Below are 55550 nucleotides of genomic sequence, written 5' to 3'. Positions count from 1 at the left end.
CGTCATGAAGCTGGAGGAGCCGGGCGACAACGCGCTGATATACGTCTGGCCCGGCAGCGACCCCAAGGCCAAGCCCATCGCGCTGATGGCGCACCAGGACGTGGTGCCCATCGCCTCGGGCACCGAGGATAAGTGGTCCGTGGAGCCCTTCGCCGGCACCATCAAGGACGGCTACGTCTGGGGCCGCGGCGCCTGGGACGACAAGGGCAACCTGCTGGCGCAGATGGAGTCGCTGGAGATGCTGGCCAAGGCCGGCTTCAGGCCGCAGCGCACCATCTACCTGATCTCCGGCGCCGACGAAGAGGTGGGCGGCCACCGCGGCGCCGAGCGCATCGCCAAGCGCCTGAAGGAGCAGGGCGTGCACTTCGCGTGGATCATCGACGAAGGCCTTCTCGTCACCGAAGGCGTGATGCCTGGCCTGACCAAGCCCGCCGCCCTGGTGGGCGTGGCCGAGAAGGGCTACGCCAGCTTCAAGCTCAAGCTGAACGCGACGCCCGGCCATTCGTCGATGCCGCCGCTGCACGGCAGCGCCATCGGCCAGATGGGCGGCGCCTTGGCCAGGCTGGAATCGCAGCAGATGCCGGCCACCCTGGGCGGCAGCGTGGCGGGCAGCATGTTCGACGCGCTGGCCCCCGAGATGGAGGGCTTCGGCCGCGTGGCCCTGTCCAACCTGTGGCTCTTCGGCCCGGTGGTGCAGAAGCAGTTGGAGGCCAGCCCGGCCAGCAACGCCATGCTGCGCACGACCACGGCCCTGACCATCATCAACGGCGGCAACAAGGACAACGTGATTCCCGGCTACGTCGAGGCCACGGTGAACTTCCGCGTGCTGCCCGGCGACACGCTGGCCTCGGTGCAGGAGCACGTTCACAAGGTGGTGGGCAACGACGCGATCAAGGTGGAGCCGTACCCCGGCAACGCCGAGCCTTCGCCCGTGTCGCCCATGGACGCGCCCGGCTACGCCGCCATCCAGAAGACCATCCGCCAGGTGTTCCCCGAAGGCGTGGTCGCTCCGGGCCTGATGCTGGGCGCCACCGACGGCCGCCACATGGACGGCATATCGGATGCGGTCTACCGCTTCTCGCCGGTGCGTGCCAGGCCGGAAGACCTGCCGCGCTTCCATGGCACCAACGAGCGCATCGCCATCGACAACTATGTCGAGATGATCCAGTTCTATCACCAGCTCCTTCGCAACGCCGGCGCCAGCAGCGCTGCGTCGCCGGGCTGATCCGTTTCCCCCAGAGACAACTTCTCGCTTCTTCAAAGGAACTCACCATGACCAGCGCCGTCATCGTTTCCACCGCCCGTACCCCGCTCGCCAAGAGCTGGAAGGGTGCCTTCAACATGACCCACGGCGCCACCCTGGGCGGCCACGCGGTTCAGCATGCGGTGCAGCGTGCCGGCATCGACGGCGCCCTGGTCGACGACGTCATCATGGGCTGCGCGACGCCCGAGGGCGCCACGGGCTCGAATATCGCGCGCCAGATCGCGCTGAAGGCCGGCCTGCCCATCACCACCTCGGGCATGACCATCAACCGCTTCTGCTCCTCGGGCCTGCAGACCATCGCCACCGCCGCCCAGCGCATCATCGCGGGCGAGGGCGACGTGTACGTGGCCGGCGGCGTGGAGAGCATCTCCTGCGTGCAGAACGAAGCCAACAAGCACATGCTGGTCGACCCGGCGCTGATGAAGCAGAAGCCCGAGATCTACTGGAACATGCTGCAGACCGCCGAGCAGGTGGCCAAGCGCTACGGCATCGGCCGCGACGCCATGGACGAGTACGGCGCCCGCAGCCAGCAGCGCGCCACCGCCGCTCTGGAAGCCGGCAAGTTCAAGGACGAGATCGCCGCCATCACCGTGCTGGCCGGCGTGGCCGACCCCGTCATGGGCCTGCGCACCAAGGAAGTCACGATCGAGAACGACGAAGGCATTCGCGCCGGCACCACCAAGGAAGGCATCAGCGGCATCCGCTCGGCCATCCCCGGTGGCCTGATCACGGCCGGCAATGCCAGCCAGTTCTCCGACGGCGCCGGTGCCTGCGTGGTGGTCAACGAGAAGTTCGCGCAGCAGAAGGGCCTCAAGCCCCTCGGCCGCTTCCTCGGCTTCGCCGTGGCCGGCTGCGAGCCCGACGAGATGGGCATCGGCCCGGTCTTCGCCGTGCCCAAGGTGCTCAAGAACCTGGGCCTGACGGTCGGTGACATCGACCTGTGGGAACTGAACGAAGCCTTCGCCGTGCAGGTGCTGTACTGCCGCGACAAGCTGGGCATTCCGGACGACCGCCTGAACGTCAACGGCGGCGCCATCGCGGTGGGCCACCCCTATGGCGTGAGCGGCCAGCGTCTGACCGGCCACGCCCTCATCGAAGGCAAGCGCCGCGGCGCGAAGAAGGTCGTCGTCACGATGTGCATCGGCGGCGGCATGGGCGCGGCGGGCGTCTTCGAAGTCCTCTGAACCCAGAGACATGCGCGATCAGGCCTGCGCACCGTCGAAAGACGCCGGAGGCCTCGAACCGTCCCGGGGCCCCGAGGAATTTCCTCGCGGCCCCTTTTTTCATTGCTGAGCCATGAACTACCGTTCGACCCTCGACTTCCTCCTCTATGACTGGCTGAAGACCGAAAGCCTGTCCGGCCGCGAGCGCTTTTCCGACCACTCGCGCGAGACCTTCGACGCAGTGCTCGACACCTGCGAGCGCATCGCCCGCGACAAGTACGCCCCGGCCAACCGCACGGTGGACACGCAGGAGCCGCACTTCGACGGCGAGAAGGTGATCCTGCCGAAAGCCACGCACGAGGCGCACAAGGCCTTCGTCGAGTCCGGGATGATGTCCGCCGCGCAGGACTACGACATCGGCGGCATGCAGCTGCCCTACACGGTGCAGGCGGCGGCCAACAGCTTTTTCGCCATGGCCTCGGTGAGCATCGGTTCGAACATGCTCACCAGCGGCAACGCCAACCTGCTGATGGTGCACGGCACCGAGCTGCAGAAGCAGGTCTTCGCGCTCAACGAGTTCTCGGGCCGCTGGGCCGGCACCATGTGCCTGTCCGAGCCGCAGGCCGGATCCTCGCTCAGCGACGTGGCGACGCGGGGGGTGCCGGACGGCGCCGATTTCCAGAGCGACCCGCTGGGCCCGCGCTACCGCCTGACGGGCAACAAGATGTGGATCTCGGCCGGCGACCATGAGCTGACCGAGAACATCGTGCACATCGTGCTGGCGAAGATACCGGACGCCGACGGCAAGCTGGTGCCGGGCACGCGCGGCATCTCGCTGTTCATCGTGCCCAAGAAGATGGTGGACACGCAGGGGCAGCTCACCGGCCAGCGCAACGACGTGGCCCTGGCGGGCCTCAACCACAAGCTGGGCTGGCGCGGGACCACCAACACGCTGCTGAACTTCGGCGAGGGCAAGTACCCGGTGGAGGGCAAGGCCGGTGCCATCGGCTACCTGGTGGGCTCGCCCGGCAAGGGCCTGGCCTGCATGTTCCACATGATGAACGAGGCCCGCATCGGCGTGGGCACCGCCGCCACCATGCTGGGCATGGCGGGCTACTACGCCTCGCTGGAATACGCCAAGAGCCGCCCGCAGGGCCGACCCGTGGGTCCGGAAGGCAAGGACGCCGCCAAGCCCCAGGTGCGCATCATCGAGCACGCCGACGTGCGGCGCATGCTGCTGGCGCAGAAGGCGTACTGCGAAGGCGCGCTGGCCCTGGAGCTGTACTGCGCCCGCCTGGTCGACGAGCAGAAGACCGGCGCCGAGAAGGCCGCCGACGAGGCCCGCATCCTGCTGGAGGTGCTCACGCCCATCGCCAAGAGCTGGCCCAGCGAGTGGTGCCTGGAGGCCAACTCGCTGGCCATCCAGGTGCACGGCGGCTACGGCTACACGCGCGACTTCCCGGTGGAGCAGTACTGGCGCGACAACCGCCTGAACATGATCCACGAGGGCACCCACGGTATCCAGGCGGCCGACCTCCTGGGCCGCAAGGTGCTGATGGAAAACGGCCGCGGCCTGCAGCTGATGGCTGAGCGCGTGCAGGAGACCATCGCCCGCGCCGCCGGCAATCCGCGCCTGGCGGCCCACGCCGAGGCGCTGGGCGCCGCGCTGCAGCAGGTGGCCGATGCCACCGGCAAGGCCTGGTCCACCGGCAACCCGCGCGATGCGCTGATCAACGCGGTGCCCTACATGCAGGCCTTCGGCCACGTGGTGCTGGCCTGGCTGTGGCTGGACGTGGCGCAGCGCTCGCTGGCCCTGGACGGCGACGCCGCGAAGCCGGCCACCGCCGGCCGCGTGGGTGCCACCGACTACTTCTTCCACTACGAGTTGCCCAAGATCGGCGCCTGGCTCAAGGTAGTGGAAAGCCGCGACGCCACCTGCGTGCAGATGGCCGAGGAGGCCTTCTGATGGCGGACGCGGCATCGAAACCCGCCAAGCCCCACGCCAGGCTGGAGACCTGGATCTGGGTGCTGATCTACGGCGGCCTGTTCATGCTCATCCTCGGCATCGTCGCCGGGCGCGAGAACCAGGTGCTCGGCTGGTCGCTGTCCGTGCCCGGCGTGGTCGTGGCGGCAGTCGGCGCGGTGCTGATCTACGTGCGCTCGCGACTCCCGGACACCAAGGCCTGAGGCCCGGAACCCATCCTTAATTTCGAAACGAACACCGGAGACCTTTCCATCATGACTGCTCGCACCGTGCAGCAACTCTTCGACCTCCGCGGCAAGACCGCGCTCATCACCGGCGGCTCACGCGGCCTGGGCCTGCAGATGGCCCACGCACTGGGCGAGCAGGGCGCGAAGATCATGCTCAGCTCGCGCAAGGCCGACGACCTGGAGCAGGCCGCGGCCGAGCTGCAGGCCGCCGGCATCGACGCGCGCTGGATCGCCGCCGACTGCTCGAAGGAAGAAGACACCCGCCGCCTGGCCGACGAGACGCTGGAGCGCATGGGCGCCATCGACATCCTGGTCAACAACGCCGGCGCCAGCTGGGGCGCCCCGGCCGAGGACCACCCGGTGGAAGCCTGGGACAAGGTGATGAACCTCAACGTGCGCGGCTACTTCATCCTGTCGCAGCAGGTGGCCAACAAGTACATGATCCCCAGGACGACGGGGCGCATCATCAACATCGCCTCCATCGCGGGGCTGAACGGCAACCCGCCGGAGATGAAGACCCTGGCCTACAACACCTCCAAGACGGCGGTGATCGGCTTCACCCACACGCTGGCCGCGGAATGGGGCCGTTATGGCATCACGGTGAACGCCATCTGCCCGGGCTTCTTCATGACCAAGCTGGCCGCCGGCCTCATCAAGTCCATCGGCGAGGAGAAGATGGCCTCGCACGCCCCGCTGGGCCGCCTGGGCGACGACGAGGACCTCAAGGGCATCACGCTGCTGTACGCAAGCGACGCCGGCAAGCACATCACCGGCCAGTGGATGGCGGTGGATGGCGGCGTGAGCGTGGTGCTGGGCGCCTGAACGCGAATCCATGTCCGAGACCGACCTCAAGGCCTTCGCCAGCCGCATTCCCTTTGCGCGGCACCTGGGCTTCGACATCACCCGCTTCGAGGGCGGCGAGTCCGAGCTGCGCTACACCGCCAAGCCCGAGCATCTCAACACCTTCGACGTGACGCACGGCGGCGCCTGCATGACGCTGCTGGACGTGACCATGGCCGCGGCCGCCCGCAGCGAGACGCCCGACCTGGGCGTGGTCACCATCGAGATGAAGACCAGCTTCATGCATCCCTCGGTGGGCCCGCTGGTCGCCAAGGGCCGGCTGATGCACCGCACCGCCACGCTGGCCTTCACCGAGGCCACCATCTTCGACGAGCAGGGACGCGCCTGCGCGCATGCCACCGGCACCTTCAAGTACGTACGCAAGCGGCTGCCCACGGGCCCCGCGAGCGCCAACGAACAGCGGCCGCCCTCGACCGACTGAACCATCCGACGTGCAGCGCAACGCTTGCGCCGCGCCGAACCCGAACGATCAAGACAGGAGAACACCATGCCCGCCAACAAGCAGCAACTGCTCGACAACCGCCCCGAGGGCGAGGCCGTGACCAGCAACTTCAAGCTGGCAACCGCCCAGACCCCGGAACTGAAGGACAACCAGGTGCTGGTGCGCCATCACTACCTGAGCCTGGACCCGTACATGCGCGGCCGCATGAACGATTCCAAGAGCTACGCCCAGCCCCAGCCCCTGGGCCAGGTGATGCAGGGCGGCACCGTCGGCGAGATCGTCGAAAGCAGGAACCCCAAGTTCGCCGTGGGCGAGAAAGTGGTGGGCTTCGGCGGCTGGCAGGAATACAGCGTGGTCGACGCCTCGCAGCCGGGCGTGCTGCGCAAGGTCGACACCACCCACGTGCCGCTGTCGCACTACCTGGGCGCAGTGGGCATGCCGGGCGTGACCGCCTGGTACGGCCTCGTGAAGATCATCGCGCCCAAGGAAGGCGAGACCCTGGTCGTCTCGGCCGCTTCCGGCGCCGTCGGCAGTGCCTTCGGCGCGCTGGCCAAGGCGCGCGGCTGCCGCGTGGTGGGCATTGCCGGCGGGCCGGACAAGTGCAAGTACGTGGTGGACGAACTGGGCTTCGACGCCTGCATCGACTATCGCCAGCACCCTGACGCCAAGAGCATGAGCCAGGCGCTCAAGGAAGCCTGCCCCCAGGGCATCGACGGCTACTTCGAGAACGTCGGCGGCTACATCCTCGACGCGGTGCTGTCGCGCATGAACGCCTTCGGCCGCATCGCCCTGTGCGGCATGATCGCCGGCTACGACGGCCAGCCGCTGCCGCTGGCCAACCCTTCGCTGTTCCTCATCAGCCGCTTGAAGCTCGAAGGCTTCATCGTGAGCGAGCACATGGAAGTCTGGCCCGAGGCGCTGAAGGAACTGGGCACCCTGGTGGCCACCGGCAAGCTGCGTCCGCGCGAATCGATCGCCCAGGGCATCGAGTCGGCGCCCGAGGCCTTCCTGGGCCTGCTCAAGGGCCGCAACTTCGGCAAGCAACTGGTCAAGCTGGTCTGACAGCATCAACGGGCGCGCAGCCCAGGAAGGAAGCGACGTGGCCGACCTGATCCTCCATCACTACCCGACTTCGCCCTTTGCCGAGAAGGCCAGGCTGATCCTGGGCTTCAAGAAGCTGGCCTGGAAGTCGGTGCTCATTCCGCAGATCCAGCCCAAGCCCGACGTGGCGGCGCTCACCGGCGGCTACCGCAAGACGCCCATCCTCCAGATCGGCGCCGACATCTACTGCGACACGGCCCTGATCTGCGACGTGCTGGAGCACCTGGCGCCCGCGCCGGCCCTGTACCCGGCGCAGGGCAAGGGCCTGGCACGCACGGTGGCGCAGTGGGCCGACAGCACGCTGTTCTGGACCGCCATGGCCTACAACTTCCAGCCCAAGGGCGCGGCCGACCTCTTCGGCAAGGCGCCGCCCGAGATGGGCAAGGCCTTCGCCGAGGACCGCAAGGCGATGAGCGTGAACATGACGCGACTGCGCCCGCTGGACGCCATCGCCGCCTACAAGTCCTACCTGCGGCGCATCTCCGACATGCTGGAGGGCCAGCCCTTCGTGCTCGGCGATGCGCCCACGGTGGCCGACTTCTCGCTCTTCCATCCGCTGTGGTTCACCCGCGTGCGCACGCCCTCGATGGCCGGCATCCTGGACCATACGCCGGCGGTGCTCGAATGGATGGAGCGCATGGCCGCCATCGGCCATGGCGACATGGAGAAGTTCGACTCGGCCAGCGCCATCCAGGTGGCGGCGGCCTCGCAGCCCCACAGCCTGCTGGTGGACAGCACCTTCCAGGACGACCACGGCATTGCGCTGGGCAGCCTGGTGACGGTGGCCAGCGAGAGCTTCGGCCCCGAGCCCACCGAGGGCGAGTTGATCGCCGCCACACGAACCCATTTCAGCCTACGCCGCCGCGACGAGCGCGCGGGCACGGTGCACGTGCACTTTCCCCGAATCGGCTACGTACTTCGAAAAGTGGAGACCCCTGCATGATTTCTGACTTCAAGGGCAAGACCGCTGTCCTCACCGGCGCCGGATCGGGCTTCGGCCTGGAGTGCGCCCGCATCGGCGCCGCGCGCGGCATGAACCTGGTGCTGGTGGACGTGCAGCAGGACGCGCTGGACGCGGCCCGCGCCGAGATGGAGAAGGCCGGCGCGCAGGTGCTGGCACGCAAGGTCGACGTCTCGGACGCCGTCCAGATGGAAGCGCTGGCCGCCGCGGTCAAGGAGCGCTTCGGCGCGCCGCACTTCGTCTTCAACAATGCCGGCGTGGGCTCCGGCGGCCTGGTGTGGGAGAACACCGTGGCCGACTGGAACTGGGTGCTGGGCGTGGACCTGATGGGCGTGGTGCACGGCATCCGCCTGTTCGTGCCCATGATGCTGGAGGCTGCCGCCAAGGACCCCTCGTACCGCGGCCACGTCACCAACACCGCCAGCATGGCGGGCCTGCTGACACCGCCGAACATGGGCATCTACAACGCGGCCAAGGCGGCCGTGGTGAGCCTGACCGAGACCCTGTACCAGGACCTGCGCCTGGTCACCGACCAGGTCGGCGCCAGCCTGCTGTGCCCGTACTTCGTGCCCACCGGCATTGCGGCCAGCGGCCGCAACCGTCCGGGCGCCCTGGCCGACGAGAAGCCGACCAAAAGCCAGATCATCGGCAAGGCCATGAGCGAGAAGGCGGTCAGCAGCGGCAAGGTGACGGCCGCCGAGGTGGCGCAGAGCGTGTTCAACGCCATGGAGAACGACCAGTTCTACGTCTACAGCCACCCCAAGGCGCTGGGCAACGTGAAGGCCCGAATGGAAGGCATCGTGGCCGGCACCAACCCGGCCGATCCCTTCTTGGAGCGCCCGGAGATCGGCGAGCAGCTGCGGGCCGCCCTGCGCTCGGCCTGATCCGCGTCCGCCGCGGGGCAGGGCGCGGGCATCCGGGGGACGCGCCTACGCACGAGGCCGCCGGAATCGGTTAGGGTTCGGCCCTATGCAGGAAGTCCCCGACCTCATCGCGTGCGAAGGCTGCGACGCGCTCTACGAGCGCCCCCGGCTGCGCCCGCGCGAAGCCGCGCACTGCCCGCGCTGCGGCACGCTGATGGAACGCGGCTGGGGCCGCGCGCACGAGCGGATGCTGCCGCTCACGGTGGCCTGCCTGATCCTCTTCGCCATCGCCAACCTGTTTCCCATCGTCGAGATCCAGCTGCAGGGCCTGAGCAGCGAGACCACCCTGGTCGGCGCGGTGGTGCAGCTGACCCACGGCGGCGTGTCGGAAGTCGCGCTGCTGGTCCTGGCCACCACCATCCTCTTTCCGCTGGCGCAGCTGTGCATCCTGTTCTACCTGCTGGTGTCGATCACCACGCGCGGGGTCCGGCCGGCGGGCTTCAACATCCTGGTGCGCGCCATGCAAGTGCTGCGGCCCTGGGGAATGATCGAGGTGTTCCTGCTCGGGGTGCTGGTGGCCATCGTCAAGCTCTCGGGCATGGCACGGGTGATTCCGGGTGCGGCGCTGTGGGCCTTCATGGTGCTGACGGTGCTGCTCACCGCGGTGCTGGCCTTCGAGCCCAAGGCCTTCTGGCGCATCGTCTTCGCGCGCGAACAGGCGCGCGAGGATCAGACCAGGCCATGAGCAGCGCCGCGCCCAGTCCCGCTGCCGGCGTGGCAACCGCCGCCGGCCGGGGGCTGCTCTCCTGCCACCACTGCGGCACCGTCTGGCGCGACGCGCAGGTACACGAGCCCTGCGGACGCTGTGGCACCCGGCTGCACCGGCGCAAGCCCGACAGCATCAACCGCACCTGGGCGCTGATCATCTCCGCGGCCATCCTCTACCTGCCGGCCAACCTGCTGCCGGTGATGATCACGCGCAGCATCTTCGGTGCGCAGTACGACACGATCATGAGCGGCATCATCTACTTCTGGGTGTCGGGCGCCTGGGGGCTGGCGGCCATCATCTTCATCGCCAGCTTCCTGGTGCCGCTGTTCAAGCTCGCCGCCCTGGCCATCATGGCCTGGTCGGCCGGGCGCCGCAGCCCGTGGCGGCGGCAGGAGCGGGCCACGCTCTACCGCATCGTCGAGTTCATCGGCCGCTGGTCGATGCTGGACGTCTTCGTGGTGTGCCTGCTCTCGGGGCTGGTGCACATCCAGGGTTTCGCCGAGATCTCGGCCGGGCTGGGCATCGCCGCCTTCGCCGGCGTGGTGGTGCTGACCATGCTGGCCTCGCTGAGCTTCGACCCGCGGCTGACCTGGGACGAAGCGCCGGTGGAAGACAATACGCCGAGCGCCGCCGAGGCGATCGACACGACGAGGACCGGAAAGACCGCATGAGCGCAGACACCCCGCCGCCCACCCCCGACGCACTGCCCAGGCCGGCCGTGACGCGGCGCCGCAACTGGCTGCCATCGCTGATCTGGCTCATCCCCATCGTCGCGGCCCTGGTCGGCCTGTGGCTGGTGGCCAAGATCCTGCGCGAGCGCGGGCCCGAGATCTACATCAGCTTCGTCACCGCCGAAGGCCTGGAGGCCGGCAAGACCGCCGTGCGATACAAGGACGTTCAGATCGGCACGGTGGAGACCATCCGCCTGGCGCGCGACCGCTCGCACGTGTCGGTCAAGGTGCAACTCAAGAAGGAAGCCGAGGGCTTCACGGCCGCCGACACGCGCTTCTGGGTGGTGCGGCCGCGCTTCGACACCTCGGGCATCTCGGGGCTGAGCACGCTGTTCTCGGGCGCCTACATCGGTGCCGACGCCGGCGAGTCCGAGGAAACGAAGGAAGATTTCACCGGCCTGGAGCAGCCGCCCATCATCACGCGGGGCGCGCAGGGGCGGCAGTTCGTGCTGCGGTCCAAGGACGTGGGTTCGGTGGACATCGGCTCGCCGGTGTTCTATCGCCGCATCCGGGTGGGGCAGGTGGCTTCCTACCAGCTGGACGGCGACGGCCGCGGCGTGACGCTGCGGGTGTTCGTCAACGCGCCCTACGACAAGTTCATCGGCGTCAACACGCGTTTCTGGCATGCCAGCGGCGTGGACCTGCAGCTCAGCGCCCAGGGCGTGGCGATCCGCACCCAGTCGCTGGCCACCATCGTGCTGGGCGGCATTGCATTCGCGGCGCCCGACGACGAGATGGGCCCGACCGCGGCCGAGAACACCACCTTCGCGCTGGCCGAGGACGAGGGACTGGCCATGCGCGAGCCCGACGGCGAATCGCGCCACATGCTGCTGTACTTCAACCAGTCGCTGCGCGGCCTCACGCCAGGCGCGGCGGTGGACTTCCGCGGCATCGTGATCGGCGAGGTCAAGTCCATCGGCGTGGAGTTCGACAGCGAGCACCGCGAGTTCCGCATGCCCGTGTTCGTCGAGATCTACCCCGAGCGGCTGCGCCGGCGCGCGCACGAGAAGCAGGAAGACAGCCGCTGGACGCCCGAGCAGCGCATCCGCTGGCTGGTCAACAAGGGCCTGCGGGCGCAGCTTCGCACCGGCAACCTGCTGACTGGGCAGGTGTACGTGGCGCTGGACTTCTTCCCCAAGGCGCCGGCCGCCAAGGTGGACATCGACAAGTCGCCGCTGGAACTGCCCACCGTGGCCAACAGCCTGGACGACCTGCAGGCGCAGGTGCAGGAAATTGCGTCCAAGATCAACAAGGTGCCCTTCGAGCAGATCGGCCAGGACGCGCGCACGGCCATGGCCTCGCTGGACAAGACCCTCAAGAGTGCCGAGCAGCTGGCCCGCAACCTGAACAACGACGTGTCGCCCGAGATCACCGCTGCCATGAAGGACGTGCGCAAGACGCTCAACACGGCCGAGCGCACCATCGCCAGCGACTCGCCCCTGCAGCAGGACATGCGCCAGACCCTGCAGGAGCTGAGCCGCGCGGCCGCCTCGCTGCGCATCCTCACCGACTACCTCGAGCGGCATCCCGAGTCGCTCCTGCGCGGCAAGCCGGAGGACACCAAGAAATGAGCATGGACAAGAACAACAAGAACGGGACTGACCTGGCCCGCGTAGCCCTGGCTGCCGCGTGCCTGGGCCTGCTGGCGGCCTGCGGCGGCACGCCGACGCGCTACTACACGCTGGCCGAGACGGCCGGCACCGCGGGCGTGGTGCGTCCCACCGCCGACAACGCGGCGCTGGCGATCGAGATGGCGCCCGTCGCGCTGCCCGAGCGCTTCGCGCGGCCGCAGATGGTGGTGCGGCGCGACGGCGGCCTGCTGGCCAGCGAGAAGAAGTCGCAGGAGGTGTCCCAGGCCGAGGTGGAGGTGCTGGAGCAGTCGCGCTGGTCCTCGTCCTTCGAATACGAGTTGCGCGATGCCCTGGGCGCCGGCGTCGCGCGGCGGCTGTCCGCCTTCGACGCCACGCAGGCCGGCCGGCCGCGCGGCTTGACTGTCTACCGCATCGCCGTGCAGCTCAGCCAGTTCGACGCGGTGCCCGGCGATCGCATCGACACCGCCTTCGGCTGGAGCATCCGGCGCGGCGACGGCGACGCGCTGCTGACCTGCCATGTGCAATTCAGGGAGGCGCTCACCGGAGGGTTGGACGGCGTGGCCATCGGCGCCCAGCGCATCACCAGCCGGCTGGCCGACGAGATCGCCCGCAACGTGTCGGCGCTGGCCGCCAACCAGGGCGCGCGCTGCCCGGCGGCCTGAGCCTCATCCGGCACCAGGCGCCTTCGCCCAGGGCAGCTGGCCGTTGTAGCGCTCCAGCATCTGCGCGTTGCCGCGCAGGAAGAAGTCGGGCCTGACCGAGTTGGCCGTGTTGCCGGCCATGTAGTCCACCGTGTGGCGGTAGGTGCTGTCGTAGTCCGGCGCGATGCGGCGCAGCGCGTGGCAGATGATGCGGTCCACGCCCGGCTGCCCGGGCTGGCGGAAGCGGTTGAACCACAGCGGTACCACCTGCACCGCCAGCAGCCGCGGCAGGAAGTAGCAGTTGACGTCCACCATGTAGTCCTGCTCGTTGAGCACGCTGGGCCAGCGGCCCAGGCTTTCGCAGTCGTCGCGGCAGACGAAGCGGTGCTCGCGGTCGACGATGTTGCGCAGCGCGTAGCTCCACTGGCGGCCTTGCTGGCAGGCCGCGAGGCAAGTCTCGATGTGCTCGGGTGCCAGCGTGTTGTCGTCGTCCAGGAAGGCCAGGTACTCGCCCTTGGCGACGAAGGTGCCGGCGCCGTAGATGCGATGGCCGTTCCAGCGGTCCTTGCCGGTGGAGTAGGGCAGCTGGACCAGGTCGATGTGGCCCCGGTCAGCGTGCCTGCCGACGATGGCCCGGGCCTGCTCCCAGGTCTGCGGGCCGTCGGCCATCACCAGGTGCTGGATGTTGCGGTGCGTCTGCGCGGCGACCGACTCAACACAGCGCGCCAGCAGCGGGTTTCCGCCGTGCGCCGTGACCACGGTCACCAGCGGCTGCTGTTGCTGCGTCGGGTGCTGCGAGGGCGGCTGCGGCGTCATCGGTGGCGCCAGTGTAGGACGGCAGGGGCACCTCGGCGCGGGTCAGCGAGAACAGGTCCTTCGGGTCCGCCAACTGCGGCACCAGCGCGATGTCGCGGCCCAGGCCATGCAGCTGCAATTGATCATGCAGGTAGCGCAGGGTGGAGAAGTCTTCGAGCGCGAAGCCGACCGAATCGAACAGCGTGACCTGCGTTGATGACTCGCGGCCAGGCGCTTCGCCAGCCAGCACGCGCCACAACTCCAGCACCGGGAAGTCGGCCGGCATCTGCTGGATCTCGCCCTCGATGCGCGTCTGCGGCTCGTACTCCACCACCACCCGCGCACCCTGCAGGATGCCGGCGTGCAGCTCGGTCTTGTCCGGGCAGTCGCCGCCCACCGCGTTCAGGTGCATGCCGGGCTCGATCATGTCGGGCGTGAGGATGGTGGCGCGGCGCTTGTCGGCGGTCAGCGTGCTCACGATGTCGGCGCCGCGCACCGCCTGGACCACCGACTCGCAGCCCACCAGGCGCAAGGCCGGGTAGGGCGCCAGGTTGCGCATCAGGCGGGCGGTGGCCTGTGGATCCACGTCGAACAGGTGGATCTCATCGATGCCCAGGTGGCAGTGGAAGGCCAGGGCCTGGAATTCGGCCTGTGCGCCGTTGCCGACCATTGCCATGCGGCGGGCGCCCGGCCGTGCCATGGCCCACGCGGCCAGCAGCGAGACGGCGGCGGTGCGCAGGGCGGTGGACAGCGTCATCTCGGACAGCAGCAGCGGGTAGCCGGTTTGCACATCGGCCAGCACGCCGAAGGCCACCACCGTGGACAGGCCCCGAGCCGGGTTGCCCGGGTGGCCGTTGACGTACTTGAAGGCGTAGCGGCTGCCGTCGGAGGCCGGCATCAGTTCGATCACGCCGCCCGGCGAATGGTTGACGACCCGCGCCTGCTTCTGGAACTGCGGCCAGCGCAGGAAGTCGGCATGAAGCGCTTCGGCCAGTTCGCCGATGAAGCGCGGCAGGCCGATGCGGCGTATCAAGCGGGACAGTGTGGGCAGGTCCGCGAGATGGGTCATGTGCTTCTCCCTGGAGGCATCCGAAGATTGGCATTGTTGGCCGAAGGGGTGCCAGAATGAAGACCGCAACTTGGCAACTTTGCTGGCGGCCTTGGCAGATCGCCAGCTTCGCTTGGCAAAACGCCATGGACGACACCGACCGCCAACTCATCTCGCTGCTGCGCGACAACGCGCGGATCTCGGTGGTGGAACTGGCCCGCAAGCTGCGGGTGGCGCGCGCCACAGTACAGAACCGCATGGGCCGGCTGGAGCGCGAGGGCATCATCGTCGGCTACACGGTGCGGCTGCGCCCCGACAGCGAGCAGCACGGAATCCGCGCGATGATGAGCATCGCCATCGATGGCTACCACGGTGAAGCTGTGCTGCGCCTGCTGCGCGGCCATCCGGCGGTGGTGGCGCTGCACACCACCAACGGCCGCTGGGACCTGATGGCCGAACTGCGGGCCGACACCCTGGAATCCTTCGATGCGCTGCTCAATTCGATTCGCGCCATCGAGGGCATCGCGAACACCGAGACGAGCATCCTGCTGTCCACGCACAAACTCTGAAGTACTGGATAAACATACAGTCTTCAACTATAGTGTCCCCATGACACGCGAAGACTGGATTGCCGCCTGCGCCCACCACCTGCAGCTTCACTGGCGCACCGTAGACCCCGAAGAGCTGGGCCAGGTGGCCGGCGAACTGTGGGCGGACGAGCGCTTGCGCGCCATGCCGCCGGCGGAGGCTGCGCGCACCTGGCTGCAGCCCATCGCCACCGAGCACCGCTGAGCTCAGCCAGCCAACTCGATCCACACAGGCGCGTGGTCGCTCGCGCCTTCCAGGCCGCGCACCGCGCGGTCCACGCCGGCGTCCTGCAGGCGCGGCTTGAGCGAGGGGCTCAGCAGCAGGTGATCGATGCGCAGCCCCGCATCGCGCGGCCAGCGATTGCGCAGGTAGCTCCAGAAGCTGTAGTGCGGCGCCTTGGGGTGGCACTGGCGGACGGCGTCGGTCCAGCCTTGCTTCAGGAGGCGCGCATAGGCGGCCCGGGCTGAAGGCTGCACCAGCGCGTTGTCGCGCCAGGAGTCCATCGAATAGATGTCGAAATCGGTCGGCACCACGTTGTAGTCGCCGGCCAGCACCACCGGGTGTCCGGTGGCCAGTAGCGAGGCCGCATGCGCCTGCAGGCGCTCGAACCAGGCCATCTTGTAGTCGTACTTGGGCCCAGGCTGCGGGTTGCCGTTGGGCAGGTAGAGGCAGCCGACCACGATGCCGTTGATGGCCGCCTCCAGGTAGCGGCTCTGCTTGTCCGCCGGATCGCCGGGCAGGCCGCGGCGCGTTTCCAGCGGCATCGCGTCCTTCGCAAGGATGGCCACGCCGTTCCAGGTCTTCTGGCCGTGTACCAGTGCCTCATAGCCCAGGGCGCGCAGGCGCTCGTGCGGGAAGTCGGCCGAACTGCACTTGAGCTCCTGCAGGCAGGCCACGTCCGGCCGCGTCACGTCCAGCCAGGCCAGCAGCTGCGGCAGGCGCGTGATCACGTTGTTGACGTTGAAGGTGGCGATGCGCATGGACCTCTTGCGTGGGGGGACTGCAACGCTCATGTTGCCTTGCATTGCCGAAAAAAACTAAAGTGGCCCTCTTGCCCCCTGTCTGGAGGTCCATCACATGGCCGCACGCTCCATCGCGTCGCTTTCGTTGGGATTCGGTCTGGTCTCGATTCCGGTGCGCCTGTACTCGGCCACCGAAAGTTCGGCGACCATCCATTTCAACCTGCTTGCCAAGGACGGCTCGCGCGTCAAGCAGCAGTACATCTCCGAGCAGTCCGGCGAGGTCGTGCCGAGGGCCGAGATGGTCAAGGGCTACGAATTCGAGAAGGACCGCTACGTCGTCTTCCAGCCCGAGGAGCTCAAGGCGCTGGAGAACAACGCCAGCCACCTGATCGACATCGTCTCCTTCATTCCGGTGGAGGCGGTCGACCCGATCTATTTCGACAAGGCCTACTTCCTCGCCCCCGACAAGCGAGGCGGCAAGCCCTACAACCTGCTCAAGGCGGCCATGCGCGAAAGCGGCCGCTGCGCCCTGGCTCGCTGGGCCTGGAAGGGCAAGCAGTACGTGGTGCAGGTGCGCGCGCAGGAAGAGGGGCTGGTATTGCAGCAGCTGCTCTATGCCGACGAGGTGCGCTCGCTGGCCGACCTGGACATCGAGCAGAGCACGCCGTCGCCGGCCGAGCTCAAGCTGGCCCTGCAGCTCATCGAGCAGATCTCGGCCGACAGCTACGAACCCGCCGAATACGAAGACGACGAGAAGAAGCGCATCCTGGCGGCCATCGACGCCAAGATCGCCGGCCAGGAGGTGGTGGCCATGGAGCACCCCGAGGACCGAGGCGGCGCCGAGGTGATCGACCTGACCGAGATGCTGCGAGCCAGCCTGTCGCGTGCCTCGCGCAGCGGCACCTCCGCACCGGCCAAGCGGGCCGCGAAGGCGGCGCCGGCCGAAGCCGAAGCCGTCGCGCAAGGCACCGGCCCGGCCAAGGGCGCCAGGCGCGCACCCAGCAGCAGCGCCAAGGCGCCCGCCGCACCCCGCGCGCGGGCTGCGGGCGGTTCCAAGAAATAAGTGGCCGACTCTCCCTCGCTGGACAGCACCCACCCCTACACCCTGCGCGGCGTCACGCAGATGCTTGGCCTCACGCGGCATGCGGTGGGCCGGTTGATCGAGCTGGGCTTCGTGCAGCCGGTGCGCTCGGGGCGCTCGCTGCGTTTCTCCTTCCGCGACGTGGTGCTGATGCGCACCGCGCAGGAACTGCGCGCCGCCGACATTCCCACCCGGCAGATCCTGCGTTCGCTGCGGCAGCTGAAGAGCGCCTTGCCGCTGGACACGCCCGCCAGCGCCATCCGCATCCGCGCGGTGGGCGACCGGGTGGCGGTGCGCTGGGGCGACGCGCAGTGGGACGCGGACACCGGCCAGCTGATGATGGATTTCCACGCGGCACTTCCTGCCGCTGCGGTGCACGCCATCGACGGCAAGGCCACGGCGCCCTGCGCCACCGCCGAGCCGCCGCCGGACATCCAGTCCTTGTACGAGCAGGCCGAATCGCTCGAAGGCGGCGAGCCTAAGAAGGCCGAAGCCCTCTACCGCCGCGTGATCGAGGCCGCGCCCGACCATGTGGATGCCTATGCCAACCTGGGCTTCATGATGTGCGAGTCCGGCCGCTTCGCCGAGGCCGCGGCGCTTTATGCACTGGCGCTTCGTCATTGCCCGCAGGCACCGCTGCTGCACTACAACCGCGGCGTGGCGCTCGAATCACTGGGTCATGAAAAGGAGGCGGTGCAGAGCTACGAGGCCTGCCTTCGCCTGGCGCCCGACATGGCCGATGCGCACCAGAACGCCGCGCTGCTGTATGCCCGCGCCGGCGACAAGCAGCGCGCCATCCGTCATTTCAGCGCCTACCGCCGCCTGCAGCCTCGGGGCTGATTCCTCTCAGTGCTTGGCGGCGGCCGCCTTGGGCTTGGGCTTGGCCGGCGCAACGGCCTGCTTGGCAGCCCCCTGCGTCTGCTGGCGCACCTTGCCGCAATCGGTTTCCTCGCCGGGGCCGGTCTCGATCAGGGGAATGAGGGCCGCCAGCGGCGCCGCGGTGGCCAGTGCCGCAATGGCCGCCCCGCGGGCGATCAGGGGGCCCTTCTTCAGTTCGTAGTCGGGGTTGGAGAAACTGCCGTGCAGCCGCACCGGGGTGCGCAGCGAGAACAGGCCCGCGTCCTTGGGCTTGGGCGCCACCGTGATGTCGAACTGCTCCTTGCCGAGGTCGAACCAGCCGTCGCCCAGGATCTGGGTCTGCTCGGTGTCGACGACGAACAGGCTGGACTGCCCGCGGCCGTTCTTCACGTCGAACACCGTGCCGCCGCAGTTGATGACGATGTCCTTGTCCCCGCCGGCCAGCAGCGTCATCACCTTGCCGATGTTCAGGCCGCTGGCGGCGTCCAGAAGGTTGGAGACGCGGCCATTGACGATGGTGGCGGCAATGCGCCCGTTGGACTTGGCCGCCGCGTCGGCAATGGAATTGCCCACGCCCGCCAGGTGCAGCGTCGCGCCTGCCCGGCCCGCGCCCTTGGCGATGGCACTGTCCTTCGGCACGAACTGCCCGAGCTGGATGCCTTGCAGGTTGATCTCCACATCCGACTTGATGATGGGCGCGCGCGCATCCAGCGTGGCGCGGGCCGCAATGGTGCCGCCGGCGAAGCCGAAGTCCACCGGCTGCAGCTTCATCACCGAGTCGCGCAGGCGCAGCGACGCCTTCAGGCTTTCCAGCGGCAGGGTCTTGGGCACCTTCAGGCGAGTGGCCGTGTAGTCGACCTCGGCATCGATCTTCTGCAGGCGGCTGCTCTCGAAGGTGCCGGAAGGCAGCAGGTGTTCGGGGTCCACCGACTTCTGCTTGGCCTTGGCGCTGGGGCGGTCCTGCGTCTCGGTCTGCGAGAGCTTGGGCTTGCCCGCGGTCTCCTTCGTCTCGATGCCCACCAGCGGCCCCAGGTCGGCCATGTCCAGGTTCTTGCTGTGCAGGTCGGCTTGCAGCAGCGGCCGGGGCTCCTGGTCGATGTAGGCGCCCTTGCCGAAGATGTCGGTGGAGCCGATACGCCCGCGCAGGTCGTCCATGGTGTAGCGGTTGCCCTTGAGGATCAGGTGTCCTTCCAGCTTGTACGGCGGCGATGCAGGCAGCGGCAGCAGCAGGAAGGGATAGAGGTTGGCCAGGGTCCTGCCTTCGATGCTCAGTTGCGTGTCGATGCCGCTGATGTTGGCGGCGTCGGCAATGGTGCCTTCCACGCGCACCTTGGTCGTGCCCGCCGCGAGGGTGCCCTGGATGGGGAAGGGCACGCCCGATTCCTGGAAGCTCAGCACCTCGCCGGTCAGGGCCGTGCCAGTGAAGCCCGCACCGTGGTACTTGCCCTGGAACTTGTACTGGGTGGAATAGCGGTCGTTGGTTGGCGCGGCGTCCGCGTCCTTCACCTTTTCCTGCTTGGACGGGTCGAAGGTGCTGGCTTCCACGCCGATCTCGAAGGGCTCGCCGTGGTCGATATAGCGCAGGTGACCATCGTCCACCGACAGCGTGCTGATGCGCAACTTGCTGGGCGAAGTGTCCGAAGGGTCGGAGAGGATCCAGTTCTTGCGGTTGTCGGGCAGGCGCTCGAACAGCAACTCCGGCTTGGTCAGGGCCACGCGCGGCACCAGGATCTTCTCGGGCAGGTCGCGCAGGGCGATCGAGAATTCCACCTGCTCGGCCTTGGCCATCGGCGCGTCTTCCTTGGACCAGTCCGCGTTGCCGAAATACACGTCGCGCATGCGGATGGTGGGCGTGAAGCCCAGCTTCACGTGCAGGTCGGACATGCGGAACTCGCGCTGCGTCTTTTGGGAGACGTAGCGCTCGATGGGCGGTCGCACCCAATTCCAGTCGAAAAGGAGCACCACCAGCACCAGCAGGAGCAGGAGCCCGATCAAGGTCCCGATCACGGGATGGCGGCGCAGGAAGGCAGTGGGTGTCGTTGGCCTGTCCATGGGTCGTTCAGAACGCGCTGCTTGAGAAAGAAGTGCAGCGCCTCGCTTTCAGGATGGCGGCATGCCGACCCCGCCACTGTCGGTCTTCGGGCCTGGCACCTGTGGGACGAATCCGTCGCCGCGGCTCAGGCGCCTTCTTCTTCGGGCAGATGGCAGGCGACGCACAGCTTGTTGCCCTCGGTGTCGCGGAAGTAGGCGCCGTAGTAGTGCGCGTGGTAGTGCGGCCGCAGACCCGGCGGGCCTTCGCAGCGGCCGCCCGCGGCGAGTGCCACCTGGTGGGCGCGCTGCACCATCGCACGTTCGGTTGCGGCGAAGGCGACCATCTGCCCGTTGCCCGGCTCGTGCGGCTGGCCATCGAAAGGCTTGCAGATGACGAAGAGCGGCCGCGTGCCGCCGGCGCTGTGCCACCCCGCCCAGGGTTTGTCGCGCTCGCAGAAGCGCGGCGCAATGCCAAGGCATTCCATCAAAGGCCGGTAGAAGGCCAGCGCGCGATCGAAGTCCTTGACGCTCATGAAGACGTGGGAAAACATCGTGGCTCCAGCAATGGCGCAAAGCGGTGGTGCATTCTCGGGGGGCTGGCCCGCACGAGGTGACGCATTGCCCGAGTGCGGCGCTCATTCATCATCTTGGGGAGACAATCACGCCATGGATCAAGACAGAGACACTCAAGCGCCAACCCCGGCGCCTGACGATGCGCCGGCCACGCAGGCCGGCAGGAACTACGCCCAGGCCTCGCGCGAACCGCTGCCCGACACGCTGGCATCGGCCTCCATCCGCGAAAGCGTTCGCGAAGGCTTGCGCCAGGCGAAGGAACGCGCCTACGCGCAGGATGCAGTCAATGCCTCCGGCAAGAAGATCCGTCCTCCGGGCACCTTCTTCGAAGGCCTGCGCTGGGAAGGCTCGCACTACGTGAGCGACCAGCCGGTGCGTGCCGCGCTGGTGGCGGCTGCCGGCGGCGCCGTGCTGACGGCGCTGCTGATCGCCTTCGTGCGCGGCGGGCGGCGCTGATCAGGCGCCCGCCGCTCGGGCTTCAGGAGATCTTGGAGTCCTGACCCTGGCGCGCGGTGTCCAGGGCATAGAGCGCGGGCTTGTCGTGTGCCACCTTGGGCAGCGTGGCCGCGGCTGATTCTTGCAAGGTGTGGTGGGCGGAGCCGTAGATCTCGCGCTCCAGGCGCTTGGCGCGGTCGGCGTACATGCGCGCCAGCGCGGCGTGATGCTCGGCCGCCGCCTGGTGCTCGAGCCGGGCCATGTGCGCTTCTTCGAGCAACGCCATGGCGCGGCGCAAGTGGCTGTTCCGGTTGAACTGGAAAAAGTTGAACATCACGTTTCCTCCTTTTGGAAGGCTGGGACCAGCGCGTGATGTCACCAGATGTCACGCACTCATCCTGCACTGTTGAGGGCAACTTTCAAAACCAGTGTAGGCCGTTCGCCTCGGCGCGTGTGGGAATGAGTGCTTTATGGCCACAGCGCTTTCGACATACCCAATTCGTCACAGACGCGCTGCAGCGCCTCGCGCGTCGCGGCGAGGTCTTCCTCCAGGCGGGCGACACGGGACTTGAGCGTGGCGACTTCGTCCAGGCCCGGCTCGAAGCTGCGAGGGGCAGCGGCAGGCATGTCGCCCGCGGCGGGCAGGGCGTCCTGCGGAGGAGGGCCGCCCAGCAGATGCGCCCAGCGCTGCTCGCGCGCGCCGGGCAGGCGGGCCAGCTTGACCACCAGCGCGCCCGCCGGCCGTTCGGCCAACTCGTCCAGGAAGGCTTCCACCGACGAGATGTCGGCGAAGTTGTGCATGCGGTCGCAGGCGATGCGCAACTCGCCCGCGGTCTGCGGCCCGCGCAGCATCAGGGCCGTGAGCAGCGCCACGGATTGCGATGGAACGCGCAGCACGCCGTCGATGTTGTGGCCATAGCGGTAGGCGCGGCCGCCACTCGATTCGGTGATCAGGCTGTAGCGCTTGAGGCTTTCCAGGGTCAACTGCGCCTGCGCTTCGCTGACCTCCATCACCGGGTGCCGGCTGGTCTTCTGGTTGCAGCCGGACAGCAGCGAGTTCAGGGTGAGCGGATAGCTGTCGGGCACGGTGCGCTGCTTTTCGGACAGCACGCCGAGCACGCGGATCTCGAGCGGGGACAGGAGAAGGGTGGGGGCGGAGGACATGACGCGATTGTCATGCCGTCCGCCGCGCTATTTCGAAGAAGCCGCCGGCGTCGGCCGCAGCCTTTCGTAGCCGCTCAGTTCCATGAAGCCCTCGCCCTTCGCACTGCCGCTGACGCGCACGGGGCCTTCCCAGTAGATGTTGGCGCTGCTGGCGCTGGCGTCGAATTCGCTGTTGTCGAAGAAGGGCTGGATATGGTGCTCGCCAGTCGGCAGCTGCAGCTTCCAGTCGACCGCGTATTCGATCTTGCTGCGCGGACTGGTCCAGGTTCGCATCGGCGTCAGCGAAACCTCGCCGGGTGCCAGGGGCCGCGACGCGCCGGTGCGCGTGAGGGTGCCGGTGGTGACGATGCCGTGGCCTTCGCGGTCGAAGAGCTGGTAGACCATCACGTCCGAGCCATCCGACAGGTGCAATGCCAGCCAGTTCCACCCCAGGCGGGTGACGTCGAAGTCGCCCCACTGGTGGTCGAACCAGACCGTGCCTTTCAGCGCTTGGGCCGACGCCTGCTTGCCGACGCGGACTTCACCCGTCGCGCTCATGCGCGGGCGCGAGTAGTAGTAGCTGATGCCCGACTCGCCGAAGTCCAGCAGGCCCGGTGTCTGCGAGCCGGAGGCCCGGTGCGCCACCACCGGATGCTCGTCGCGCAGCTGGAGCGTGAGCTCGACACCGTCGAACTCGGTCTTGATCGAATGCATCGGCCCCGAGCCCGAGACCTGCCAGCCGTCCTGCCGGAAGTCGAAACCGGCCTTGTCCAGCTGGGCCGGCAGCCCGGCCGTGCGGCTCTGGCGGGTGTAGCGCTGGCCGGTCTGCAGGTCGGTCATCGCGACCTGCATCACCGTGTGCTTGACCAGGGCGTTGGCCACGAAGACCGCCACGTGGAAGGCGTATCGGTTGCCCGTGGGCTGGGCGTCGAGGATGCCGCTGTAGTACCACCACTCCATGCCCGAGCCGTGGATGGCGTCGTCGGCCGGCAGGTTCAGGGCGGGAAGGGTCGCCGTGCGCTCGGCCGCCGGCTTGGGGCCCGCGCTCCCGGTCAGGCCGACTGGCGGCCCTGGCGGCTCGCCCCGTTCCAGCACGCCGAGGAAATAGAAACCGGCGCCTGCGATGACGGCCAACACAAGCAGGGGAGCCAGGTAGGCGCGTGCGTGGCGCCGGCGTCTTTGTTTCATGGTGTTAGCTTAAGGCCGCTCGAGCGCAAAGGCGACACCCTCCGTCGGCTCCGCGCGACGCGTCCCGCTGGGCCAGAATCGGGCCCCTCCGAACCCATCTTGCAAAAGGAATAGCCCATGACGGCACGGCAGAAGCGACTCATCAGCTCCGGCTCCACCTTCGAGCAGCAGATCGGCTACTCGCGCGCCGTGGTCGTGGGTGAGTGGGTGTTCGTGTCGGGCACCACCGGCTTCGACTACGCGGCCATGACCATCTCGGACGACGTGGTGGCGCAGGCCGAGCAGTGCCTGAAGAACATCGAGGCCGCGCTGCGCGACGCCGGCGCCGGCCTGAACGACGTGGTGCGCGTGACCTACGTGCTGCCCGACGGCGACGACTTCGAGCCCTGCTGGCCGGTGCTGCGCAAGTACTTCGGCGAGGTGCGGCCGGCGGCCATGATGATCTCGGCCGGCCTGGCCGATCCGCGCATGAAGATCGAGATCGAGGTCACGGCCCTGCGCGCCGCCGCCGCCTGAGCCGCAGCGAAGCGCGACACATGGCACGCACCGACTCGCTCTCGCCCTACCTGGCCGACACCCGGCGCCTGGCGGACGTGATCGCCGCCATCCAGGTCATGGGCACCTACAAGTTCTACTGGCAGGATTTCCCGGGCTGGGCCGAGCGCATCTCAGGCGACGCCAGCCAGGCGGCCTACTGGCGCCGCATCTTCGAGGACCATCCCGAGTTCTTCCGCCTGGACGGCGAGCGGCAGGGCGCGGCACTGGTCTGGCGCCGCCAGTACCCCAAGCGCTTCCACGTCGACGAGGAGCGGCGCCTGTCGATGGCCGAGGTGCTCGCACTGGGCGAGGGGGACATGGCGCGCGTGTCGCGCGAGCCCATGTCGGCCGGCGACATCCGGTCGCTGATCGACACCGCCGTCGACCTGCATTCGCGCGCCCTGGACCAGCAGAAGGACCGGCGGTGGTGGCTGCCCCTGGCGACCGCCGTGGCCGCCTTGCTGGGCGCCGTGCTCGGGGCCTGGCTCAAGAGCTTCTAGGGCGGCTCAGCGCAGCATCCAGGCGGCCGCGCCGTCCAGCACTTCCCGGAGCACCTCCGGGTCCTTGCGGCCGGAGCGGACCAGCACGTGGAAGGAATGGTCGGCCTCGACGATCTCCATCAGCGTGACGGAGTCACCGAGCTGCGCAGCCAGCTCCCGCACCAGGCCGATGTCCGCCAGCTTGTCGCGCGTGCCCTGCACGAAGAGCATGGGGATGCGCACCTCGCGCAGGTGCTCGGCACGCGTGGTGGCCGGCGCGCCATCGGTGTGCAGCGGAAAGCCCAGGAACACCAGGCCCTGCACGCCCGGCAGCGCCTGGACCGCCTGGGCCTGCGAGGTCATCCGCCCGCCGAAGGACTTCCCGCCGGCAAACAGGCGCATCCCGGGCAGGGCCTGCGCCGCATGTGCCACGGCCGCGCGCACCGCGGCATGCGCCACGGCGGGCGAATCGGTGCGCTTGCTGCCACGCTCCATGTAGGGGAACTGGTATCGCAGGGTGGCCACGCCGCGCTCGGCCAGCCCCTGGGCGGCCGCGGCCATGAAGGCGTGCGCCATGCCGGCGCCCGCGCCGTGGGCCAGCACATAAATGGCCCTGGCATCGGGAGGAACCAGAAGAAGGCCCGACACGCTGGTGTCGGCGTCGATCTGGATGCGTATGGACTGGGAGTTGCTCATGCTGGACGATTCCTACATTGCGACAAGGGATGCGCGGATTTCGGATTCTTCCCCAGCCGCGCCAGAATGCGCCGCATGGATCTCAGTGAACACACCCTGCGCGCCTTGTTCGACCAGCTTGGTCTGCCGAGCAACGCCGCCGCCATCGACGCTTTCATCGCACAGCACCGGCCCCTGGCCGAGGACATCAAGCTGGCCGATGCGCCTTTCTGGTCCCCGGCGCAGGCGCAGTTCCTGCGGGAAGAATTCGACGGCGACGCCGACTGGATCGAACTGGTCGACCAGCTCAACGTCCGCCTGCGAGCCTAGCCCGTTGTGGTCGATGTGTTGCCGTTGCCGCTGATGGCGATGGTGACCAGCAGGTCGCTGTCCTTCAGCGCATGCAGGCCGTGCGGCACGCCGCCGCCGACGTAGGCGAACTGGCCGGCTGACAGCACGGCCGTCTGGTGCGGCAGGAAGAGCTCGACCTGGCCGCCCAGGCACTGCACCGTGATCGAGCCCGGCACGCTGTGGTCCGGCACCCGCTTGCCGGCGGGCAGCACGATGCGCATCACCTCCAGGTCTTTGGCCTTGAACAGGGCCAGGGTCTTGTCCGGCGTGGTGACTCCGCCCGGCGCGAGCAGGTCGACGACTTCACCCGAGACAGCGTGTGCGATGGCCATGACCGCCAAAGTGTGGTGGCGGCTGCTGCCAAAAGCAAGCCTCAGGCGGCAGCCGTGCAGGCCAGTCGCGCCTCGCGGTGGTCGAGGCTGCGGCTCCACAGCGTCAGCGCAAGGCCGATGACGGTCAGCACCGCGGCCACCCAGCCCAGCGAGGGCAGGCCCGCGCCGTGGCTGATAGCGAGTCCGCCCGCGCCGGCACCCAGCGCGTTGCCCAGGTTGAAGGCGGCGATGTTCAGGCTGGACGCCAGGTTCTGGCCGGCGCCAGACGCCTTGTCCAGCACGCGCATCTGCATCGGTGCCACGGTGGCGAAGCTCACCGCGCCCAGCAGCGCGACGAAGAGGAAGGCGCCGACCGCCGTCTGAAGTGCCAGCGGCATCGCCACCAGCACCAGCGCGAGGGCCGCGAGGCTGCCCATCAGGGCGGGCATCAGGGCCCGGTCGGCCAGCTTGCCGCCGGCGATGTTGCCCACGGCCAGCCCGGCGCCCATGAGCAGCAGGGCCGGCGACACGGCCGATTCCGGCAGGCCCGCCAGGCGGGTCAGCAGCGGCTGCACATAGGTGAAGAGGGCGAACACGCCGGCGAAGCCGAACACCGTGATGGCCAGGCCCAGCAGCACCTGGGGACGGGCGAGCACCGCGAGCTCGTCGCGCAGAGCGACACGCTCGGCCTTCTGCGCGCTGTCGCGCGGCACGAAGACGGCCAGCACCACGAAGGCGATGACCCCGATCACCGCGACCGCCCAGAAGGTGGCGCGCCAGCCGTGGTGCAGGCCCAGCCATGCACCGGCCGGCACGCCCAGCAGCGTGGCGGCGGTCAGGCCGGTGAACATGATGGCGATGGCCGAGGCGCGGCGCTCCGGCGGCACCAGGCCAGTGGCCACCACCGAGCCGACGCCGAAGAAGGTGCCGTGGGCCAGCGAGGTGAGCACGCGGGCCGCGATCAGGCTTTCGTAGGTGGGCGCGATCGCGCAGGCGATGTTGCCCAGCGTGAACACCGCCATCAGCGCCAGCAGCACGGTCTTGTGCGGCAGCTTGCGGGTGGCGATGGTGAGCACCGGGGCGCCGACGGCCACCCCGAGCGCATAGCCCGAGATCAGCAGGCCGGCAGTGGCGATGGAGACATGGAGATCCGCCGAGACCTGCATCAGCAGGCCCATGATGACGAACTCGGTGGTGCCGATGCCAAAGGCACCGGCGGTGAGGGCGAGAAGGGCGATTGGCATGATGCCCTGTACTGTGATGGCGAGGGCCCCTCGTGACTAGAATGCCGCCTGGACCAGCATCCATGAATTGAAGTCACGAATCCACATGCCACGCACCGAGCTCAACCGTTCCGGCGACATGGAGGCCTTCGTGCAGGTGGTGGACCGCGGCAGCTTCTCGGCCGCCGCCGCCGTGCTCGGCATGACGCCTTCGGCGGTGAGCAAGCTCATCGCCCGGCTCGAGGCCCGCCTGGGCACGCGCCTGCTGCACCGTTCCACCCGCAAGCTGCAACTCACGCCCGAGGGGCAGCTCTACTACGAGCGCGCCGTGCGGGTGCTGGCCGACCTGGACGAGGCCGAGCACAGCGCCGCCGCCGACGGAACGCCGCGGGGCCGGGTGAGCATCAACGCCAGCGCCGCCGTCGGCCAGCGCCTGCTGTTGCCGCTGGTGGGGCCGATGCTGCAGATGCATCCGCAGATCCAGCTCGACATCAGCCTCACCGACCGGGTGGTGGACCTGATGGAGGAGCGCGCCGACATCGCCATCCGATGGGGCCGGCTGCCGTCCTCTGACCTGGTGGCGCGCAAGCTGGGCGAAACCGGCCTGGCCATCCTCGGCTCGCCCGGCTACCTGGCCCGCCACGGCACGCCGGCCACGCCGCAGGAACTGCTGGCGCACAACCGGCTGGGCAACACCTTCAGGCGCAGCCAGCCCGACTGGCCGCTGAAGGTCGATGGCCGGCAGCTGGACGTGCCCATCGTCGGCAACGTGCGTGCAGGCGACGGCGAAAGCCTGCGCCAGCTGGTGCTCGACGGGGTGGGGCTGGGCCGGCTTTCCCTTTTCCACGTGCGGGGTGATATAGCGGCGGGCTTGCTTGTTCCGGTGCTGGAGGAGTACAACCCGCACGAGCTCGAGCCGATCCACGCCGTCTACCTGGGCAAGGGAGGCCGATTGCCGGCCCGCGTGCGGGCCGTGCTGGATTTTCTGAGTGCGAGTGTCGACCTGCGCGAGGCCCGATACCTGCCGCGCGCGGATCCTGCTCCGAACGTGCCGCCCAACCGGCGGCGTGCCCATCCTCGCAAGTAGGAAGTGCCAGCAGCATGACAAACACCGAAGGCTTCGCTCTCTTCGACACCCGCTACGGCTGCTGCGGCATCGCCTGGAGCGCACGCGGCATCGTCGGTGTGCAGTTGCCGGAGGCGGACAGCGCCGCCACGCGGGCCCGCATGCGCAAGCGCTTTCCTCAACTGCGCGAAGGCTCGCCCCCGCCCGACGTGCAGGCGGCCATGGCGCGCATCACCCACCTGCTGACCGGCGGCATCGACGACCTGGCCGACGTGGGGCTGGACTGGCACGGCGTTTCCGAATTCCATCGCCGCGTGTACGAGTTCGCCCGCCGCATTCCGCCGGGCGAGACCCGCACCTACGGCGAAGTGGCCAACGCGCTGGGCGACAAGGGCAAGGCGCGCGCGGTGGGGCAGGCGCTGGGCCTCAATCCCTTCGCGCCGGTGGTGCCCTGCCACCGGGTGCTGGCGGCCGGCGGCAAGCCCGGTGGCTTCTCGGCCCACGGCGGGTCGCAGGTCAAGCTGCGCATGCTGGCCGTGGAGGGCGCCGAGGCGGCGGCCATCAACAGCGGCAGCGTGCCGCTGTTCTCGCGCGAGGAAATGCGCCAGCCCTAGGCCCGCCCGCCATCGGCTGCGACCACTGCGCCTGCGTAGCATAGAGCGCCGTGACCCACTGCGCGCCTCGCCATTGAGCGAATGGCGACAATCACGCGATGACTTCCCGACTTCTGCGCATGGCCCTGGTGCTGGGCCTGCTCTCGGCCATCGGGCCATTCGCCATCGACATGTACCTGCCGGCGCTGCCGGCCATCGGCGCCAGCCTGCATGCGGACATCGCCGCGGTGCAGATGAGCCTCACCGTCTTCTTCCTGGCCCTGGGCATCGGCCAGCTGCTGTACGGCCCGGTGTCGGACATGCTGGGACGCAAGCCGCCGCTGTATTTCGGCCTGGCGATGTTCGTGGCAGCCAGCGTGGGCTGCGCGATGGCGCAGAGCGTGGACACCCTGGTGCTGCTGCGCTTCCTGCAGGGCCTGGGTGCGGCGGCCGGCATGGCCATTCCGCGCGCGGTGGTGCGCGACCTGCACACCGGCACCGACGCGGCGCGGCTCATGTCGCTCCTGATGCTGGTGTTCAGCGTTTCGCCGATCCTGGCGCCGCTGGCGGGCAGCGGGGTGATCGCGCTGTCGAGCTGGCGCGGCGTGTTCTGGGTGGTGGCCGTGGCGGGCGTGGCCGGCATCCTGATGATGATGGCGATGCTGCGCGAGACGCGCGGGCCCGAGCACCGGCTGGACAGCAGCCTGGGCGGGGCGCTGCGCGCCTACTGGCTGCTGCTGCGCGACCCGCACTACCTCGGGCTGGTGTTCATCGGCAGCTTCGCGATGGGCGGCTTCTTCGTCTACCTGGCCAATTCCTCCTTCGTCTTCATCGACCACTACGGCCTTACGCCCACGCAGTACAGCCTGGCCTTCGGGGTGAACGCGGCAGGCTTCATCGGCACCTCGCAGTTCACCGGCGCCCTGGGCGAGCGCATCGGCCTGGTGCCGCTGGTGCGGCGCGCGGTGCTGGCCTGCTGCATGGTGATGGTGCTGCTTATGGCCTACTTCCTGGCCGGCGGCGACAACTTCTGGGTGCTGATCGGCCTTTACTTCGCGGCCAGCGCCTTCATGGGCTTCGTGATTCCCACCACCGGCGTGCTCGCCTTGGAAGCGCATGGCGCCATCGCCGGCACCGCCTCTGCGCTGATGGGCACGCTGCAGATGCTCACCGGCGCGCTGATGATGGGCGCCATCGCGGTGTTCACCAACGGCTCGCCCATCGCCATGGTGGCCGGCATGACGCTGGGCGCCGGCATCGCCCTGGTGCTCACCTGGTTCACGCTGGGCAGCGAACGCATGAACGCCTTGCCGGTGCGTCCGTGATGGAAGCGCCGCAGCAGGACGGCCTGCCACAGCCCCAGCGCACGCGCTCGATGATCGTGATCCTGCTGGGGATCGCGGTGGCCGTGCTCGACGGCACCATCGTGAACCTGGCCCTGCCGGGCATCGCGCAGCAGCTGCAGGCCAGCCCCTCGGCCGCCATCTGGGTGGTCAACGCCTACCAGGTGGCCACGCTGGTCCTGCTGCTGCCGCTGGCGGCGCTGGGCGACAAGGTGGGCTACCGGCGCGTGTACCTGGTGGGCATGGCGCTGTTCACCGTCTCCTCGCTGATCGCGACCTTTGCCGATTCACTGGGCACGCTGATCGCCGCGCGGGCGCTGCAGGGGCTGGGCGCGGCCGGCATCATGAGCGTCAACTCGGCGCTGGTGCGGCTGACCTATCCGTCCGCACAGCTGGGGCGCGGCATGGCCAATAACTCGCTGGTGGTCGCGACCGCTTCCGTCGCGGGGCCTTCGGTGGCGGCGGCGATTCTTTCGGTGGCTTCGTGGCCCTGGCTGTTCGCCCTGAACGTGCCACTGGGGCTGCTGGTGCTCGTGCTGGGCATCAAGGCCCTGCCGACCAACGTGGCCAAGGCCAGCGGCGTGCGCTTCTCGCCACTGGACGTGGGCCTGAACGTGCTGATGTTCTCGCTGTTCTTCGTCGGCGCCGACGGCCTGGGCGTGGGCGATGGCGCGGCGCACGGGGCGCCGGCCGTGGCCTGGGGACTGCTGGGCGCGGGCGTGCTGGTGGGCGTGTTCTACATCCAGCGCCAGCGGCGCCAGGCGCTGCCGCTCTTTCCGGTGGACCTGCTGCGCATCCCGGTGTTCGCGCTGTCGATGTGCACCTCGGTGATGGCCTTCTGCGCGCAGATGCTGGCCTACATCGCGCTGCCTTTCCTGCTGCTGGACGTGTACGGCCGCACGCACGTGGAAGCCGGCCTGCTGATCACCGCCTGGCCGCTGGCCATCGTGGTGATGGCGCCGCTGGCGGGGCGGCTCATCGGCCGCTACCCGGACGGCGCGCTGGGCGGCGCGGGGCTGGGCATGATGGCCGCGGGGCTGGCGGCCCTGGCGCTGCTGCCGCAAGCGCCCAGCAACCTGGACATCGCCTGGCGCATGGCGCTGTGCGGCCTGGGCTTCGGGCTGTTCCAGTCGCCCAACAACCACACCATCGTCAGCTCGCCACCCGCGCATCGGGCCGGCGCCGCCAGCGGCATGCTGGGCACGGCGCGGCTGACCGGCCAGACGCTGGGCGCCGTGGTGCTGGCCATCCTGTTCAGCGTATGGGCGCCGCACGGGGGCAAGGGCCCCTTCATCGCCCTGGGCCTGGCAGCGGCATGCGCGACCTTTGCCGCAATCTTCAGTACATTGCGCCTTCGCCAGCCGCCGCTGCACGCCAGCACTTCCTCCACCCATACCTGACGACATCCATGTCCCAGATCGGCAAGCCCCCCTGCGACGATGCGGTCATCGCGATGGGGGCCCGATCGACGGGCTGTCCCCCGGCCGCCAAGCCCTGGGTACTGGTGGCGGCGATCATCGGATCGAGCATGGCCTTCGTGGACGGCACGGTGGTCAACGTGGCGCTGCCGGCCATCCAGCGCGAGCTCGATGCCGATGCCTTCCAGGCGCAGTGGGTGGTGGAGTCCTACGCGCTTTTCCTGGCGGCGCTGCTGCTGGTGGGCGGCGCCATGGGCGACCGCTTCGGGCGACGCAAGGTCTTCGCGCTGGGCGTGGCGATCTTCGCCGGCGCCTCGGTGGCCTGCGCGCTGGCGGCCGACGTGCAGCAGTTGATCGTGGCGCGGGCGGTGCAGGGCGTGGGCGGCGCGCTGCTGGTGCCGGGCAGCCTGGCCCTCATCAGCGCGAACTTCGACGAGAAGGAGCGGGGCAAGGCCATCGGCACCTGGTCGGGCTTCAGCGGCATCACGGCGGCCGTCGGGCCGGTGCTGGGCGGTTTCCTGGTGGACCACTACTCGTGGATCTGGGCCTTCCTGGTCAATGTGCCGCTGGCCATCGTCGTGCTGACGATCACCGCCTGGCACGTGCCGGAAAGCCACGGCGGCGAAAGCTCGCAACCCTTGGACTGGCTGGGCGCGGCGCTGGCCACGCTGGCCCTGGGCGGTGTCGTCTACGCCTTCATCGAGGCGCCGTCGCAGGGATGGGGCGCCGGGGCGGTGCTCGGCGCGTTGGCGATCGGCATTGCTGCAGGCATCGGCTTCGTGCTTTGGGAGATGCGCACGCGTTACCCCATGCTGCCGCTTGCGCTCTTTCGCAACGGCGATTTCAGCGGTGCCAACCTGCTCACGCTGCTGCTCTACGCGGCGCTGGGCGGCGGGCTCTATTTCTTCCCGCTCAACCTCATCCAGGTGCAGGGCTACTCGGCGACCGCGGCCGGCGCTGCGCTGCTGCCCTTCATCCTGATCCTGTTCGCGCTCTCGCGCTGGGCCGGCCAGCTGGTGGACAAGGTGGGCGCCCGGCTGCCTCTGGTCGTGGGGCCGAGCGTCGCCGCGGCCGGCTTCGCGCTGTTCGCGGTGCCGGGTACCGGGGCCAGCTACTGGACCGGCTTCTTCCCGGCGGTGGTGGTGCTGGGCCTGGGCATGGCCATCACCATCGCGCCGCTCACCACCACGGTGATGAACGCGGTGGGCACGGAGGCGGCCGGCATTGCCTCGGGCGTGAACAACGCGGTGTCGCGGGTGGCGGCGGTGCTGGCGATCGCGGTGTTCGGCCTGCTGATGGCCTGGGCCTTCGACGCCCGCCTGGACGCCGGGCTGCGCCAGCTGGCCGCGCCGCCGGAGGTCGTCCAGTTCCTGGCCGGCCAGCGCGCCCGGCTGGCCGAGGCGGCCTTGCCGCCCGGCATCGAAGGCGCGGCAGCGGAGGCGCTGCGCGAGCAGGTCCGCGCGGCCTATGTGTCGGGCTTTCGCTGGATCATGCTGGCGAGCGCCGGGCTGGGGCTTTTGAGCGCGTTCAGCGCGTGGGTGAGCATTGGGAAGGATGGGCGGGCGAGGGCGACCGCCAGGTAGACCCAATTGCCCAATCAGGCTATTTTTGCCATAATGACTCCAATAGCTCAAAGGAGTTTGCCATGTCCAGCCCGCTCATCGACATCGACGACCTGCCGCGCCAGAACGCGTCACAGGTGAAGAACAAGTGGGGCGAGGTGGCGCGCCAGGTCCGGCAAAGCGGCAGCGTGGCCATCACCAACCACTCGGTGGTCGAGATGGTGCTGCTCGACGCGGCCACCTACCAGCGGCTCACCGAAAGCCTGGCTGCCTTGCAGGCACGGGAGCAATCCACGCTCGACGACTTGTCCGAGCGCTTCGACGCCCGCCTGGCCAGCCTGCAGCAGCCCGATGCAGCGGCGCGGGTGGGCGCACTGTTCGAATCCCGCGGCAAGCTCGGCGGCAAGCGGCCCAAGGCCGGCGCCACGCACTGACTGAATGCCCAAGGCACCTGCCGCGCCGCCTCGGCCCTTCATCTTCGTGCTGGCCGGCGTCAACGGCGCCGGCAAGAGCTCGGTAGGCGGGGCCCTGCTGGCCGAGCATGGCCTGAGTTGGTACAACCCCGACAGCTACGCACGCGAACTGGTCGCGCTGCTGGGCATTTCCGTCGGCGAAGCCAACGCACGGGCCTGGGAGCACGGCCGCGCGCAGCTGGAGGCGGCCATCGCGCAGGGCCGCAACTTCGCCTTCGAGACCACCCTGGGCGCGCGCACCATCCCCGACATGCTGGCGCAGGCGGCGAGCACGCACGACATCGTCATGCTCTTTTGCGGCCTGGCTTCGGTGGAGTTGCACATGCAGCGCGTGAAGGCGAGGGTGGCGGCGGGTGGCCACGACATTCCCGAAGCCAAGATCCGCGAACGCTGGAAGGCCTCGCGGCTGAACCTGGTGCGACTGCTGCCGCAGCTGGCCAGGCTCCAGGTGTTCGACAACAGCGTGCACGCCGCGCAGGGCAAGCCCATCCCCGACCCGGTGCTGCTGCTGGAGACGGTGCGCGGCCACGTGACCTACCCGGGCCCCAAGGACCACGAAGCGCTCAACGCCACGCCGGAATGGGCCCGCCCCATCGTGCAGGCCGCCTTCGAGCACCAGGCCGAACTCTCGTCTCCGGTCAAACCACCTGCCGCAAAGCACCGCAAGGTGCTCCAATAGCCCTCCGCGCGGCAACGGCGCCGCCGCGAGCGAGCAAAAAAAGGACAGAGACATGAGCTTCCAGGCGATCGTCATCGACAAGGACGAGAACGCGCGCTACCGGGCCGAGCTGCGCCCCCTGTCGGACCAGGCCCTGCCCGAAGGCGACGTGACGGTGGGCGTGCAGTACTCCACCATCAACTACAAGGACGGCCTGGCCATCACCGGCAAGGCACCCGTGGTGCGCAAGTTCCCGCTGGTGGCGGGCATCGACTTCTCCGGCGTGGTGGAGCAGAGCTCGCACCCCGCCTGGAAGCCCGGCGACCGCGTGATTCTCAACGGCTGGGGCGTGGGCGAGTCGCACAGCGGCGGCCTCTCGCAGCTGGCCCGCGTCAAGGGCGACTGGCTGGTGCCGCTGCCCGATGGACTGAACGCCCGACAGGCCATGGCCATCGGCACCGCGGGCTACACCGCCATGCTGTGCGTGATGGCACTGGAGCGCCATGGCCTGAAGCCGCACGACGGCGACATCCTGGTCACCGGTGCCAGCGGCGGCGTGGGGACCATCGCGATCTCGCTGCTCAGCAAGTTGGGCTTCCGCGTGCTGGCCTCCACCGGCCGGACGGCCGAGGCCGACTTCCTCAAGCAGTTGGGCGCGGCCGAGGTGATCGACCGTGCGGAGCTGTCATCGCCGGGCAAGCCGCTGGGCAAGGAGCGCTGGGCCGGTGTGGTCGATTCGGTGGGCAGCCACACGCTGGCCAATGCCTGCGCCGGCACCCGCTACCGCGGCGCGGTGGCGGCCTGCGGCCTGGCGCAGGGCATGGACTTCCCCGGCAGCGTCGCGCCCTTCATCCTGCGCGGCGTCACGCTCTACGGCATCGACAGCGTGATGGCGCCCAAGCCCCTGCGCCGCGAGGCCTGGATGCGCCTGGCGCGCGACCTGGACCTGGCCAAGCTGGAGGCGCTCACCCACGAGGTCACGCTGGGCGAGGCAATCAAGGCCGCGGAGGACATCCTGGCGGGCAGGATTCGCGGCCGTGTGGTGGTGGACGTGTCACGCGGCTGAGACAGCCGCGCCGCTTCACGCACCTGTCATCCGCGGTCCCTACCGTGGGCCGCTCGTCCAACCAACCGAGGAGACGGAGCATGACCCCTGTGAAGACGACCGGAAGGAAATTCGGCCTGGCGATGCTGGGCCTGGGCCTGTTCGTGGCGAGCGCACTGCCCGCAGCCGCGCATGAAGAGGAGCGCGGCCGCCGCCGCGCCGACAACGCACCGCTGGTGATCGGCCACCGCGGCGGCGCCAACGGCTACCTGCCCGAGCACACGCTGGAAACCTACGCGCTGGGCATCGAGCTGGGCGCCGACTACATCGAGCCCGACCTGGTGGCCACCAAGGACGGCCACCTGATCGCGCGGCACGAGCCCAACCTGATCGACACCACCAACGTGAAGGACCTGCCGCAGTTCGCCTCGCGGCGCAAGACGGTGATGCTGGACGGCGTGGCCACCGACGGCTTCTTCGCCAGCGACTTCACGCTGGCCGAGATCAAGCAGCTGCGCGCGGTGCAGTCCTTTCCCGAGCGCGACCAGGCCTTCAACGGCAAGTTCAAGATCCCGACGCTCTCCGAGGTGATCGAGCTGGCCAAGCGCAAGTCGCGCGAGGAAGGGCGCCGCATCGGCATCTATCCCGAGACCAAGCATCCCACCTACCACCAGGGCATCGGGCTGCCGCTGGAAGACCGACTGCTCGCCATCCTGCAGCAGGCCGGCTGGAACCACCGCAACGCGCCGGTGTTCATCCAGTCCTTCGAGACGGCCAACCTGCGCTACCTGCGCAGCAGGACCAGCGTGCGCCTGATCCAGCTGGTGGACGCCAACGACGTCAAGCCCGACGGCTCCATGGACCTGACGGCGCCCTACGACAAGCCCTACGACTGGGTGGTGTCCAACCGCGCCGGCACTTTCGCCGACCTGCTGACGCCCGCGGGCCTGCAGGAAGTGCGCGGCTATGCCGACGGCATCGGCCCCTGGAAGCCCTACCTGATCCCCAGTGCCTGCAAGACCGTGGCGAAGGGTGCCTGCGCCGACGCCAACGGCGACGGCCTGGTGGACGAGCGCGACCGCGTGCTGCTGCCGGTGACCCCGGTCATCAACAACGCCCACCGCCTGGGCCTGCTGGTGCATCCCTACACCTTCCGCAGCGAGCAGAAGCGACTGACCGGCACCTTCAAGGAGAACCCGGTCAACGAGTACCTGGCCTTCTACGAGGCCGGCGTCGACGGGCTGTTCAGCGACTTCGCCGACACGGCCGTGGCGGCCCGTGCGATGTTCCTGCTCAAGCACGACCCGGACTACGCGGCCTGCCTGCTGAACTCGCGCAGGTGCGAGCGCAACAACGACTGAGCGGGCGTCCTCGTCAGCCGTAGGCTGGCGCCAAGTCGCGCCGCAAACGGCTGCTGGCGCTGTCCACCGCGAACACCAGCAGGAACATGGCGCCGATCACGCTCGCCGCCTGGGCCTGCTGGAAGAGCGAGAGGTGGAAGTACAGCATCTGCCCCAGGCCGCCCGCGCCCACGAAGCCCAGCACCGCCGCCATGCGGATGTTCATCTCCCAGCGGTAGAGGCTGTAGGCCAGCCACTGCGGCCAGGCCAGCGGGAGGCTGCCGTAGGCGAAGGCGGGCAGGGCGCTGCTGCCGGCCTCGCGCAGGGCGCGCTCCGCATCCACCGGCACGTTCTCCAGCGTCTCGCCGAACAGGCGCCCCAGCACCCCGGTGGTGTGCAGCGCCAGGGCCAGCACGCCCGCGAAGGGTCCCAGGCCCACGGCCAGCACCATCAGCGCGGCCCAGACCAGTTCCGGCACGCTGCGCAGCAGGTTGAGCAGGAAGCGGATCGCCCGCTGCGCCGCAGGCCCGAAGCGCCCGGAGGCGGGCAGCGCGAAGAGCGCACCCGCGCCCATGGCCAGCAACGTGCCCAGGGCCGACACCGCCAGCGTCTGCAGCGCGCCCCAGCCCACCTTGCCCAGGAAGTCGCGCGAGATGTCGGGCGGAAAGAACTCGGCCACGAAGCGGCCCATGGAGGCCAGCGACTGGCGCGAGACCAGCGCCCCGAAGTCGATGGCCAGGTAGGCGAAGCTGGCCGCCACGGCCGCCAGCACCAGGCCGAGCGTGAGGAGGCAGCGCACGCAGACGGCGGGGCGCTGGAGCATCGGCGCCGCGTTCATGCCAGCACCTTGCGCAGCATCGCGCTCAAGCCGTCGGCCAGCAGCACCAGCAGCAGGAAGACCAGCAGGATGGTGCTGGCCTCGCCGCCGTTGAGCATCTTCATGGACTGGTCCATGAGCTGGCCCAGCCCGCCCGCGCCAACGAATCCCATCACCACCGAGGCGCGCACCGCGCATTCCCATCGGTACACGGTGTAGGAGGCCAGTTCCTGCGCCGCACCGGGCAGCATGCCGTAGCACAGCGCCGCAATGCGCCCGCTGCCGGCCGCGAGGAGCGCGCGAGCCGGGCGGGTGTCCTGCGATTCCAGGATCTCGGCATACACCTTGCCCAACATGCCGCCGTAGGTGACGGCCAGGGCCAGCACGCCGGCCGCGGGGCCCAGGCCGAAGGCGCGCACCAGCATCAGGGCCCACACCAGCTCGGGGATGGCCCGCAGCATTGTGAGCAGGCCGCGCACAGCAGTGCGGATCAGCCCGCCTCGCCAGCGGCCCGGTCCGGGCCCGATGCGCGAGACGGACAGCGACTGCGTCATCGCGAAGGCCAGCGGCAGCGCGATGATGAAGGCCAGCGCCACGCCGGCCGTGGCCATGGCGAGCGTCTCCACCGTGGCCTTGGCCAGCAGCGCGAGGAAGCCCGGTTCGAACGAGGGCGGGAAGAAGCCGGCGAGGAAGCCACCCATCACCCGCAGGCTGTTGCCGTCGAAGAGGGCGGCGGGATCGAACTCGGCCAGGCGCAGCATCGGCCACAGCACGACCAGCGCGACGAGCAGCGCACTCAGCCGCGATCGCAGGAGCGGATCGCGTGGCGCGGCAACGGGCAAGGCGGCGGACAAGGGGTGGTCCTTCAGCGGCACATGTCGGCCGGCAGCAGCGCCGAAGCCGGCGTCGCATGCGCGTCCTGCGCCTGCGTGGGCACCACGCCGCCCTCGGTGGCGTAGAGCTCGCTCAGCGTGGCCGCGTCCACCTCGGCGGCGGGCCGGTCGAACATCAGGCGGCCCTCGCGCAGGCCGACGATGCGGTCGAAGCGCCGCAGGGCCAGGTCCACCGCATGCAGCGAGGCGACCAGCGTGGCGCCGGTCTGCTCGCTCTGCGCCACCAGCTCGCGCAGCGCAGCATCGGCCAGGGACGGGTCCAGCGCGGACACCGGCTCGTCGGCCAGGATCAGTTCGGGCGACTGGTAGAGCACCCGTGCAATGCCCACGCGTTGCAGCTGGCCGCCCGACAGGCGGTCGCATCGCTCGAAGAGGCGATCGCCCAGCTCGAGCCGGGCCAAGGCTGCCTGCGCGCCGCCCGCATCGACCGGCCGCAGCAGCGAGACCAGCGCGCGCCGCGTGCTCCACTGGCCCAGGCGGCCCGCCAGCACGGCTGTCACCACGCGAAGCCGCTGCGGAATGGGCGCTGTCTGGTGAACGACACCGATGCGGGCGCGCAGCGCCTTGAGCCGCCGCGCATCCAGCGACCAGGGGTCGATGCCCAGCACCTCGATGCGGCCTTCGCTCACCCGCTGGGAGGTCGCGGCCAGGCGCAGCAGGCTGGTCTTGCCGGCCCCCGAGGGGCCGATGACCGCCACGCGCTCGCCACGGGCCACCGACAGCTGCAGCGGATGCAGCGCGCGATGCCCGTTGGCATGGACGAAGCCGACGCCGTGCAGTGCCAGCGTCAAGGCGCGTCCTTGCTCACTTGATGAGGCCGGCGGACTTGGCCGCGGCCTCGATGCCGTCGTAGTTCGATGCCTGGGTGGGAATGAACTTCGACGCGCGCTGCAGGCCGAGGATTTCCTTGCCTTCGGGCGTCTTGTCGTTCAGCTTGAGGAAGGCGTCCGTGAGCTTCTTCGTGACGGCCGGATCGAGGCCGGGCCGCACCGTCCAGTTGTAGTCGTAGTAGGTGGGCGTGGTGGCCAGCACGCGCACCTTCTCGGCGTTGGGGTTCCTGGCTTCCACCAGCTTGTCCCACACCGAGGCGTTGAGCACGCCGGCCTCGGCACGGCCCGCGGCGACGAAGGCCACGGTGGCGTCGTGCGCGCCGGAATACGCCACCGTCTTGAAATCCTTCTCGGGGTTGATGCCGGCCTTCATCAGGAAGAAACGCGGCATCAGGCTGCCCGAGGTGGAGGAGGGCGCGCCGAAGGCGAAGGTCTGGCCCTTCAGGTCGGCCAGCTGGGCGGCCTTGCTGTCCTTGGGCACGATGAACTTGCTGGTGAAGACCTCGTCCTCGGCGCGCTGCACGATGGGCACGGCCTTGCCGCCGGTGCGCAGCTTGGCCTGCACGAAGGTGAAGCCACCCAGCCACGCCATGTCGATCTTGTCGGTGGCCAGGCCCTCGACCACGGCGGCGTAGTCGGTGACGGGCGTGAACACCACGTTCATGCCGGTTTCCTTCTGCAGGTAGTCGCCCAGCGGCTTGAACTTGCGCTGCAGTTCGGTGGGCGCCTCGTCCGGAATGGCCGAGACGCGCAGCGTGCCGGTCTGGGCATGGGACAGGGAAGAAGCGGCGAAAACGGGTGCCGTCGCCAGCAGGGCGAGGGCGCGAAGAAGAGGGCGGCGTGTGAAGGTCATGAGGCCGCGAGTTTATTGCGATGCGGCGTTACCCCTTGCAACACCGCGCCGACCGCGCTACGACCTTTGCGTTAGCGCGCATGGCCGATAGGCAAGCCAGGGGGCCGCGACCACACTTCGCCCGCATCTGGGTGCCGCCTCGCGCGGCAGTGGAGAGGAGTGGCAATGACCTGTTGCACGTCCGCGCCTGGCCGGGTGCTGTTCGCCTCTTCGGTGGTGCTGCTGCTGGGCATCGCGCTGGGGGGCTGCTCGAAAAAAGAAGAAGCGCAGCCGGGCCAGGTGCTGGACGAGGCGCGGCTGGCCGGGCGCACCGCCGCGTCCTTCAAGCATGCCGACGAGGACTACTTCAAGGACATGGACGGCGGCATCGCGTTGACGCCGCAGGAGGTCCAGGGCCGCAACATGTGGCTGGTCTGGAGCGGCGGCAACGACCGCTTCTGGACGAAGATGACCGACTACACCTTCGGCGCCTTCGACCTGCTCAAGGTGATCAGCTCGCACCCGAGCCTGGGCTACACGCGCTCCAACCGCTGGGAGTATTTCGGCCTGGTCAACGAACCCTGCTTCGACAAGGCCGCCGGCGCCTCCAAGGAGCGGCGCGGCCTGTGGCTGGACGTGCGCAACACCGGCTGTGCGCCCGATCCCTTCGAGAACGAACAGAAGTACCCTGGCGTGGCCATCGGGTCGCGCGGCAAGCCGCTGGGCGACGGCACCACGCAGCCGCTGGGCTCCTATTACGGCTACGGCACCGGCATCGCCGGCCTGCGCCTGTTTCCCAACCCAGACTTCGACGCGAAGGCGGCCAAGGAATGGGATGCCGAGCGCTACTACACCGACCCGAGCTACTACAACCGCAAGGACCTGGTGCGGCCCTACCGCGTAGGGATGAGCTGCGGCTTCTGCCACCTGGGCCCCAGCCCGGTCAAGCCGCCGGCCGACCCGGAGAGCCCGAAGTTCGAGAACCTCAGTTCCTCGGTGGGCGCGCAGTACATGTGGGTGGACCGGCTCTTCATCTTCAACGCCAACAAGCCCGAGGGCCGCCGCAACTTCATGTACCAGCTGGCCCATACCTTCAGGCCGGGCTCCATGGACACCTCGCTGGTGTCCACCGATTCCATCAACAACCCGCGCACCATGAACGCGGTGTACGAGTTCCCGGCGCGCATGGACCTGGCCCGGCGCTTCGTCCACGAGAAGCTGACGGGCGGCGAGCGGGACAACAAGCAGTTCCAGGACTTCGTCACCAGCGGGCCGCTGCTGGACTTCTTCGACCCCAAGACGCAGACGGTCGGCGCGCCGCGCGTGCTCAAGGACGGCGCGGACTCGGTGGGGCTGCTGGGCGCGCTCAACCGGGTGTACCTCAACATCGGCCTGTTCAGCGAGGAATGGCTGCTGCACTTCAACGCGGTGGTGGGCGGCAAGACCATCACGCCGATCAGGATCGCCGATGCGCAGAAGAACTCCAGCTACTGGCAGGCCACCGAGGCGGGCACGCCGGCCACGGCGCTGTTCTTCCTCAAGGCCGCACGGCCCGACCACCTGAAGGACGCGCCCGGCGGCACCCGCCACCTGCAGGCCGATGCGGCCACGCTGGACAAGGGCAAGCAGGTCTTTGCCGACACCTGCGCGCGCTGCCACTCGAGCAAGGCGCCCACGCCGGTGGTGGACTTCGCATCGCCGCAGTGCACCGGCCCTGGCTACATGGACTGCTTCAAGCGCTACTGGAACTGGACGCAGACCGACGAGTTCAAGACCCAGATGCGGCCCATCGTCGCCGCGCCCGACTTCCTGGACAACAACTACCTCTCCAGCGACCGCCGCATCCCGGCCACGCTGCTGCGCACCAACGTCTGCAGCCCGCTGGCGACCAATGCGCTGGCCGGGAACATCTGGGACAACTTCTCGTCAAGCACCTACAAGTCGCTGCCCTCGGTGGGCACGGTCACGCTGCAGGACCCCTTCACCGGCCAGTCCTTCGCCTATGCCATGCCGGCGGGCGGGCGCGGCTACACGCGGGTGCCTTCGCTCATCAGCGCCTGGTCCACCGCGCCCTTCCTGCTGAACAACACGGTCGGACCCTTCGACGGCAATCCGTCGGTGGATGCGCGGATGAAGGTCTTCGAGGCGTCGATCGAGCAGATGCTGTGGCCCGAGAAGCGCGAGCGCGACCCCGAACTGGGCGACAAGGTCAACGGCACCATCGACCGCACCACCGAACGCAGCGAGGTGGTGATTCCCACCGGCTTCGTGCCCGAAGGCCTGCAGCCGATGCAGGGCCGGCTGCACCGCTGGTTTCCGCAGGTCTTCTCGGAAGGCGGCGACGTGGTGCTGGGGCCGATTCCCAAGGGCGTGCCCATCGGCATCCTGTCGAACCTCAAGCTGCGCTCGGAGGAAGACGGCATCGCCGACAAGGCCGAGCACGTGGCGCGCATCAGCGGCCTGGCCATCCGCCTGAAGGCCAACCTGCTGACGGCCCCCAAGGACGCCACCGACGCGCAGTTGCGCCAGCACTTCACCGACCTGCGCGAGCCGATGATGGCGCTGAGCAAATGCCCGGACTTCGTGGTGAATCGCGGCCACTACTTCGGCACGGCCGAGTTCAACCGGCAGGACGGCCTGTCTGCCGACGAGAAGTCCTTCGGCAAGGAGCCCGAGCTGAGCGATGCGGACAAGCGCGCGCTGATCGCCTTCCTCAAGACCTTCTGAAGCGAGCCGGCAGGAACGCACGCCCACCGATATGGCAGTCGTCCAAACGGCGCTGGACTGGGACTACGTGATCGTGGGCTCCGGCGCCGGCGGCGGCGTGCTCGCGGCCCGGCTGGTGGAGGAAGGCATGCGCGTCTTCCTGATCGAGGCCGGTGGCGATCCGCAGGGCGAGCAGCGCATGCCCGACGACTGCGAGGTGCCCGCCTTCCACGCCTTCGCCTGCGAGAACCCGGCGCTGGCCTGGAACTTCCAGGTGCGCCACTACGCGGACGAGGCGCTGCAGGCACGCGACCCCAAGTACCGGCCCGGTGAAGGCGTGCTCTATCCCCGCGCCGCCGCCCTGGGCGGATGCACGGTGCACAACGCGATGATCTTCATGCCGCCGCACGACGCCGACTGGAACGAGATCGCGCGCGCCACCGGCGACGTGTCCTGGCGCGCCGACCATATGCAGCTGTACCTGCACCGCATCGAGAACTGCCGCCACCGCCCGGTGTGGCGGGCCTTGCGCAACATCGGCCTGGACCCGACCGGCCATGGGTGGGAAGGCTGGCTGCGCACCGAGAAGTCGATGCCGCTGTCGGTGCTGCGCGACGACGGCCTGGTGCGGCTGGTGCTGGGCACCGTGGGCGGCTTCACGCGCAAGCTGCCCACGCCGCTGCTGAGCGCCTGGCGCTGGATGCGCAATGGCCTGGGCGACCCCAACGCCAGGCGCCGGCGCGGCGGCAGCTTCGAGGGCATCTGCTACACGCCGCTGGCCACCAGCGGCCACCGCCGCCACGCCGTGCGCGAGCGGCTGCTGGACGTGGCGCGCCGGCACCCGGACCGGCTGCACATCGAGCTGGACGCGCTGGCCACGCGAGTGCTCTTCGATGCGCAGGGGGCGGCCCACGGCGTGGAATACCTCAAGGGTGCAAGGCTCTATCGCGCGCATCCCCTGCCCAGCGCGGCGACAGGGGAGCGGCGCGAGGTGCATGCGCAGCGCGAAGTCATCTTGTGCGGGGGCGCCTTCAACACGCCGCAGCTGCTGATGCTCTCGGGCATCGGGCCGGCGCGCGAACTGCACGCGCACGGCATCGAGGTCCTTGTGGACCTCCCCGGCGTGGGGCGCAACCTGCAGGACCGCTACGAGGTGACGCTCACGCATCGGATGAACCGGCCCTGGGAAGTGCTGGATGGCGCCCGCTGGGAACGCGGCGACGCGCTCTGGCAACGCTGGCAAAGGGCGGGCGAGGGCATGTACGGATCGAACGGTGCCGCCGTGGGCCTGGTGAGCCGATCGACCGTGGCCGGCTCGCCGGAGCCGGACCTCTTCTGCATGGCGCTTCTGGCCCGTTTCGAGGGCTATTTTCCGAACTTCTCCAAGCTCATCAGCGGCCACGACGACCACTTCACCTGGGCCGTGCTCAAGGGCCGAACGCGCAACCGCGCCGGTAGCGTGCGCCTGCGCTCGGGCGACCCGCTGGACCCGCCCGTCGTCAACTTCGCGCAGTTCGAGGAAGGCAGCCCGGGCGGCAAGGAAGACTTGCGCGCGGTGGTGGAGGCCATCCGCGCGCTGCGCGAGCTCACGGCACCGCTGATCGCGAGCGGCCGGATCGCGCAGGAACTGCAGCCCGGCCGCGACCTGCAGAGCGACGAGGAGCTGGAACGGTTCGTGCGCGACACCGCCTGGGGCCACCACGCGAGCTGCACCTGCCCCATCGGCGCGCGGGAGGAGGGCGGCGTGCTGGACAGCACCCTGTCCGTGCATGGCGTGGCGGGGCTCCGCGTTGTGGATGCGTCGGCGTTTCCGCGCATCCCGGGCTTCTTCATCGTTGCGGGGGTCTACATGCTGGCCGAGAAGGCCGCGGACATGGTGCTGGCCACGGCGCGGCGGGCGCCCGCAACGCAAGGCGTCCAGTGAAGAGTGCACAGGCAGGCCTTAAGGCCAATGCACGCGGCGCCGAACTTGCCTTTAGGCAAATTGACGCTCCAGGGCACCTGCCCGAAACTTTTCGCGCGGCAGAGCGCCGCACAGGAGGATGCCCATGGCCTACGACGTGCAACAGCTGATGGCGATGACGCAGGAGGAACTCGACGACCTGTTCAAGGCCAGCCCGGCCGGCGACATCCCCGATGGGGAAGCCAAGGGCACCGCCATCGTGGCGCCCGGCACGGTGTATTCCGAGCACATCGCGCAGATCATCAACGTGTTCGGCTGGCAGGGAAAGGTCTTCGACGCGGAGAAGGGCCTGCTCAAGAACAAGGTGCTGTTCTTCGGCTTCCAGGCCATCGTGGCGCGCGTCTACAAGGGCGAGAGCTGGCTGGACGGCAAGGAGTGCGTCGTGCTGGATTATTCCGACACCTCGATGCTGGCCAAGTACATCCGCGACGAGATCCGGCTGATCGGCCCCAAGTTCTATCTGGGCAAGGTGTATTGGGGCAAGGACCGGCTGATCGATTTCTGCCTCGAGTTCTGAAACCAGAACCGGCGATGCGGTGACCCCCCAATCGCCCTTCACAGTCGTCGCGGTGGTGGCCGAAGGCAAGGAGGCCTCGCTGCGCCTGCTGCTGGACACGATGAATGCGCGCCCGGGCATGGCCAACCCCGACAACGGGCTGGTGCCCTTCGCCGTGTTCGAGCGCCTGCACTTCGCACGCTTCGCGCTGCTGGACGACGCAACCATGGCCGACCTGGAAGCCTTCGAACTGCCGCGGCCGCCGGTGCCGCCGCTGTACCTGGCCTTCGTGGGCGAATGCGACGGTTCGGCCGACGACCAGCTTGACGAATTCGTGCAGAAGTCATTCGGTGGCCTGAGGCGAATCTTCTCGCACTGCAAGGACTTCGACGGCAGCAGCCATGGCCGCATGCTGGCCTGGCTGCAGGCGCACGACCTGCCGGTGGGGGCGAACTACGTCAACCGCATCGGCCGCACCGTGCGGCAGGTGCTGGAAGAGAGCGAACTGCAGAAGCTCCTGTCCTCCAGCGCGCCGCGGGGCGTGGCCCTGGACCCGCGCTCGGTACGCCGCCAGCTGCTGGCCCATGTGCGGGCCGAACGCGCGGCGGGGCGGCTGACGCTCACGCCGCCCGATCCCACGCCGCTGGCCTGGCGCCTGCGCGACCTGATGCACCTGGTGGGCCTGCCCCTGCTGGGCCTCTTGCTGCTGCCGCTGCTGATCGTGCTGGCCCCCTTCGCGATCTTCATGCTGCGCCGGCAGGAGGAAAGCGACCCCGAGTTCTATCCGCGCCCCGGCACGGCCGAGGTGCTGGCCATGCAGCGGCTGGAGGACCACGACGTCTCGAACAGCTTCACTGCGCTTGGGGCGGTCAAGCCCGGGTGGTTCAGGCGCGCGCTGGTGCCGGTGGTGCTGCTGGCCATCGACTACGCCTGCCGGCATGTCTTCGGGAAGGGGCACCTGGCCCGCATCCAGAGCATCCATTTCGCGCGCTGGGTGTTCATGGACGACCGCCAGCGCGTGCTCTTCTGCAGCAACTACGACGGCAGCCACGAGAGCTACATGGACGACTTCGTCAACAAGGCGGCCTGGGGCCTGAACCTGGTGTTCTCCAACGGCTTCGGCTGGCCGCGCACGCGCTGGCTCATCCTGGGCGGTGCGCGGCACGAGCTGCGCTTCAAGCATTACCAGCGGAGGCACCAGCTGCCCACGCAGGTCTGGTACAAGGCCTACCCCGGGCTCACCCTGGGTGACCTGGAGCGCAACCGCCGGATCCGCGAAGGCGTCGAGGCTGGCGAGATGAACGAGCAGCAGGCCCTGGCCTGGCTGAGGCTGCTATGAGCGACGGCGACGCTCCGAACGCCCGCGTCGACTTCGACGACATCCAGGGTCTGGTGCGCTACGGCTACCGCACGCTCACGCAGGCCAGCTTCCTGTTGCTGAAGGTGCGCGACGCGGCCTCCGCGCGCGCCTGGCTGGCCCGCTGCCCGGTGAGCAGTGCGCGGGAGCAGTCCCCGCCGCCGCGCACCGTGCTGCAGGTGGCCCTCAGCTGCCCCGGCCTGCGCGCCCTGGGCGTGAACGAGGAGATCGTGCAGGGCTTCTCGCGTGAATTCATGGGCGGCATGAGCGGAGACGACAGCCGCTCGCGCCGCCTGGGCGACCTGGGCCCCGGCACGCCCAGGAACTGGGCATGGGGCGGCGCAGACGGCGCCGTGCCGCACGTGATGCTGATGCTCTATGCGCTGCCCGGAGAACTGCAGGCCTGGCAGCAGCAGGTGCTGGACCAGTGCTCGTCCGGCTTCGACCTGCTGCGCTGCCTGGGCACCGCGGACATGCACGACACGGAGCCCTTCGGCTTCGTCGATGGCATCTCTCAGCCGCAGCTCGACTGGCAGCGCCGCCGGCCGGTGCGCGACGCACAGGTGCTGGACTACTCGAACCTGTCCTGCCTGGGCGAGTACCTGCTGGGCTACCCCAACGAGTACGGCGAATACACCGACCGGCCCCTGCTGCGGGACGAATTCGACCCCGAGGGCCGCCTGCCGCGTGCCGAGGACAGCCCCGAGCTGGCGGACCTGGGGCGCAACGGCAGCTACCTGGTGCTGCGCCAGTTGAGCCAGGACGTGGGCAGCTTCTGGCGCTTCCTGGACGCGGCGGCGGGGGGCGAAGCAGGCCAGCGCGAAGAACTGGCTGCGGCCGTGGTGGGGCGCAGCCGCGACGGGATGCCGCTGATCCGCGGCGACGACGAGCGCATCGAAGGCGAGGACGACGCGCTCAACAGCTTCACCTACCGCAGCGACCCGCGCGGCGTGCGCTGCCCTGTCGGCGCCCACATCCGGCGCAGCAATCCGCGCAACGCCGACCTGCCATCGGGCACCCGCGGGCCGCTGTCGAAGCTGATCCGCACGCTGGGCTTCGACGCGCAGGCGCTGGCCGAGGACCACATGTCTTCGACGCGCTTCCACCGCTTGCTGCGGCGCGGGCGCGAGTACGGCGAGCGCCTGTCGATCGAGCAGGCGCTGGCTGGCGAGAACGCCGGCGCGGACGGCTCCGGCATCCATTTCATCTGCCTGGGGGCCAGCATCGCGCGGCAGTTCGAGTTCGTGCAGGGCGCGTGGATTGCCGGCACCCATTTCGGCGGGCTGCACAACGAGAGCGACCCGATGCTGGGCAACCGCCTGCCCGGTCTGGAGGGCGAACCCACGGACAACTTCTCGATGCCCACCGAGGGCGGCTGCGACCTCCAGCTGTCGGGCCTGCCGCAGTTCGTGCAGGTGGTGGGCGGCGCCTATTTCTTCCTGCCCGGCATCCGTGCGCTGCGCTTCCTTGCCAAGGAGCATTGACCATGAACACCGTCACCGTGGACACCCGATCCAACACCAGCCGGCCGACGCCGCGCGCCAACAGCGGCTCGGCGCTGCTGAACTTCATCAGCGACGCGGGCATGCTGCTGTTGCGCGCGGAGCGGCGCATCGACCCCCTGTTCCGCCCGGGCTTCGATGCGCTGCTGCGCGACCCGCTGGCCGAGTGGACGACGGCGCTGGTCAACCGCAACCGCAAGGACGAGGGCCTGCGGATCGCGGAGGAACGGCTGCTGGATGACGAGGAAGCCTGGACCGATTCGATCGTGGCCAGCTTCACCCAGCAGATGCGCGACCTGTGGAAGCCCGGCGGCTTCGAGCGAGGCGGCAACACCAAGACGCAGGGCATCGTGCGCGGCGAGTTCACCGTGCACGATGGCCTGCCCGAGCACATGCGTCGAGGCATCTATGCCAAGCCGCAGACTTTCCGCTGCTGGGTGCGCTTCTCGGGGCCGGGGCCCTACATCACGCCGGACATCGACGACGTCGGCTTCATGAGCATCAGCATCAAGCTCATGGGCGTGCCGGGGCCCAAGCTGCTGGAGGAAGAGCAGCACACGCTGGACATGTTCGGCGTCTCCACGCCCACCTTCGTCACGCCCAATGCCAAGGAGAACGCCAAGCTGCAGAAGTGGAGCGTGAAGAACGCGCAGATCTTCCACTTCGTCAACTTCCACGATTCACACGTGCTGGACCTGGTGATGCAGTCGCTGTTCATCAAGACGCAGAGCAGCCCCTTCGAGGCGCCGTACTTCAGTTGCGTGCCCTACCTGATGGGGGAGGGGCAGGCGATGCAGTATTCGGTGTGGCCGACCTCGAAGCGCCGCACGCCGATTCCGCGCCTGCCGCTGCGTCCGCCGGACGATTACCTGCGCCAGGCGATGGTGGCGTCCTTGTCCGAGGGCGATGTAGAACTCGAAGTTCGCGTGCAGATGCAGACCGATCCGCACCTGATGCCCATCGAGAACGCGGGCGTGCTGTGGCCCGAGAAGCTGTCGCCCCGCGTGCCGGTCGCGACACTGCGCCTGCCGAGGCAAAAGTTCGATTCGGTGGCGCAGATGGAGTTTGCCAAGCGGCTGTCGTACAACCCCTGGCACACAATCGCGGAGCACCGGCCGCTGGGCAACCAGAGCCGGGCGCGCAAGAGGATGTACTACGAGCTGTCGCAGCTGAGGCATCGGATGAATGGGGTGCCGCACTTCGAGCCGAACGGGGATGAGGTGTTCGACTGATTCTTTGTTCGTTGTTGTGTTTGTCGTTCGGGGCGGGTCAAAGGCCTGTGTGCCGCTGTGTGCGCAGCACGCCACTCGGGGAGCCGGCGCTTCGCGCCGGCTCCCCTGCGCTGCTCGCGAAACCGGCCCCGCGGCAGAACTCACTCCGCGAGCTGCGCTCGCTACGTTCAAACAGCTGCCGCAAGTCAGATGTTGAAGTTTTTGTGTGTCCTTCGGCACACAAAAACGGGCCGGTCCCGCTGCGCTGCTCGGCGCCCGAGAGGCGCGCTGCGCACACAGCGGCACACAGACCTTTGACCTGGACACGTCGGTCGTGTTCGACCGTCGCACAACCCGGGGCTATCGGTAGTTGATGGTGGGTGGTTCGGCTGTTCTAGAAACCGTCACACCGTGCCCCCGAACCGTCGAGCGAACGAACCAACCAACGAACGACCAACCAACGAGTGCGAGAACGTCAAACCAGCCGCTTGATCGCCTTCTTGCTCCAGACCAGCCGGTAGTACAACGACTGCAGGATCAGCATCGCCCCGAACGCGACCGGATACGCGATCCACACGCCGTTGAGCCCGATCCGATGGCTCATGAACCAGGCCGTCGGCAATTCGATCAGCAGGATGCAGAAGATCGAGATGGCGGTGGGCACCAGCACCGACCCGCTCGCGCGCATGATCCCCGACAGCGCCGAGGCCATCCCGAAGATCACGCAGCTCCACAGCATGATGTGCAGCAGCGTCTGCGCCACCTCGATCACCGGCTCGCTGGTGATGAACAGGCTCATCAGCTGCCGCGACAACAGGTAGCCCAGTAGCACGAGGGAGCCGGTCAGCACCACGTTCATCTGCAAGGCCGTCTTGGTGATCGCACCCAGGCGGTCGACCCGCCCGGCGCCGATCGCCTGCGCGCCCAGGATCGATGCCGTGATGGCGATCGAGATCGCCGGGAACTGCACGTACGCCACCACCTGGTTCACTGCACCATACGCCGCCGTCGCCGACGAACCGTAGGCATTCACGAAGGACAGCAGGGCCAGTTCCGCCAGCGCCACCACGATCATCTGCACGCCGGTGGGCACGCCCACCTTCAGCACGCCCTTGAGCAGCCGCGGGTTGATTCGCAGGTGACGCACGAAGTCTGCATCGGGCGCCAGTGGGCTCTTGATCCGGCGCAGATGAAAAGCCAGCCACAAGGTCGCGGCGATGAAGCCCACCACCGTCGCACACGCGCCGCTGGCCACGCCCATCTGCGGCAAGCCGAACCAGCCGCGGATCAGCGCGGGCGTCACGATCAGGCCGAGCAGCGTCGAGATCAGCAGCGTGTACAGCGGCGTCACCGTGTCGCCCACGCCGCGCAGCATCGCGGTGGACAGCAGGAAGAGGAACAGGCCTGGCATCGCGATCAGGATGATTCGCGCGTAGCGCGTCGCGTCCGGCAGGATGTCCGGCGGCGTGCCCAGCAGTCGAAGCATGGGCTGGGTGAATGCGCCGCCGAAGATCGCCACCGCCAGGCCGAAGAGCACGCCCACCGTGAGCGTGGTGCCGGCAACGGCGCGCGCGGTGTCGCGCTGTTTCGCGCCCCAGGCCTGGCCGATGAGCACAGAAGAGCCGGCGCCCAGGCCGATGGTGAAGGCGATGAAGAAGAACATCACCGGAAAGAAGCTGGACACCGCCGCCAGCGCATCCACGCCGATCATCTGGCCGATATAGATGTTGTTGATCGTGCCGGACATCGACTGGAGGATGTTCGACAGCAGCATGGGTGCGAGGAAGACCAGGAAGGTCTTCCACAGCGGCCGGGACTCGGTGCTGCCCACCGGATGGTGCTGCGCCTGCACGGGCGCAGCCGAAGGCACCGGCACTGCTTCTTCGGCGCCGGGTGCAGGGGAAGATGAATTCATGAAGGGTTCCAGGCAGCAGCGGAAAGCTGATGCAGATAGTCGCGGAGGTCTTCCGGCCAGGGCTCGATGAGCAGTTTGAACTGGGCGCCGTCACCGGCGAAGAGGGCGCGCGTGGCTTCCTCGAAGCCTGCAAGGTCGCCTGCCATCTCGGTCATGACCCGGTAAGTGGTCTCGCGCGAGGCACGCAGCGCATCGCGTTCGCGATGCACGTGCCGCGCGTCGTCCACCAGCCGCCGCAGCGCCACCGAGGCGCCGCCGGGCTGGCGGTTGAGCCAGTCCCAGTGGCGCGGCAGCAGCGTCACTTCGCGTGCCACCACGCCCAGCCGGGGACGCCCGACGCTGCGCTGGGCCGGCGCCGCGGCAGCCGCGGGCGGTTTGGGCACCGGGGTCGCATCGATCTCGGCCTGCGGGCGCAGGTCCAGGTCCAGCCGCGTGCCGGTGGCATCGTCGAAGACGCGCACCAGTTCGCCGCCGCTGGGGTGGCCCGAACTGCGCAACTGCTGGATCACCTCGGCAGACGGGCCGCCGGCCACGCGTCTGAAGCCCGCGAAGGCGCTCAGGCGGTCTGGCAGCGAGTCCATCGAAGAGGAGGGCGTGTTTGCATCGGGCGAAGCTTCTGATGGCATGGCTTCCTCCAGAAAGTTTGATTATTCTACCCGGACTTAATATTTTTGTGGAGACTGGGAGTTTGCGCAGTGATTCGCGTGCGGCGCAAGCCTTCCGGCAGGGGACCAACCCTATGGCAAACTCAGCCGCTTTCGCTTTACCAAGCGGCGGCGGCACACCCGGAGACAGGAGAGGCCGCCGGCGCTTCGTCTGTTTTCCCAGCCATGTCAGAGAAAATCCTTCGCCAGATCGCCACCGAAATCAAGGTTGGCGTGCACCAGGTGAAAGCGGCCGTCGACCTGCTCGACGGCGGCGCCACGGTCCCCTTCATCGCCCGCTACCGCAAGGAAGCCACCGACGGCCTGGACGACATCCAGCTGCGTGAGCTGGAGGCCCGCCTTTCCTACCTGCGCGAGCTGGAAGAGCGCCGCGCCGCGGTGCTCAAGAGCATCGAGGAGCAGGGCAAGCTCACGCCCGAGCTGCGGGCCGCCATCGAGGCCGCGCCCACCAAGCAGGAGCTGGAAGACCTCTACCTGCCCTACAAGCAGAAACGCCGGACCAAGGGCCAGATGGCCCGCGAGGCCGGCATCGAGCCGCTGGCCGACAAGCTTTTCGCCGACCCGACGCTGGACCCGCAGAAGGAAGCGGCCGAGTTCGTGAAGCCTGCCGCCGACGGCCTGGACTTCTCGACGGTGCAGCTGGTGCTCGACGGCGTGCGCGACATCCTGTCCGAGCGCTGGGCCGAGGACGCCGCGCTGGTGCAGTCGCTGCGCGAATGGCTCTGGAACGAGGGCCTGTTCAAGTCCACGCTGGCCTCCGGCAAGGACGAGAACAACGCCGACGTCGCCAAGTTCCGCGACTACTTCGACTACGACGAGCCCATCGGCCGCGTGCCTTCGCACCGCGCGCTGGCGGTGTTCCGCGGCCGTCAATTGGAAATCCTGGACGCCAAGCTGGTGCTGCCGGTGGAGCCCGAGCCGGGCAAGCCCAGCATCGCCGAAGGCAAGATCGCGCTGCACCTGGGATGGAGCCATGCGGGCCGTCCGGCCGACGACCTGATCCGCAAGTGCGTGGCCTGGACCTGGCGCGTGAAGCTAAGCCTGTCCAGCGAGCGCGATCTGTTCACCCGCCTGCGCGAAGACGCGGAGAAGGTGGCGATCAAGGTCTTCGCCGACAACCTGCGCGACCTGCTGCTGGCCGCTCCGGCCGGGCCGCGCGTGGTGATGGGCTTGGACCCGGGCATCCGCACCGGCGTGAAGGTGGCCGTGGTGGATGCGACCGGCAAGCTGGTGGACACCAGCACCGTTTTCCCCCACGAGCCGCGCAAGGACTGGGAAGGCTCGCTGCATACCCTGGGCAAGCTGTGCGCCAAGCACGGCGTGAACCTCATTGCCATCGGCAACGGCACCGCCAGCCGCGAGACCGACAAGCTGGCCGCCGACCTCATCAAGCTGCTGGCCAGGATGGCCGGCCAGGCGGGCGTCAAGGCCACGCCGGTCGAGAAGGTGGTCGTCAGCGAGGCCGGCGCCTCGGTCTATTCGGCCAGCGAGTTCGCCAGCCAGGAAATGCCCGACGTGGACGTGAGCCTGCGCGGCGCCGCCAGCATCGCGCGCCGCCTGCAGGACCCGCTTGCCGAGCTGGTGAAGATCGACCCCAAGAGCATCGGGGTGGGCCAGTACCAGCACGACGTGAACCAGAGCGAGCTGGCCCGCACCCTGGTCGCGGTGGTGGAAGACTGCGTGAACTCGGTGGGCGTGGACCTCAACACGGCCAGCGTGCCCCTGCTGTCGCGCGTGTCGGGCCTGTCGGCCAGCGTGGCCAAGGCCGTGGTGCGCTGGCGTGAAGCCAACGGCGCCTTCAACAGCCGCCAGCAGCTGCTGGAGGTCACGGGCTTCGGCGCCAAGACCTTCGAGCAGAGCGCGGGCTTTTTGCGCGTGCGCGGCGGCACCAACGCGCTGGACGTGACGGGCGTGCACCCCGAGACCTACCCGGTGGTGGAACAGATCCTGCAGAAGACCGGCAAGCCCATCGCGGAACTGATGGGCCGTGCCGACATGCTCAAGACCCTGCGCCCCGAACTCTTCGCCAACGACAAGTTCGGCGTCATCACCGTCAAGGACATCCTGGGCGAATTGGAAAAGCCCGGCCGCGACCCGCGCCCGGACTTCAAGGTGGCCCGCTTCAACGACGGCGTGGAAGACATCGCGGACCTGAAGGAAGGCATGGTCCTGGAAGGCACCGTGAGCAACGTGGCCCAGTTCGGCGCCTTCATCGACCTGGGCGTGCACCAGGACGGCCTGGTGCATGTGAGCCAGCTGAGCCACAAGTTCGTCAACGATGCGCGCGAGGTCGTCAAGACCGGCGACATCGTCAAGGTGAAGGTGATGGAAGTGGACGTGGCGCGCAAGCGCATCGGCCTCACGATGAAGCTGGACTCGGCCCCCTCGCGCCGCGACGGCCCGCGCGACAACCGCTTCGAAGGGGCCGGGCGCGGCCAGCAGCAGCGCCGCGACAACTCGCCGCAGCCTTCCAGCCAGATGGCCAACGCCTTCGCCAAGCTGCAGGGCCTGCGCAAGTAGGCCGCACCCCGGGGCCGGCATGAGCACGACCATGAAGGCCCTGCGCATCTACGCCGGCCCGGTGGCGCGCGAGCACATTGCACGCGAGGGCCTCAAGCCGCAGGACGTGCGCGTGGTGCCGGGCGCGGCGGGCGGCCCCAAGGGGCTGGTGCTCGGGCCCATCGACCGCTTCGTGTTCGGCTCGTGGCTCGCGCAGTCCAGCCAGCAGGTGCACCTGGTGGGCGCCTCCATCGGCGCGTGGCGGCTGGCCAATGCCTGCCTGGACAACGCGGTGCAGGCCTTCAAGGACTTTGAACACGGCTATGTGCACCAGCACTTCGAGGTGCCCGCGGGACAGAAGCGGCTGACCGCGCGGCAGGTCAGCGCGCAGTTCGGCGACGGCCTGCGCCAGTTCTACGGCGGGCGTACCGGCGAGGTCCTGATGAACCCGCGCTACGCCTTGCACGTCATCACTGCGCGCGGCCGGCACATCCTGGGCCGCGAGGGCAAGGCCCGCACGCCCTTCGGCTACCTGGGCGCCTTCATCACCAACAGCGTGCGACGCAAGAGCCTGGGTGCGTGGCTGGAGCGGGTGGTGTTCTCCACGCCCGGGGCCGTGTTGCCCTTCGGTACGCAGGACTTCCGATCGCGCCAGGTCGACCTGACCGAAGCCAACTTCGAGGCGGCGCTGCAGGCGTCCTGCTCCATCCCCTTCATGCTGGAAGCGGTGCACGACATTCCCGGCGCACCGCCCGGCGCCTACTGGGACGGCGGCATCACCGACTATCACCTGCACCTGGACTACAACAACAGCGAGGGGCTGGTGCTGTACCCGCACTTCCAGAAGGCGGTGGTGCCGGGCTGGCTGGACAAGGGCCTGAAGTGGCGCCACGCGCCCACCTCCTTCCTCGACCGGATGGTGGTGCTGGCCCCGAACCCCGAGTGGATCGCCACCTTGCCCAACGGCAAGCTGCCCGATCGCAACGACTTCGTGCGCTACGGCAACGACGGTCCGGCGCGTTCGAAGGCCTGGGCGCGCGCGGCGGCCGAGTCGCAGCGGCTGGCCGACGAGTTCGAGCAGTGGCTGGGCAAGGGCGACGCGGGCCAGGTGCTGCCGCTGTAGTCCGATCGCTATTGACAGCGCCCGGACGGGCGTGGAGATTTCGCACCCATGACTGTGACGCGCATCATCGGCCTCATCCTCATCGTGGCGGGCATCGCCGCCATCGGCACCGGCGGCTTCAGCTTCACCAAGGAGACACACCAGGCCAAGATCGGCCCGATCGAACTCTCGGTGAAGGAGAAGCAGGACGTGCTCTTTCCGACCTGGGCCAGCGTCGCCACCATCGTGGTGGGCGGTGCGCTGCTGATCTTCGGCGGCAGGAAGGGCTAGCTGTTGAGTTGCAATAGGTTCTTCCCGCCAAGGCGGGAGGCTGGCGGCTGGTATCCCAAGGCCGAGTGCGGCCTTCGGGCGTTGTAGTAGCTCAGG

56 protein-coding genes and 1 pseudogene (1 of these 57 running past the window's edge) are annotated in these 55550 nt (G+C 68.8%); 39 read left to right on the top strand and 18 right to left on the bottom strand.

The annotated features are described in order from the left end of the window. The 13 genes from BM345_RS21905 to BM345_RS21845 form a co-directional block, all read left to right on the top strand. Positions 1-1225 carry the 3' portion of a M20 family peptidase gene (locus tag BM345_RS21905; protein ID WP_093383828.1) on the top strand. Its footprint begins 266 nt before the window's first position, so only the last 1225 of its 1491 coding nucleotides appear in the window; the start codon falls outside the window, past its left edge; the stop codon is at positions 1223-1225. A gap of 47 nt (positions 1226-1272) precedes the next feature. Beyond that, the gene (locus tag BM345_RS21900; protein WP_093383623.1) at positions 1273-2448 is read left to right on the top strand and encodes an acetyl-CoA C-acyltransferase; all 1176 of its coding nucleotides are present in this window, start codon (positions 1273-1275) and stop codon (positions 2446-2448) included. 112 nt (positions 2449-2560) lie between these two features. Further along, on the top strand, positions 2561-4393 hold the full coding sequence (locus tag BM345_RS21895; RefSeq protein ID WP_093383621.1) for an acyl-CoA dehydrogenase: 1833 nt from the start codon (positions 2561-2563) through the stop codon (positions 4391-4393). Then, a complete protein-coding gene (locus BM345_RS21890) occupies positions 4393-4614 on the top strand; it encodes a hypothetical protein (protein WP_093383618.1) in 222 nt (73 codons plus the stop codon). Before BM345_RS21895 ends, BM345_RS21890 begins: the two co-directional genes overlap by 1 nt. Positions 4615-4665: 51 nt before the next feature. Beyond that, positions 4666-5460: an SDR family oxidoreductase gene (locus BM345_RS21885; protein WP_093383616.1), complete on the top strand. Its 795-nt coding sequence runs from the start codon at positions 4666-4668 to the stop codon at positions 5458-5460. A gap of 10 nt (positions 5461-5470) precedes the next feature. Further along, on the top strand, positions 5471-5920 hold the full coding sequence (locus BM345_RS21880; RefSeq protein ID WP_093383614.1) for a PaaI family thioesterase: 450 nt from the start codon (positions 5471-5473) through the stop codon (positions 5918-5920). 66 nt (positions 5921-5986) lie between these two features. Further along, on the top strand, positions 5987-7003 hold the full coding sequence (locus BM345_RS21875) for an NADP-dependent oxidoreductase (RefSeq protein ID WP_093383611.1): 1017 nt from the start codon (positions 5987-5989) through the stop codon (positions 7001-7003). 37 nt (positions 7004-7040) lie between these two features. Next, positions 7041-7985, top strand: a complete 945-nt coding sequence (locus tag BM345_RS21870; protein WP_093383609.1) for a glutathione S-transferase family protein — start codon at positions 7041-7043, stop codon at positions 7983-7985. Further along, positions 7982-8887: an SDR family oxidoreductase gene (locus BM345_RS21865; RefSeq protein WP_093383606.1), complete on the top strand. Its 906-nt coding sequence runs from the start codon at positions 7982-7984 to the stop codon at positions 8885-8887. Before BM345_RS21870 ends, BM345_RS21865 begins: the two co-directional genes overlap by 4 nt. Before the next feature lie 85 nt (positions 8888-8972). Beyond that, positions 8973-9611, top strand: a complete 639-nt coding sequence (locus tag BM345_RS21860) for a paraquat-inducible protein A (protein ID WP_093383604.1) — start codon at positions 8973-8975, stop codon at positions 9609-9611. Next, positions 9608-10306 (top strand): paraquat-inducible protein A, encoded by a 699-nt coding sequence (locus tag BM345_RS21855; RefSeq protein WP_093383601.1) that lies wholly within the window; start codon positions 9608-9610, stop codon positions 10304-10306. The genes BM345_RS21860 and BM345_RS21855 overlap by 4 nt, the downstream gene beginning before the upstream one ends. Beyond that, complete coding sequence (locus tag BM345_RS21850; protein ID WP_093383599.1) at positions 10303-11937, top strand: PqiB family protein; 1635 nt, start codon at positions 10303-10305, stop codon at positions 11935-11937. Before BM345_RS21855 ends, BM345_RS21850 begins: the two co-directional genes overlap by 4 nt. Beyond that, positions 11934-12620 carry a PqiC family protein gene (locus BM345_RS21845; protein ID WP_254789890.1) on the top strand — a complete coding sequence of 229 codons (687 nt, stop codon included), beginning with the start codon at positions 11934-11936 and terminating at the stop codon, positions 12618-12620. Before BM345_RS21850 ends, BM345_RS21845 begins: the two co-directional genes overlap by 4 nt. Before the next feature lie 3 nt (positions 12621-12623). Here the strand turns inward: BM345_RS21845 and BM345_RS21840 are convergent, their stop codons facing one another. Beyond that, positions 12624-13364 (bottom strand): glycosyltransferase family A protein, encoded by a 741-nt coding sequence (locus BM345_RS21840; RefSeq protein WP_175545109.1) that lies wholly within the window; start codon positions 13362-13364, stop codon positions 12624-12626. After that, on the bottom strand, positions 13312-14463 hold the full coding sequence (locus BM345_RS21835) for an ornithine cyclodeaminase (RefSeq protein WP_093383591.1): 1152 nt from the start codon (positions 14461-14463) through the stop codon (positions 13312-13314). Before BM345_RS21835 ends, BM345_RS21840 begins: the two co-directional genes overlap by 53 nt. 125 nt (positions 14464-14588) lie before the next feature. On the opposite strand from BM345_RS21835, the gene BM345_RS21830 reads away from it, so the two are divergent. Continuing rightward, the gene (locus BM345_RS21830; protein WP_093383589.1) at positions 14589-15011 is read left to right on the top strand and encodes an Lrp/AsnC family transcriptional regulator; all 423 of its coding nucleotides are present in this window, start codon (positions 14589-14591) and stop codon (positions 15009-15011) included. A 40-nt stretch (positions 15012-15051) separates the two neighbouring features. After that, positions 15052-15234, top strand: coding sequence for a hypothetical protein (locus BM345_RS21825; protein ID WP_093383587.1), 183 nt, complete (start codon positions 15052-15054; stop codon positions 15232-15234). 2 nt (positions 15235-15236) lie between these two features. Here BM345_RS21825 and BM345_RS21820 read toward each other — a convergent pair whose 3' ends face one another. Continuing rightward, positions 15237-16010 (bottom strand): exodeoxyribonuclease III, encoded by a 774-nt coding sequence (locus tag BM345_RS21820; RefSeq protein WP_093383584.1) that lies wholly within the window; start codon positions 16008-16010, stop codon positions 15237-15239. A gap of 97 nt (positions 16011-16107) precedes the next feature. Here BM345_RS21820 and BM345_RS21815 point away from each other — a divergent pair, with 97 nt between their 5' ends. Then, positions 16108-17055: a non-homologous end joining protein Ku gene (locus tag BM345_RS21815; RefSeq protein WP_093383582.1), complete on the top strand. Its 948-nt coding sequence runs from the start codon at positions 16108-16110 to the stop codon at positions 17053-17055. Then, a complete protein-coding gene (locus BM345_RS21810; RefSeq protein ID WP_093383579.1) occupies positions 17056-17913 on the top strand; it encodes a tetratricopeptide repeat protein in 858 nt (285 codons plus the stop codon). A gap of 6 nt (positions 17914-17919) precedes the next feature. Here the strand turns inward: BM345_RS21810 and BM345_RS21805 are convergent, their stop codons facing one another. Both BM345_RS21805 and BM345_RS21800 read right to left on the bottom strand, forming a co-directional pair. Continuing rightward, a complete protein-coding gene (locus tag BM345_RS21805; RefSeq protein ID WP_093383577.1) occupies positions 17920-19983 on the bottom strand; it encodes an AsmA family protein in 2064 nt (687 codons plus the stop codon). Positions 19984-20108: 125 nt separating this feature from the next. Beyond that, on the bottom strand, positions 20109-20513 hold the full coding sequence (locus BM345_RS21800; RefSeq protein WP_093383574.1) for a VOC family protein: 405 nt from the start codon (positions 20511-20513) through the stop codon (positions 20109-20111). Positions 20514-20628: 115 nt separating this feature from the next. Here BM345_RS21800 and BM345_RS21795 point away from each other — a divergent pair, with 115 nt between their 5' ends. Further along, positions 20629-20991: a hypothetical protein gene (locus BM345_RS21795; protein ID WP_093383572.1), complete on the top strand. Its 363-nt coding sequence runs from the start codon at positions 20629-20631 to the stop codon at positions 20989-20991. A 22-nt stretch (positions 20992-21013) separates the two neighbouring features. On the opposite strand, the gene BM345_RS21790 is transcribed toward BM345_RS21795, so the two are convergent. The 3 genes from BM345_RS21790 to BM345_RS21780 all read right to left on the bottom strand — a co-directional run bounded on the left by BM345_RS21790 (position 21014) and on the right by BM345_RS21780 (position 23301). After that, the gene (locus BM345_RS21790; protein WP_093383569.1) at positions 21014-21304 is read right to left on the bottom strand and encodes a hypothetical protein; all 291 of its coding nucleotides are present in this window, start codon (positions 21302-21304) and stop codon (positions 21014-21016) included. A 134-nt stretch (positions 21305-21438) separates the two neighbouring features. Further along, complete coding sequence (locus tag BM345_RS21785) at positions 21439-22134, bottom strand: YceH family protein (RefSeq protein WP_093383567.1); 696 nt, start codon at positions 22132-22134, stop codon at positions 21439-21441. 27 nt (positions 22135-22161) lie between these two features. Further along, positions 22162-23301, bottom strand: a complete 1140-nt coding sequence (locus tag BM345_RS21780; protein WP_093383564.1) for a lipocalin family protein — start codon at positions 23299-23301, stop codon at positions 22162-22164. A gap of 117 nt (positions 23302-23418) precedes the next feature. Between BM345_RS21780 and BM345_RS21775 the strand changes: the two genes are divergently transcribed. Both BM345_RS21775 and BM345_RS21770 read left to right on the top strand, forming a co-directional pair. After that, positions 23419-23817 carry a RidA family protein gene (locus BM345_RS21775; protein ID WP_093383561.1) on the top strand — a complete coding sequence of 133 codons (399 nt, stop codon included), beginning with the start codon at positions 23419-23421 and terminating at the stop codon, positions 23815-23817. Positions 23818-23837: 20 nt separating this feature from the next. Then, the gene (locus BM345_RS21770; RefSeq protein ID WP_217654018.1) at positions 23838-24338 is read left to right on the top strand and encodes a hypothetical protein; all 501 of its coding nucleotides are present in this window, start codon (positions 23838-23840) and stop codon (positions 24336-24338) included. Between the two features lie 6 nt (positions 24339-24344). On the opposite strand, the gene BM345_RS21765 is transcribed toward BM345_RS21770, so the two are convergent. Continuing rightward, positions 24345-25013 (bottom strand): alpha/beta hydrolase family protein, encoded by a 669-nt coding sequence (locus tag BM345_RS21765; protein WP_093383559.1) that lies wholly within the window; start codon positions 25011-25013, stop codon positions 24345-24347. Between the two features lie 75 nt (positions 25014-25088). Between BM345_RS21765 and BM345_RS21760 the strand changes: the two genes are divergently transcribed. Then, positions 25089-25322 carry a DUF2789 domain-containing protein gene (locus BM345_RS21760; protein ID WP_093383822.1) on the top strand — a complete coding sequence of 78 codons (234 nt, stop codon included), beginning with the start codon at positions 25089-25091 and terminating at the stop codon, positions 25320-25322. Here BM345_RS21760 and BM345_RS21755 read toward each other — a convergent pair. Both BM345_RS21755 and BM345_RS21750 read right to left on the bottom strand, forming a co-directional pair. Next, positions 25319-25675, bottom strand: coding sequence for a cupin domain-containing protein (locus tag BM345_RS21755; protein WP_093383556.1), 357 nt, complete (start codon positions 25673-25675; stop codon positions 25319-25321). The two genes, BM345_RS21760 and BM345_RS21755, sit on opposite strands and share 4 nt — an antisense overlap. A 41-nt stretch (positions 25676-25716) precedes the next feature. Next, positions 25717-26898: an MFS transporter gene (locus BM345_RS21750; RefSeq protein ID WP_093383554.1), complete on the bottom strand. Its 1182-nt coding sequence runs from the start codon at positions 26896-26898 to the stop codon at positions 25717-25719. A gap of 85 nt (positions 26899-26983) precedes the next feature. Here BM345_RS21750 and BM345_RS21745 point away from each other — a divergent pair, with 85 nt between their 5' ends. The 9 genes from BM345_RS21745 (at position 26984) to BM345_RS21705 (ending at position 36396) form a co-directional block, all read left to right on the top strand. After that, entirely contained in the window at positions 26984-27964 is a 981-nt protein-coding gene (locus BM345_RS21745; RefSeq protein WP_093383551.1) for a LysR family transcriptional regulator, read from the top strand. 14 nt (positions 27965-27978) lie between these two features. Next, on the top strand, positions 27979-28557 hold the full coding sequence (locus tag BM345_RS21740; protein ID WP_093383548.1) for a methylated-DNA--[protein]-cysteine S-methyltransferase: 579 nt from the start codon (positions 27979-27981) through the stop codon (positions 28555-28557). Between the two features lie 119 nt (positions 28558-28676). Further along, the gene (locus BM345_RS21735; RefSeq protein ID WP_093383546.1) at positions 28677-29861 is read left to right on the top strand and encodes a multidrug effflux MFS transporter; all 1185 of its coding nucleotides are present in this window, start codon (positions 28677-28679) and stop codon (positions 29859-29861) included. Then, complete coding sequence (locus BM345_RS21730) at positions 29861-31279, top strand: MFS transporter (RefSeq protein WP_093383543.1); 1419 nt, start codon at positions 29861-29863, stop codon at positions 31277-31279. The genes BM345_RS21735 and BM345_RS21730 overlap by 1 nt, the downstream gene beginning before the upstream one ends. Before the next feature lie 8 nt (positions 31280-31287). Next, entirely contained in the window at positions 31288-32880 is a 1593-nt protein-coding gene (locus BM345_RS21725; RefSeq protein WP_093383541.1) for an MFS transporter, read from the top strand. A 62-nt stretch (positions 32881-32942) separates the two neighbouring features. Beyond that, positions 32943-33293: a type II toxin-antitoxin system prevent-host-death family antitoxin gene (locus BM345_RS21720; protein WP_093383539.1), complete on the top strand. Its 351-nt coding sequence runs from the start codon at positions 32943-32945 to the stop codon at positions 33291-33293. Positions 33294-33297: 4 nt separating this feature from the next. Beyond that, positions 33298-34011: an ATPase gene (locus BM345_RS21715; RefSeq protein WP_254789888.1), complete on the top strand. Its 714-nt coding sequence runs from the start codon at positions 33298-33300 to the stop codon at positions 34009-34011. 52 nt (positions 34012-34063) lie between these two features. Continuing rightward, the gene (locus tag BM345_RS21710) at positions 34064-35056 is read left to right on the top strand and encodes an acrylyl-CoA reductase (NADPH) (protein WP_093383537.1); all 993 of its coding nucleotides are present in this window, start codon (positions 34064-34066) and stop codon (positions 35054-35056) included. An 80-nt stretch (positions 35057-35136) separates the two neighbouring features. Next, complete coding sequence (locus BM345_RS21705) at positions 35137-36396, top strand: glycerophosphodiester phosphodiesterase (RefSeq protein WP_254789886.1); 1260 nt, start codon at positions 35137-35139, stop codon at positions 36394-36396. 13 nt (positions 36397-36409) lie between these two features. Here the strand turns inward: BM345_RS21705 and phnE are convergent, their stop codons facing one another. Genes phnE through BM345_RS21685 form a run of 4 tightly spaced genes read right to left on the bottom strand, consistent with a single transcriptional unit; the run spans position 36410 to position 39768 of the window. Continuing rightward, positions 36410-37213: a phosphonate ABC transporter, permease protein PhnE gene (gene phnE, locus BM345_RS21700; protein ID WP_093383532.1), complete on the bottom strand. Its 804-nt coding sequence runs from the start codon at positions 37211-37213 to the stop codon at positions 36410-36412. Continuing rightward, positions 37210-38046 carry a PhnE/PtxC family ABC transporter permease gene (locus BM345_RS21695; RefSeq protein ID WP_254789884.1) on the bottom strand — a complete coding sequence of 279 codons (837 nt, stop codon included), beginning with the start codon at positions 38044-38046 and terminating at the stop codon, positions 37210-37212. The genes phnE and BM345_RS21695 overlap by 4 nt, the downstream gene beginning before the upstream one ends. Before the next feature lie 11 nt (positions 38047-38057). After that, positions 38058-38876: a phosphonate ABC transporter ATP-binding protein gene (locus BM345_RS21690; RefSeq protein WP_093383530.1), complete on the bottom strand. Its 819-nt coding sequence runs from the start codon at positions 38874-38876 to the stop codon at positions 38058-38060. A gap of 13 nt (positions 38877-38889) precedes the next feature. Beyond that, positions 38890-39768 (bottom strand): putative selenate ABC transporter substrate-binding protein, encoded by an 879-nt coding sequence (locus BM345_RS21685; RefSeq protein ID WP_093383527.1) that lies wholly within the window; start codon positions 39766-39768, stop codon positions 38890-38892. 165 nt (positions 39769-39933) lie between these two features. On the opposite strand from BM345_RS21685, the gene BM345_RS21680 reads away from it, so the two are divergent. From BM345_RS21680 to BM345_RS21655, 6 genes are all read left to right on the top strand, one after another. Beyond that, positions 39934-42474, top strand: coding sequence for a hypothetical protein (locus BM345_RS21680; RefSeq protein ID WP_093383525.1), 2541 nt, complete (start codon positions 39934-39936; stop codon positions 42472-42474). Positions 42475-42505: 31 nt separating this feature from the next. Further along, the gene (locus tag BM345_RS21675) at positions 42506-44377 is read left to right on the top strand and encodes a GMC family oxidoreductase (protein WP_093383522.1); all 1872 of its coding nucleotides are present in this window, start codon (positions 42506-42508) and stop codon (positions 44375-44377) included. A 124-nt stretch (positions 44378-44501) separates the two neighbouring features. Beyond that, a complete protein-coding gene (locus BM345_RS21670; protein WP_093383519.1) occupies positions 44502-44933 on the top strand; it encodes a hypothetical protein in 432 nt (143 codons plus the stop codon). Between the two features lie 19 nt (positions 44934-44952). Next, positions 44953-46251, top strand: coding sequence for a hypothetical protein (locus tag BM345_RS21665; RefSeq protein WP_093383516.1), 1299 nt, complete (start codon positions 44953-44955; stop codon positions 46249-46251). After that, complete coding sequence (locus tag BM345_RS21660; RefSeq protein ID WP_093383513.1) at positions 46248-47753, top strand: Dyp-type peroxidase; 1506 nt, start codon at positions 46248-46250, stop codon at positions 47751-47753. Before BM345_RS21665 ends, BM345_RS21660 begins: the two co-directional genes overlap by 4 nt. A gap of 2 nt (positions 47754-47755) precedes the next feature. Further along, positions 47756-49003: a catalase family protein gene (locus BM345_RS21655; RefSeq protein WP_217654017.1), complete on the top strand. Its 1248-nt coding sequence runs from the start codon at positions 47756-47758 to the stop codon at positions 49001-49003. Positions 49004-49457: 454 nt separating this feature from the next. Here BM345_RS21655 and BM345_RS21650 read toward each other — a convergent pair whose 3' ends face one another. After that, entirely contained in the window at positions 49458-50813 is a 1356-nt protein-coding gene (locus tag BM345_RS21650) for an MATE family efflux transporter (RefSeq protein ID WP_368086495.1), read from the bottom strand. 80 nt (positions 50814-50893) lie between these two features. Then, entirely contained in the window at positions 50894-51478 is a 585-nt protein-coding gene (locus BM345_RS21645; protein WP_093383508.1) for a DUF2239 family protein, read from the bottom strand. A 249-nt stretch (positions 51479-51727) separates the two neighbouring features. Between BM345_RS21645 and BM345_RS21640 the strand changes: the two genes are divergently transcribed. From BM345_RS21640 to BM345_RS21630, 3 genes are read left to right on the top strand one after another with little or no spacing between them, the layout of a single operon-like run. After that, the gene (locus tag BM345_RS21640; protein ID WP_093383506.1) at positions 51728-54082 is read left to right on the top strand and encodes a Tex family protein; all 2355 of its coding nucleotides are present in this window, start codon (positions 51728-51730) and stop codon (positions 54080-54082) included. 31 nt (positions 54083-54113) lie between these two features. Then, positions 54114-55184, top strand: coding sequence for a phospholipase (locus tag BM345_RS21635; protein WP_093383504.1), 1071 nt, complete (start codon positions 54114-54116; stop codon positions 55182-55184). 48 nt (positions 55185-55232) lie between these two features. Continuing rightward, positions 55233-55454, top strand: a complete 222-nt coding sequence (locus tag BM345_RS21630) for a hypothetical protein (RefSeq protein ID WP_093383502.1) — start codon at positions 55233-55235, stop codon at positions 55452-55454. Here BM345_RS21630 and BM345_RS29805 read toward each other — a convergent pair. After that, positions 55451-55550: pseudogene (locus BM345_RS29805) on the bottom strand (IS481 family transposase); the annotation flags it as partial. The gene BM345_RS21630 and the pseudogene BM345_RS29805 sit on opposite strands and share 4 nt — an antisense overlap.

The organism is Variovorax sp. OV329, from assembly GCF_900114785.1.
Lineage (GTDB): Bacteria > Pseudomonadota > Gammaproteobacteria > Burkholderiales > Burkholderiaceae_C > Variovorax.
Note: the sequence above shows the minus strand (reverse complement) of the source record. Positions and strands in the feature narration are given on the sequence as shown.

Bases quoted from the DNA above. Each gene is read 5' to 3' on its own strand.
- BM345_RS21795 (WP_093383572.1), top strand. From the start codon at position 20,629: ATGGATCAAGACAGAGACACTCAAGCGCCAACCCCGGCGCCTGACGAT.
- BM345_RS21715 (WP_254789888.1), top strand. From the start codon at position 33,298: ATGCCCAAGGCACCTGCCGCGCCGCCTCGGCCCTTCATCTTCGTGCTG.
- BM345_RS21855 (WP_093383601.1), top strand. From the start codon at position 9,608: ATGAGCAGCGCCGCGCCCAGTCCCGCTGCCGGCGTGGCAACCGCCGCC.
- BM345_RS21775 (WP_093383561.1), top strand. From the start codon at position 23,419: ATGACGGCACGGCAGAAGCGACTCATCAGCTCCGGCTCCACCTTCGAG.
- BM345_RS21865 (WP_093383606.1), top strand. From the start codon at position 7,982: ATGATTTCTGACTTCAAGGGCAAGACCGCTGTCCTCACCGGCGCCGGA.
- BM345_RS21630 (WP_093383502.1), top strand. From the start codon at position 55,233: ATGACTGTGACGCGCATCATCGGCCTCATCCTCATCGTGGCGGGCATC.
- BM345_RS21845 (WP_254789890.1), top strand. From the start codon at position 11,934: ATGAGCATGGACAAGAACAACAAGAACGGGACTGACCTGGCCCGCGTA.
- BM345_RS21705 (WP_254789886.1), top strand. From the start codon at position 35,137: ATGACCCCTGTGAAGACGACCGGAAGGAAATTCGGCCTGGCGATGCTG.
- BM345_RS21635 (WP_093383504.1), top strand. From the start codon at position 54,114: ATGAAGGCCCTGCGCATCTACGCCGGCCCGGTGGCGCGCGAGCACATT.
- BM345_RS21735 (WP_093383546.1), top strand. From the start codon at position 28,677: ATGGCCCTGGTGCTGGGCCTGCTCTCGGCCATCGGGCCATTCGCCATC.
- BM345_RS21835 (WP_093383591.1), bottom strand. From the start codon at position 14,463: ATGACCCATCTCGCGGACCTGCCCACACTGTCCCGCTTGATACGCCGC.
- BM345_RS21725 (WP_093383541.1), top strand. From the start codon at position 31,288: ATGTCCCAGATCGGCAAGCCCCCCTGCGACGATGCGGTCATCGCGATG.
- BM345_RS21850 (WP_093383599.1), top strand. From the start codon at position 10,303: ATGAGCGCAGACACCCCGCCGCCCACCCCCGACGCACTGCCCAGGCCG.
- BM345_RS21740 (WP_093383548.1), top strand. From the start codon at position 27,979: ATGACAAACACCGAAGGCTTCGCTCTCTTCGACACCCGCTACGGCTGC.
- BM345_RS21640 (WP_093383506.1), top strand. From the start codon at position 51,728: ATGTCAGAGAAAATCCTTCGCCAGATCGCCACCGAAATCAAGGTTGGC.
- BM345_RS21685 (WP_093383527.1), bottom strand. From the start codon at position 39,768: ATGACCTTCACACGCCGCCCTCTTCTTCGCGCCCTCGCCCTGCTGGCG.
- BM345_RS21825 (WP_093383587.1), top strand. From the start codon at position 15,052: ATGACACGCGAAGACTGGATTGCCGCCTGCGCCCACCACCTGCAGCTT.
- BM345_RS21890 (WP_093383618.1), top strand. From the start codon at position 4,393: ATGGCGGACGCGGCATCGAAACCCGCCAAGCCCCACGCCAGGCTGGAG.
- BM345_RS21790 (WP_093383569.1), bottom strand. From the start codon at position 21,304: ATGTTCAACTTTTTCCAGTTCAACCGGAACAGCCACTTGCGCCGCGCC.
- BM345_RS21645 (WP_093383508.1), bottom strand. From the start codon at position 51,478: ATGGACTCGCTGCCAGACCGCCTGAGCGCCTTCGCGGGCTTCAGACGC.
- BM345_RS21815 (WP_093383582.1), top strand. From the start codon at position 16,108: ATGGCCGCACGCTCCATCGCGTCGCTTTCGTTGGGATTCGGTCTGGTC.
- BM345_RS21895 (WP_093383621.1), top strand. From the start codon at position 2,561: ATGAACTACCGTTCGACCCTCGACTTCCTCCTCTATGACTGGCTGAAG.
- BM345_RS21885 (WP_093383616.1), top strand. From the start codon at position 4,666: ATGACTGCTCGCACCGTGCAGCAACTCTTCGACCTCCGCGGCAAGACC.
- BM345_RS21830 (WP_093383589.1), top strand. From the start codon at position 14,589: ATGGACGACACCGACCGCCAACTCATCTCGCTGCTGCGCGACAACGCG.
- BM345_RS21730 (WP_093383543.1), top strand. From the start codon at position 29,861: ATGGAAGCGCCGCAGCAGGACGGCCTGCCACAGCCCCAGCGCACGCGC.
- BM345_RS21780 (WP_093383564.1), bottom strand. From the start codon at position 23,301: ATGAAACAAAGACGCCGGCGCCACGCACGCGCCTACCTGGCTCCCCTG.
- BM345_RS21900 (WP_093383623.1), top strand. From the start codon at position 1,273: ATGACCAGCGCCGTCATCGTTTCCACCGCCCGTACCCCGCTCGCCAAG.
- BM345_RS21765 (WP_093383559.1), bottom strand. From the start codon at position 25,013: ATGAGCAACTCCCAGTCCATACGCATCCAGATCGACGCCGACACCAGC.
- BM345_RS21660 (WP_093383513.1), top strand. From the start codon at position 46,248: ATGAGCGACGGCGACGCTCCGAACGCCCGCGTCGACTTCGACGACATC.
- BM345_RS21875 (WP_093383611.1), top strand. From the start codon at position 5,987: ATGCCCGCCAACAAGCAGCAACTGCTCGACAACCGCCCCGAGGGCGAG.
- BM345_RS21750 (WP_093383554.1), bottom strand. From the start codon at position 26,898: ATGCCAATCGCCCTTCTCGCCCTCACCGCCGGTGCCTTTGGCATCGGC.
- BM345_RS21710 (WP_093383537.1), top strand. From the start codon at position 34,064: ATGAGCTTCCAGGCGATCGTCATCGACAAGGACGAGAACGCGCGCTAC.
- BM345_RS21760 (WP_093383822.1), top strand. From the start codon at position 25,089: ATGGATCTCAGTGAACACACCCTGCGCGCCTTGTTCGACCAGCTTGGT.
- BM345_RS21670 (WP_093383519.1), top strand. From the start codon at position 44,502: ATGGCCTACGACGTGCAACAGCTGATGGCGATGACGCAGGAGGAACTC.
- BM345_RS21755 (WP_093383556.1), bottom strand. From the start codon at position 25,675: ATGGCCATCGCACACGCTGTCTCGGGTGAAGTCGTCGACCTGCTCGCG.
- BM345_RS21745 (WP_093383551.1), top strand. From the start codon at position 26,984: ATGCCACGCACCGAGCTCAACCGTTCCGGCGACATGGAGGCCTTCGTG.
- BM345_RS21880 (WP_093383614.1), top strand. From the start codon at position 5,471: ATGTCCGAGACCGACCTCAAGGCCTTCGCCAGCCGCATTCCCTTTGCG.
- BM345_RS21675 (WP_093383522.1), top strand. From the start codon at position 42,506: ATGGCAGTCGTCCAAACGGCGCTGGACTGGGACTACGTGATCGTGGGC.
- BM345_RS21785 (WP_093383567.1), bottom strand. From the start codon at position 22,134: ATGTCCTCCGCCCCCACCCTTCTCCTGTCCCCGCTCGAGATCCGCGTG.
- BM345_RS21800 (WP_093383574.1), bottom strand. From the start codon at position 20,513: ATGTTTTCCCACGTCTTCATGAGCGTCAAGGACTTCGATCGCGCGCTG.
- BM345_RS21860 (WP_093383604.1), top strand. From the start codon at position 8,973: ATGCAGGAAGTCCCCGACCTCATCGCGTGCGAAGGCTGCGACGCGCTC.
- phnE (WP_093383532.1), bottom strand. From the start codon at position 37,213: ATGAACGCGGCGCCGATGCTCCAGCGCCCCGCCGTCTGCGTGCGCTGC.
- BM345_RS21805 (WP_093383577.1), bottom strand. From the start codon at position 19,983: ATGGACAGGCCAACGACACCCACTGCCTTCCTGCGCCGCCATCCCGTG.
- BM345_RS21655 (WP_217654017.1), top strand. From the start codon at position 47,756: ATGAACACCGTCACCGTGGACACCCGATCCAACACCAGCCGGCCGACG.
- BM345_RS21720 (WP_093383539.1), top strand. From the start codon at position 32,943: ATGTCCAGCCCGCTCATCGACATCGACGACCTGCCGCGCCAGAACGCG.
- BM345_RS21820 (WP_093383584.1), bottom strand. From the start codon at position 16,010: ATGCGCATCGCCACCTTCAACGTCAACAACGTGATCACGCGCCTGCCG.
- BM345_RS21770 (WP_217654018.1), top strand. From the start codon at position 23,838: ATGGCACGCACCGACTCGCTCTCGCCCTACCTGGCCGACACCCGGCGC.
- BM345_RS21680 (WP_093383525.1), top strand. From the start codon at position 39,934: ATGACCTGTTGCACGTCCGCGCCTGGCCGGGTGCTGTTCGCCTCTTCG.